This window comes from Thalassiella azotivora, from assembly GCF_054781695.1.
In genome coordinates, this window is sequence record NZ_BAAGTX010000025.1 from 1 (window position 1) to 55,233 (window position 55,233).

The 55,233-nt window shown below is 74.9% G+C and carries 41 protein-coding genes, 2 tRNA genes and 3 pseudogenes; 33 read left to right on the plus strand and 13 right to left on the minus strand.

All coding sequences use genetic code 11. The annotated features are described in order from the left end of the window. Window positions 1–2,055 (minus strand): prolyl oligopeptidase family serine peptidase (locus ACYVQV_RS15935; RefSeq protein WP_461024302.1); only part of this gene is annotated, 2,055 nt, incomplete at its 3' end. A gap of 150 nt (window positions 2,056–2,205) precedes the next feature. Here ACYVQV_RS15935 and malQ point away from each other — a divergent pair. Beyond that, window positions 2,206–4,353 (plus strand): 4-alpha-glucanotransferase, encoded by a 2,148-nt coding sequence (gene malQ, locus ACYVQV_RS15940; RefSeq protein WP_461024341.1) that lies wholly within the window; start codon window positions 2,206–2,208, stop codon window positions 4,351–4,353. A gap of 102 nt (window positions 4,354–4,455) precedes the next feature. Here the strand turns inward: malQ and pepN are convergent, their stop codons facing one another. Further along, window positions 4,456–6,999, minus strand: a complete 2,544-nt coding sequence (pepN, locus tag ACYVQV_RS15945) for an aminopeptidase N (RefSeq protein WP_461024303.1) — start codon at window positions 6,997–6,999, stop codon at window positions 4,456–4,458. A gap of 136 nt (window positions 7,000–7,135) precedes the next feature. Between pepN and ACYVQV_RS15950 the strand changes: the two genes are divergently transcribed. From ACYVQV_RS15950 to ACYVQV_RS15965, 4 genes are all read left to right on the plus strand, one after another. Beyond that, a complete protein-coding gene (locus tag ACYVQV_RS15950; RefSeq protein ID WP_461024304.1) occupies window positions 7,136–7,801 on the plus strand; it encodes a mycothiol-dependent nitroreductase Rv2466c family protein in 666 nt (221 codons plus the stop codon). Between the two features lie 45 nt (window positions 7,802–7,846). Further along, window positions 7,847–8,314 (plus strand): ribose-5-phosphate isomerase, encoded by a 468-nt coding sequence (locus ACYVQV_RS15955; RefSeq protein WP_461024305.1) that lies wholly within the window; start codon window positions 7,847–7,849, stop codon window positions 8,312–8,314. 6 nt (window positions 8,315–8,320) lie between these two features. Next, window positions 8,321–9,175, plus strand: coding sequence for an Fpg/Nei family DNA glycosylase (locus ACYVQV_RS15960; RefSeq protein WP_461024306.1), 855 nt, complete (start codon window positions 8,321–8,323; stop codon window positions 9,173–9,175). A 71-nt stretch (window positions 9,176–9,246) separates the two neighbouring features. Beyond that, window positions 9,247–10,371, plus strand: a complete 1,125-nt coding sequence (locus tag ACYVQV_RS15965) for a SpoIIE family protein phosphatase (protein ID WP_461024307.1) — start codon at window positions 9,247–9,249, stop codon at window positions 10,369–10,371. Window positions 10,372–10,395: 24 nt separating this feature from the next. Here ACYVQV_RS15965 and ACYVQV_RS15970 read toward each other — a convergent pair whose 3' ends face one another. Further along, a complete protein-coding gene (locus ACYVQV_RS15970; protein ID WP_461024308.1) occupies window positions 10,396–11,862 on the minus strand; it encodes a putative bifunctional diguanylate cyclase/phosphodiesterase in 1,467 nt (488 codons plus the stop codon). Window positions 11,863–11,977: 115 nt separating this feature from the next. Next, window positions 11,978–13,441, minus strand: coding sequence for a serine hydrolase domain-containing protein (locus ACYVQV_RS15975; protein ID WP_461024309.1), 1,464 nt, complete (start codon window positions 13,439–13,441; stop codon window positions 11,978–11,980). A gap of 82 nt (window positions 13,442–13,523) precedes the next feature. On the opposite strand from ACYVQV_RS15975, the gene ACYVQV_RS15980 reads away from it, so the two are divergent. The 7 genes from ACYVQV_RS15980 to clpX all read left to right on the plus strand — a co-directional run bounded on the left by ACYVQV_RS15980 (window position 13,524) and on the right by clpX (window position 20,329). Then, complete coding sequence (locus ACYVQV_RS15980) at window positions 13,524–15,317, plus strand: glycoside hydrolase family 13 protein (RefSeq protein WP_461024310.1); 1,794 nt, start codon at window positions 13,524–13,526, stop codon at window positions 15,315–15,317. 79 nt (window positions 15,318–15,396) lie between these two features. Then, a tRNA-Gly gene (locus ACYVQV_RS15985) sits at window positions 15,397–15,467 on the plus strand. A 133-nt stretch (window positions 15,468–15,600) separates the two neighbouring features. Continuing rightward, window positions 15,601–15,677: transfer RNA gene (locus tag ACYVQV_RS15990), tRNA-Pro, on the plus strand. 162 nt (window positions 15,678–15,839) lie between these two features. After that, window positions 15,840–17,228: a trigger factor gene (gene tig / locus ACYVQV_RS15995; protein WP_461024311.1), complete on the plus strand. Its 1,389-nt coding sequence runs from the start codon at window positions 15,840–15,842 to the stop codon at window positions 17,226–17,228. A gap of 337 nt (window positions 17,229–17,565) precedes the next feature. Then, entirely contained in the window at window positions 17,566–18,204 is a 639-nt protein-coding gene (locus ACYVQV_RS16000) for an ATP-dependent Clp protease proteolytic subunit (protein WP_461024312.1), read from the plus strand. A 34-nt stretch (window positions 18,205–18,238) separates the two neighbouring features. After that, window positions 18,239–18,919: an ATP-dependent Clp protease proteolytic subunit gene (locus ACYVQV_RS16005; protein ID WP_461024313.1), complete on the plus strand. Its 681-nt coding sequence runs from the start codon at window positions 18,239–18,241 to the stop codon at window positions 18,917–18,919. Between the two features lie 129 nt (window positions 18,920–19,048). Beyond that, the gene (clpX, locus tag ACYVQV_RS16010; protein ID WP_461024314.1) at window positions 19,049–20,329 is read left to right on the plus strand and encodes an ATP-dependent Clp protease ATP-binding subunit ClpX; all 1,281 of its coding nucleotides are present in this window, start codon (window positions 19,049–19,051) and stop codon (window positions 20,327–20,329) included. A 77-nt stretch (window positions 20,330–20,406) separates the two neighbouring features. On the opposite strand, the gene ACYVQV_RS16015 is transcribed toward clpX, so the two are convergent. The 4 genes from ACYVQV_RS16015 to valS all read right to left on the minus strand — a co-directional run bounded on the left by ACYVQV_RS16015 (window position 20,407) and on the right by valS (window position 25,568). Continuing rightward, complete coding sequence (locus tag ACYVQV_RS16015; RefSeq protein WP_461024315.1) at window positions 20,407–21,165, minus strand: hypothetical protein; 759 nt, start codon at window positions 21,163–21,165, stop codon at window positions 20,407–20,409. Between the two features lie 93 nt (window positions 21,166–21,258). Beyond that, window positions 21,259–22,323: a GGDEF domain-containing protein gene (locus ACYVQV_RS16020; protein ID WP_461024316.1), complete on the minus strand. Its 1,065-nt coding sequence runs from the start codon at window positions 22,321–22,323 to the stop codon at window positions 21,259–21,261. A 72-nt stretch (window positions 22,324–22,395) separates the two neighbouring features. Next, a complete protein-coding gene (locus ACYVQV_RS16025) occupies window positions 22,396–22,971 on the minus strand; it encodes a DUF1990 family protein (RefSeq protein ID WP_461024317.1) in 576 nt (191 codons plus the stop codon). Between the two features lie 2 nt (window positions 22,972–22,973). After that, window positions 22,974–25,568: a valine--tRNA ligase gene (valS, locus tag ACYVQV_RS16030; protein WP_461024318.1), complete on the minus strand. Its 2,595-nt coding sequence runs from the start codon at window positions 25,566–25,568 to the stop codon at window positions 22,974–22,976. Window positions 25,569–25,640: 72 nt separating this feature from the next. Between valS and ACYVQV_RS16035 the strand changes: the two genes are divergently transcribed. Beyond that, window positions 25,641–26,435 (plus strand): SDR family oxidoreductase, encoded by a 795-nt coding sequence (locus tag ACYVQV_RS16035; protein WP_461024319.1) that lies wholly within the window; start codon window positions 25,641–25,643, stop codon window positions 26,433–26,435. A 72-nt stretch (window positions 26,436–26,507) separates the two neighbouring features. After that, window positions 26,508–27,503, plus strand: coding sequence for an SDR family oxidoreductase (locus tag ACYVQV_RS16040; protein ID WP_461024320.1), 996 nt, complete (start codon window positions 26,508–26,510; stop codon window positions 27,501–27,503). An 18-nt stretch (window positions 27,504–27,521) separates the two neighbouring features. On the opposite strand, the gene ACYVQV_RS16045 is transcribed toward ACYVQV_RS16040, so the two are convergent. The 3 genes and pseudogenes from ACYVQV_RS16045 to ACYVQV_RS16055 all read right to left on the minus strand — a co-directional run bounded on the left by ACYVQV_RS16045 (window position 27,522) and on the right by ACYVQV_RS16055 (window position 29,396). Next, window positions 27,522–28,451, minus strand: coding sequence for an FAD-dependent oxidoreductase (locus ACYVQV_RS16045; protein ID WP_461024321.1), 930 nt, complete (start codon window positions 28,449–28,451; stop codon window positions 27,522–27,524). A gap of 133 nt (window positions 28,452–28,584) precedes the next feature. After that, window positions 28,585–28,848 (minus strand): annotated as a pseudogene (locus ACYVQV_RS16050) (FAD-dependent oxidoreductase); the annotation flags it as partial. Next, entirely contained in the window at window positions 28,845–29,396 is a 552-nt protein-coding gene (locus ACYVQV_RS16055; protein ID WP_461024322.1) for a TetR/AcrR family transcriptional regulator, read from the minus strand. The gene ACYVQV_RS16055 and the pseudogene ACYVQV_RS16050, both read right to left, overlap by 4 nt. A gap of 259 nt (window positions 29,397–29,655) precedes the next feature. Here ACYVQV_RS16055 and ACYVQV_RS16060 point away from each other — a divergent pair, with 259 nt between their 5' ends. The 3 genes and pseudogenes from ACYVQV_RS16060 (at window position 29,656) to ileS (ending at window position 34,902) form a co-directional block, all read left to right on the plus strand. Next, window positions 29,656–29,982 carry a hypothetical protein gene (locus tag ACYVQV_RS16060; RefSeq protein ID WP_461024323.1) on the plus strand — a complete coding sequence of 109 codons (327 nt, stop codon included), beginning with the start codon at window positions 29,656–29,658 and terminating at the stop codon, window positions 29,980–29,982. A 191-nt stretch (window positions 29,983–30,173) separates the two neighbouring features. Then, window positions 30,174–31,357, plus strand: a pseudogene (locus ACYVQV_RS16065) (alpha/beta hydrolase domain-containing protein). 314 nt (window positions 31,358–31,671) lie between these two features. After that, a complete protein-coding gene (gene ileS, locus ACYVQV_RS16070) occupies window positions 31,672–34,902 on the plus strand; it encodes an isoleucine--tRNA ligase (protein WP_461024324.1) in 3,231 nt (1,076 codons plus the stop codon). A 90-nt stretch (window positions 34,903–34,992) separates the two neighbouring features. On the opposite strand, the gene ACYVQV_RS16075 is transcribed toward ileS, so the two are convergent. Further along, on the minus strand, window positions 34,993–35,550 hold the full coding sequence (locus ACYVQV_RS16075) for a hemerythrin domain-containing protein (RefSeq protein ID WP_461024325.1): 558 nt from the start codon (window positions 35,548–35,550) through the stop codon (window positions 34,993–34,995). 113 nt (window positions 35,551–35,663) lie between these two features. On the opposite strand from ACYVQV_RS16075, the gene ACYVQV_RS16080 reads away from it, so the two are divergent. The 4 genes from ACYVQV_RS16080 to ACYVQV_RS16095 all read left to right on the plus strand — a co-directional run bounded on the left by ACYVQV_RS16080 (window position 35,664) and on the right by ACYVQV_RS16095 (window position 40,282). After that, window positions 35,664–37,328, plus strand: coding sequence for a bifunctional folylpolyglutamate synthase/dihydrofolate synthase (locus ACYVQV_RS16080; protein ID WP_461024326.1), 1,665 nt, complete (start codon window positions 35,664–35,666; stop codon window positions 37,326–37,328). Continuing rightward, the gene (locus ACYVQV_RS16085) at window positions 37,325–37,666 is read left to right on the plus strand and encodes a DUF4233 domain-containing protein (protein ID WP_461024327.1); all 342 of its coding nucleotides are present in this window, start codon (window positions 37,325–37,327) and stop codon (window positions 37,664–37,666) included. Before ACYVQV_RS16080 ends, ACYVQV_RS16085 begins: the two co-directional genes overlap by 4 nt. A gap of 55 nt (window positions 37,667–37,721) precedes the next feature. Next, window positions 37,722–38,177 (plus strand): nucleoside-diphosphate kinase, encoded by a 456-nt coding sequence (gene ndk / locus ACYVQV_RS16090; RefSeq protein WP_461024328.1) that lies wholly within the window; start codon window positions 37,722–37,724, stop codon window positions 38,175–38,177. Window positions 38,178–38,329: 152 nt separating this feature from the next. Continuing rightward, on the plus strand, window positions 38,330–40,282 hold the full coding sequence (locus ACYVQV_RS16095) for a TIGR03960 family B12-binding radical SAM protein (RefSeq protein WP_461024329.1): 1,953 nt from the start codon (window positions 38,330–38,332) through the stop codon (window positions 40,280–40,282). Window positions 40,283–40,288: 6 nt separating this feature from the next. On the opposite strand, the gene ACYVQV_RS16100 is transcribed toward ACYVQV_RS16095, so the two are convergent. Then, window positions 40,289–40,885: a hypothetical protein gene (locus tag ACYVQV_RS16100; RefSeq protein WP_461024330.1), complete on the minus strand. Its 597-nt coding sequence runs from the start codon at window positions 40,883–40,885 to the stop codon at window positions 40,289–40,291. A gap of 210 nt (window positions 40,886–41,095) precedes the next feature. Between ACYVQV_RS16100 and ACYVQV_RS16105 the strand changes: the two genes are divergently transcribed. The 12 genes and pseudogenes from ACYVQV_RS16105 to ACYVQV_RS16160 all read left to right on the plus strand — a co-directional run. Beyond that, window positions 41,096–43,273: a TPM domain-containing protein gene (locus ACYVQV_RS16105; RefSeq protein WP_461024331.1), complete on the plus strand. Its 2,178-nt coding sequence runs from the start codon at window positions 41,096–41,098 to the stop codon at window positions 43,271–43,273. Between the two features lie 59 nt (window positions 43,274–43,332). Then, a complete protein-coding gene (locus tag ACYVQV_RS16110; protein WP_461024332.1) occupies window positions 43,333–44,133 on the plus strand; it encodes a TIGR03936 family radical SAM-associated protein in 801 nt (266 codons plus the stop codon). A gap of 139 nt (window positions 44,134–44,272) precedes the next feature. Next, a complete protein-coding gene (locus ACYVQV_RS16115) occupies window positions 44,273–47,890 on the plus strand; it encodes an Rne/Rng family ribonuclease (RefSeq protein WP_461024333.1) in 3,618 nt (1,205 codons plus the stop codon). Window positions 47,891–48,026: 136 nt separating this feature from the next. After that, window positions 48,027–48,335 (plus strand): 50S ribosomal protein L21, encoded by a 309-nt coding sequence (rplU, locus tag ACYVQV_RS16120; RefSeq protein WP_461024334.1) that lies wholly within the window; start codon window positions 48,027–48,029, stop codon window positions 48,333–48,335. 62 nt (window positions 48,336–48,397) lie between these two features. Further along, window positions 48,398–48,655, plus strand: a complete 258-nt coding sequence (gene rpmA, locus ACYVQV_RS16125) for a 50S ribosomal protein L27 (protein ID WP_461024335.1) — start codon at window positions 48,398–48,400, stop codon at window positions 48,653–48,655. 165 nt (window positions 48,656–48,820) lie between these two features. Further along, window positions 48,821–50,371, plus strand: coding sequence for a GTPase ObgE (gene obgE, locus ACYVQV_RS16130; protein WP_461024336.1), 1,551 nt, complete (start codon window positions 48,821–48,823; stop codon window positions 50,369–50,371). Window positions 50,372–50,428: 57 nt separating this feature from the next. Further along, window positions 50,429–51,568 (plus strand): glutamate 5-kinase, encoded by a 1,140-nt coding sequence (gene proB, locus ACYVQV_RS16135; RefSeq protein ID WP_461024337.1) that lies wholly within the window; start codon window positions 50,429–50,431, stop codon window positions 51,566–51,568. A gap of 191 nt (window positions 51,569–51,759) precedes the next feature. Then, window positions 51,760–52,083, plus strand: a complete 324-nt coding sequence (locus ACYVQV_RS16140; RefSeq protein ID WP_461024338.1) for a hypothetical protein — start codon at window positions 51,760–51,762, stop codon at window positions 52,081–52,083. 22 nt (window positions 52,084–52,105) lie between these two features. After that, window positions 52,106–53,443 carry a glutamate-5-semialdehyde dehydrogenase gene (locus ACYVQV_RS16145; RefSeq protein WP_461024339.1) on the plus strand — a complete coding sequence of 446 codons (1,338 nt, stop codon included), beginning with the start codon at window positions 52,106–52,108 and terminating at the stop codon, window positions 53,441–53,443. Between the two features lie 209 nt (window positions 53,444–53,652). Next, complete coding sequence (locus ACYVQV_RS16150; protein ID WP_461024340.1) at window positions 53,653–53,811, plus strand: hypothetical protein; 159 nt, start codon at window positions 53,653–53,655, stop codon at window positions 53,809–53,811. Window positions 53,812–53,845: 34 nt separating this feature from the next. Further along, the gene (gene nadD / locus ACYVQV_RS16155) at window positions 53,846–54,529 is read left to right on the plus strand and encodes a nicotinate-nucleotide adenylyltransferase (RefSeq protein ID WP_461024342.1); all 684 of its coding nucleotides are present in this window, start codon (window positions 53,846–53,848) and stop codon (window positions 54,527–54,529) included. Beyond that, window positions 54,526–55,233 (plus strand): annotated as a pseudogene (locus ACYVQV_RS16160) (hypothetical protein); the annotation flags it as partial. The gene nadD and the pseudogene ACYVQV_RS16160, both read left to right, overlap by 4 nt.

Consider the following 55,233-nt stretch of genomic DNA (forward strand, 5'->3'; position numbering starts at 1 on the left):
CAGGGGGTCGACGCGGCTGTCCCCGTCGAACACCTGGAACATCACCGCCGGGTACCGGGTGCCCTCGCGCACCCGGTGGTACGGCGAGTACGCGTGCAGCCAGCGCAGCTCCTCGGGGTCGCGGGCGTCGCCGTACTCGCCGGTCCACGTCACCCCCAGGCCGTGCAGCTGGTAGCGCACCATGTCCAGCAGCGGCGCGGAGCACACGACCGCGGCGAAGGCCTCCGGCCGCTGCGTGAGCGCGGCACCGACGAGCAGGCCGCCGTTCGACCCGCCCGAGACCGCCAGCCGGCTCGGCGTCGTCCACCCGCGCTCGACGAGGGCGTCGGCGACCGCGTGGAAGTCGTCGAACACGTTCTGCTTGTTGGCGAGCATCCCGTCGCGGTGCCACTGCTCGCCCTCCTCGCCGCCCCCGCGCAGGTTCGCGATGACGTACACGCCGCCCGCCTGGACCCAGGTCAGCACGGTGGCCGAGAAGCCCGGGGTCAGGCTGACCCCGAACCCGCCGTACCCGTACAGGACGGTCGGAGCGGGCGCTGTGGGCGCGCCGTCAGGACCGAGCAGGTCCGTGCGCGCCACGACGAAGGCGCGCACCGTGGTGCCGTCGGCGGTCGGCACGGCGATCTGCTGGGTGGTGACGCGCGGCACCTCCACCGCGCCGGGCGGCACCGCGTGAACCCCGACGGACTGGTCACGCGCGTCGTAGCGCAGCACCGTCGGCAGCGTCGTGTTGTCGGTGTAGGTGAACCACGCCTCGTGCCCGCCCTCCGGTCGGGTCAGCAGCCCACCGGTGGAGCCCAGGCCCGGCAGCGGCACCTCGCCGACCTCCGTGCCGTCGGCCAGGTCGTGCACCGTGATCCGGGACACCGCGTGGGTCGTCCACGCCACCAGCAGCAGGGGCCGGTCGCCGAGCTCGGGGCCGTCGAGGACCGCGTAGTCCTCCAGGACGGCGTCCTGCCGCTCGGGCACGAGGTCGCGCCAGGTGCCCGGTCCGGGGTCGCGGGGGTCGCTGACCGCCAACCGGCAGCGGGGTGCGTCGAGGTCGGTCGCGACGTACAGGCGGCCGTCCCGGCCGACGTGGGCGTCCGTCTGGGCGTCGACCCCGACGACGACCTGCCGCAGCCGCGGGTTCTCCAGGTCACCACCGGACAGGTCGGCGATGAGGACGTCGTTGCGCGGGTCCGTGCCCTCCGCCGCGCTGACGACGAGCCAGCGGCCGTCGCGGGACACCGAGACGCCGTAGTAGCTGGTGATCGCGCGGCCGGCGCCGAAGACCTCGACGTCCGTCGCGGTGTCCGCGCCGAGGCGGTGCAACCAGACCCGGCGGTGGTACTGCTGCTCGTCCTCCGGCAGGCCCGCGGGGTCCAGCCGGCGGACGTAGTAGAACGCCTCGCCCCCGGGCAGCCAGGCGACGGGGGAGTAGCGCGCGCGGTCGATCGGTCCGTCCACGACGTCCCCGGTGGCCACGTCCAGGACCCGCAGGACGCTCTCCTCCGAGCCGCCCTCGGACACCTGGTAGGCCAGCAGGCGGCCCTCCTTGCTGGGCTGCCAGGCGTCCAGGGTCGTCGCCCCCGTCGGGTCGATGGCGACGGGGTCGACCAGGACCCGCTCCGTCGGCCCGTCGGCACCCGGCTCGATTACGTGCAGGACACCGTGCTCCTGCTCACCGGTGCGGCGGACGAAGAAGCACCGCTCACCGCGCCACACCGGCGGGCCGACGACGCCGGCGGACAGCAGCCGGCGGACCTGCGCCGCGACGGCGTCGCGCCCCGCCCACCGTCCGCGCTGGGCGTCCAGGAGGTCGTCCTGCGCCAGGGACCAGTCGACCGTGGCGGGGTCGTCGACGTCCTCCAGCCAGCGGTACGGGTCGGCGACGTCCAGCACCGGATCGTCCTGCGGCAGCCGCTCGACGAGGTCCAGGCGCCGCGCCGCGGGGTACGGGGTCCCCGGCGCCCTGTGGGCCGGCGTCGGGTGGGCCGGCGTCGGGTGGGTCGGCGTCGCGTCGGTGGGCGTCGGGTGGGCCGGCGTCGAGTCGGTCGGCGTCGCGTCGCTCATGGCGCCACCCTACGAGCCGGGGCGGCGGCCGCGGGGAGCGCCGCGGGTCGCGCGCACCCAGGCCACCGCCGCGTGGTGCACGGGCCGGGTGGCACGGCCTCTGGCAGGATCCGACGCGTGCCCGACCGTCGGGCCGGAGGGAGAGGTGACGTGTCCGACGACCACCCGCCCCAGGCCCGGCAGGGCGCCGTGCTGCCCCCGCGGCTGGTCGAGCTGGCCGAGCGGCACGGGGTCGCCACCGAGTTCTGGGACTGGCAGGGGCAGCACGTGCCCGTCCCCGAGGGCACCGTCGTGGCCGTCCTGCGGTCGCTCGGCGTGGACGCCTCGACCCCCCAGGCGGTCGAGGCGGCGCTCGCCGCCGCCGAGGACGCCCCCTGGCGCCGGGTCCTGCCGCCGGTCGTCGTCGCACGCGGCGGCCAGGCCCCGTGGGTGCCCGTCCACGTCCCCGACGGCGAGGCCGTGCAGGTGTGGGTCGAGCTGGAGGACGGCGGCCGACGGGACTGCCCCCAGCAGGACCACTGGGTCGAGCCGCGCCGCGTGGACGGTGCCGTCGTGGGACGGGCCACGTTCGCCGTCCCCGCCGACCTGCCCCTGGGGTGGCACGTGCTGCACGCCCGCGGCGAGACCGTGGAGGGCACCTGCCCGCTGGTCGCCGTCCCGGCGCGCCTGTCCCGGCTGCCCGCGCTGGAGCAGCAGCGGTGGGGGCTGATGACCCAGCTGTACTCCGTGCGCTCGGAGCGGTCCTGGGGGCTGGGCGACCTCGCCGACCTCGGCGACCTGGCCGACTGGTCGGCCCGGCACCTGAGGGCGGACTTCGTGCTCGTCAACCCGCTGCACGCCGCCGAGCCGGTGCCCCCGATGGAGCCGTCGCCGTACCTGCCGACCACCCGCCGGTTCGTCAACCCCGTGTACATCCGGGTCGAGGACGTACCCGAGGTCGCCTACCTGCCGTCCACGGACCGCGCCCTGCTGGAGTGGCAGGCGGAGGAGGCGCGGGCCGCGGGGGTCGCGGCGGGGCAGATCGACCGCGACACCGTGTGGGCGGCCAAGCTCGCCGCGCTGGAGAGCGTGTACGCGGCGCCGCGGACGCCGGCGAGGCAGGACGCCTTCGCCGCCTACCGCGAGCGCGAGGGCGACGGCCTGACGCAGTTCGCGACGTGGTGCGCGCTCGCCGAGAGGTTCGGCCTGCCGTCGAGCCGGTGGCCGGCCGCGGCGCACGACCCCGGCTCCGAGGAGCTGGCCCGCTGGCGCACCGAGCTGGCCCACCGGGTCGACTTCCACTGCTGGCTGCAGTGGGTCGCCGACAGCCAGCTCGAGGCGGCGCAGCGGCAGGCGCGGGCCGCGGGGATGGCGTACGGCGTCGTCCACGACCTGGCGGTCGGGGTGCACCCGGAGGGGGCGGACACCTGGTCCCTGGGCCGGGCGCTGGCCCGCGGGGTCACCGTCGGGGCGCCGCCGGACGCCTACAACCAGCAGGGGCAGGACTGGAGCCAGCCCCCGTGGCGGCCCGACACCCTCGCCGAGCTCGGGTACGCGCCGTACCGGGACATGCTGCGCACGGTCCTGCGGCACGCGGGGGGCCTGCGGGTCGACCACGTGATCGGTCTGTTCCGGCTGTGGTGGGTGCCGGAGGGCGCCGGGCCGCGCGAGGGCACGTACGTGCGCTACGACCACGAGGCCCTGATCGGCATCCTGTGCCTGGAGGCCGAGCGCGCGGGCGCGTTCGTCGTGGGGGAGGACCTCGGCACGGTCGAGCCGTGGGTCCGCGAGTACCTGACCGACCGCGGCGTGCTGGGGACGTCGGTGCTGTGGTTCGAGAAGGACGACGAGGGCCGGCCGCTGCGGCCCGAGCGGTGGCGCGAGCTGTGCCTGGCCACGGTCACCACCCACGACCTGCCCCCCACGGCGGCCTACCTGGCCGGGGAGCACATCGAGCTGCGCGAGCGCCTCGGCCTGCTCACCAGGGACCTGCGGACCGAGCTCGAGGAGGACGCGGCCGACCGCGCGAGCGTGCTCGGGCTGCTGCACGACCTGGGGCTGCTGCCCCCGGGGGCGACCGAGCGGGAGACCGTCGAGGCCCTGCACCGACTGCTGACCTGGACGCCGTCCCGCCTGCTCGGGATGGCGCTCACCGACGCGGTGGGGGACCGGCGCGCCCAGAACCAGCCGGGCACGCACACCGAGTACCCGAACTGGAAGGTGCCGCTCACCGACGGTGCCGGTGAGCCGGTGCTGCTCGAGGAGCTGCGCACCCGCCCCCGGGTGCTGTCGCTGGCCCGGGCGATCCAGCCCCGCTGACGGCCGGCCGCGCCCACGACGGGCGGCGCGGACGGGACCGCCGGTCGACGACGGCGGCCGCCGCCCCGGCAGGGGGCGGCGGCCGCCGTGGTCGTCGGGGGCTCAGCGGGCGCGGTCGCGCTCCTGCGCCCGCAGCGCGCGCAGCACGCCGTCCCGGTTCTCCAGCGTCAGCCGCCGCAGCCCGGCGAGGTCGCCGTCCATCCCGGCCAGGAACGCGTCGGTCCGCTCCACCGTGGACCGGTCCGCCAGCAGCGTCGGGTACAGCCCGACGACGATCTGCTGCGCGATCTCGTTGGTCCGGTTGCGCCACACGTCCTGGACGGCGGCGAAGTACGGCTCGACGAACGGCTCGAGCAGCGAGGTGTCGTGCACCCGGCCGAAGCCGCCGATCACGGACGCCTGGACGGCGTTCGGCAGGTCGTCGGAGTCCACCACCGACCGCCAGGCCTCCTGCTTGGCCTCCGGCGTCGGGCGGGCGGCCCGCGCCGCCGCGGCCGCCCGCCGGCCGGTGGCGGTGTCGTCCTGAGCCTGCCGGGCCGCGATCTCCTCCTCGCCGGCGCGCCCACCGGCGACGAGGGACGCCAGCAGCTCCCAGCCGAGGTCGGTGTCGACGGTCAGGCCGGGCAGCGTCGTGGTGCCGTCGAGCAGGCCGCGGACGGCGTCGAGCTGGTCGTCGGTCACGGCGTGCGCGGCGAACGCCTTGACCATCTGCAGCTGCGTGTCGCTGCCGGCCTCGGCGGCCACCGCCAGGTCGTGCAGCCGGGAGGCGACCGCGGCGGCCACCTCGGTCCGGTGCTCGGGCGCGACGAAGAGCCGCACGGTCGACGTCAGCTGGCGCAGCAGGACCAGCACGACCGAGGAGTCGGTCTCGGCGGCGACGTTCCCCAGCACCATGTCGACGAAGTCGCGTGCGGGCAGCTCGGCGTCCCGGGTCATGTCCCAGGCGGCGCCCCACACCAGCGTGCGCGGCAGCGAGTGGGTGAAGGCGTCGAGGTGCCGCACCGCGGTGGCCATGGACTGCTCGTCGAGGCGGACCTTGGCGTAGGCGAGGTCGTCGTCGTTGAGCAGCAGCAGGTCGGGGCGGCGGCTGCCGACGAGCTCCTTGACCTCGGTGCGCTCGCCCTCGACGTCCAGCTCGACCTGGCGCGTGCGCACCAGCGTGCCGTCGACGAGGTCGTAGCAGCCGACGGCCATCCGGTGCGGCCGGGCGGTCGGGTGCTCCTCGGGCACCTCCTGGACGACCGCGAGGGAGGTGATGGTGCCGTCGGCGTCGACGGCCAGGTCCGGTCGCAGCGTGGTGACCCCCGCGCGCTCCAGCCAGACCGCCGACCAGGCGCGCAGGTCGCGGCCGGAGGTCCGCTCCAGGTGGGCGAGCAGGTCGGACAGCTCGGTGTTGCCCCACGCGTGCTCGGCGAAGTACGCGCGCACGCCCTCCTCGAAGTTGTCCCGGCCGACCCAGGCGACGAGCTGGCGCAGGACGCTGGCGCCCTTGGCGTAGGTGATGCCGTCGAAGTTCACCTCGACCGCCTCGAGGTCGACCATGTCGGCGACCACCGGGTGGGTGGAGGGCAGCTGGTCCTGGCGGTAGGCCCACGACTTCTCCATGCTGGAGAAGGTCGTCCAGGCCGACGTCCACCCGGTGGCCTCGGCGAGGCAGACGGTGCTCGCGTACTCCGCGAACGACTCGTTCAGCCACAGGTCGTCCCACCAGCGCATCGTGACCAGGTCGCCGAACCACATGTGCGCGAGCTCGTGCAGGATCGTCAGCGCCCGCCGCTCGACCACCGCGTCGGGCACCTTGGACCGGAAGACGTAGGACTCCACGAACGTCACGGCCCCGGCGTTCTCCATCGCCCCGGCGTTGAACTCCGGCACGAAGAGCTGGTCGTACTTCTCGAACGGGTAGGCGACGTCGAAGACCTCCTCGAAGTACGCGAACCCGCGCCGCGTCACGTCCATGACGTCGTCGGCGTCCAGGTGCTCGGCCAACGACGCCCGGCAGAAGACACCGAGCGGGATGGTGCGACCGTCGCGGCTGGTCAGCTCGCCGCGACGCACGTGGTACGGGCCGGCGACGACCGCGGTCACGTAGGAGGCGAGCCGCGGCGTGGGCGCGAACCGCCAGGTGGCCGCCCCGTCCCCCGCGTCGACCGGCTCGGGGGTGGGGGAGTTGCTGACGACCTGCCAGTGCGACGGTGCCGTCACGGTGAAGGAGAACGTGGCCTTGAGGTCGGGCTGCTCGAACACGGCGAACACCCGCCGGGAGTCGGCCACCTCGAACTGGGAGTACACGTACACCTCGTCGTCGACGGGGTCGACGAACCGGTGCAGCCCCTCACCGGTGTTCATGTAGGCGCAGGACGCCTCCACCAGGAGCTCGTTGTCCGCCGCGAGGTCGGTCAGGGCGATCCGCGCGCCGTCCACGACCTGCGCCACGTCCAGCTCGGTCCCGTTGAGCACCACCCGGTGGACCGCCGGGGCGACGAGGTCGACGAACGTGGACGAGCCCGGACGCGAGCTGGAGAACCGGACGACGGTGCGCGACCCGAACGTCTCGTCCCCGGCTGTCAGGTCCAGCTGGACGTCGTAGGACGAGACCGCCAGGTGCGAGGCGCGCTCGCGCGCCTCCTCGCGAGTCAGGTTCATACCCGGCACGTCGTTCTCCGTTCCGTTCCTCGGGGGCAGGTGGCGCCCCGGACGGGGCATCGGGGAATCCTCGCACGCCCGCGGTGCTTGAACGGTCAGCGAGCGCCGCACCAGCCGAACCGACCAGGAGGACCCCGTGACCGCGTCGACCCCCACCCAGGCAGCAGCCGGCGGAGCCCCCGGGACCGACGCCGCCGAGCCGCGGCAGACCGCCGACTTCTGGTTCGACCCGCTGTGCCCGTGGGCGTGGATGACCTCCCGGTGGATGGTCGAGGTCACCACGGTGCGCCCGGTCGACGTGCGCTGGCGGGTGATGAGCCTGGCGGTGCTCAACGAGGGACGTGACCTGCCGGAGGAGTACCGCGAGCTGATGGACCGCGCGTGGGGCCCGGTGCGGGTCCTGGTGGCCGCCGAGCAGCAGCACGGGCCGCAGGTGCTCGGGCCGCTGTACGAGGCGATGGGCACCCGGATCCACCCCGGCGGCCGCGACGACCTCGACCAGGTGGTGCTGGAGGCCCTCGAGGAGGTCGGGCTGCCGGCGTCCCTGGCGGACGTGGCCGGCACGACGGACGTCGACGACGCCCTGCGCGCCAGCCACGCCGACGGCATCGACCGCGTCGGCCAGGACGTCGGCACCCCGGTCGTGTCCGTCGCCGGCGTCGCCTTCTTCGGACCGGTCGTGACTCCCGCCCCCAGGGGCGAGGACGCCGCGCGGCTGTGGGACGGCGTCCTCGCCGTGGCCTCCACGCCCGGGTTCTTCGAGCTCAAGCGCACCCGGGACGTCGGCCCCGTCTTCGACTGACGACCGGCGTCGGTGGGCACGGGCCCGGGCTGGCAGCATGGGCCCGTGCGCGTACACCTGGGATGTGACCACGCCGGCTACGAGCTGGTGCAGCACCTCGTCGGCCACCTGCGGCAGGCCGGCCACGAGGTCGTCGACCACGGACCGTCGTCCTACGACGCGGCGGACGACTACCCGCCGTACTGCCTGGCGGCCGCGGCGGCCGTCGTCGGCGACCCCGGCAGCCTCGGCGTGGTGGTCGGCGGCTCGGGCAACGGCGAGCAGATCGCCGCGAACAAGGTCGCCGGCGTGCGCGCGGCGCTCGCGTGGAGCCTCGACACGGCCCGCCTGGCCCGTCAGCACAACGACGCGAACGTGGTCTCCGTCGGCGCCCGGATGCACAGCACGGAGGAGGCCACGGCGATCGTCGAGGCCTTCCTCGCCGAGCCGTTCAGCGGCGAGGCGCGCCACCAGCGCCGGATCGACCAGCTGGCCGCGTACGAGCGCACCGGCCAGATCCCCGCGTCGGCCTGACGGCGCGTGCCGGAGGGTCACACCGTCCGCCGGTGGTCGCGCCTGCTGCGCGCCGGGCTCGGCGGTGAGCCGCTGTCGGTGACCAGCCCGCAGGGCCGGTTCGCCGACGGCGCCGCCCTGCTCGACGGCCGGTCCCTGGTGGCCTCCGACGCGCACGGCAAGCACCTGTTCCTCGGCTTCGCCGCCGACCCGGCCGACCGTCGCGCCGACCGGTGGCTGCGCGTGCACCTCGGCCTGTACGGCGCGTGGGAGCTGCACGAGCGCCACGTCACCGGGCCGACCGGTGCGACCGGGCCGACCGAGCCCACTGCGCCACAGGGTGCCGTGCGGGTCCGCCTGGTCGGCGCCCGTGCCTGGGCGGACCTGCGCGGCCCGACCGCCTGCGAGGTCGTGGGGCCGCAGGAGAAGGCCGCCGTCCACGCCCGGCTCGGGCCGGACCCGCTGCGGCGCGACGGGGACCCCGACGCGTTCGCGTCCCGGGTCCGCCGGTCGGTGGCGCCGGTCGCCGGGCTGCTGATGGACCAGGCCGTCGTCGCCGGGGTCGGCAACGTCTACCGGGCCGAGGTGCTGTTCCGTGCCGGCCTGCACCCGATGACGGCGGGGCGGGACGTCGAGCCCGGCACGGTGCGGGCGCTGTGGGACGACCTGTCGGTCCTCATGCGGGACGGGGTCCGCCGCGGGTCGATCGTCACCGTCCCCGCCGACCGCCGTCCCCGCCGCCGCGGCGGGCCCCTGCGCGAGGACGCGCACTTCGTCTACCGGCGCACCGGCCTGCCGTGCCGCGTGTGCCAGACGCCCGTCGCCGAGGCCGAGCTGGCCGCCCGCCGCCTGTACTGGTGCCCGACGTGCCAGGCGCGGTGACGCGACGGCGTGGTGCCGCCGCGACGCGGACGCCCTCGGCGGGCCCGGCCGGCGACGGTACTGTCCCCCGCGTGGTGGCGCTCAGGAGACGGCCGGGCGGCCGGGGTCGCGGCGGGCACGGTGGGCTGCAGGGGCTCACCGGCGTGCTGAAGTACCTGCGCCGGCGCGTCCTGCCGTCCCAGGCCTTCCAGCTCCTCGGGTTCACCGCGCTCGCCGTCGTGGCGTCGATGGCGGCGCTGGTGGTCCCCGAGTGGGTCCCGGTGACGGCGAGCACCGTGGTGATCATGCTGGGCGGGTTCTTCCTGCGGATCCGCTCGCTGCTGATGCTCTACCTGGTGGTCGGCTCCGCGCTGGCCTACGTCGTCGTCAACCGCATCCCGTCGCCGTCCCCCGGCCAGATCATCGTCATCGGGCTGACCGCGGTCCTCGTCCTCGTCTTCGCCAACAGCCGCGAGCGGCTCGGCGTGCAGGGGACCCTGGGGGAGTCGATGCTCGTCGACCTGCGGGACCGGCTGCGCGCCCAGGGCACCGTGCCGCCGCTGCCGCGGCAGTGGCAGGTCGAGACGGTGCTGCGCTCGGCCTACGGCGACTCGTTCTCCGGGGACTTCCTGGTCTCCACCCGCAGCACCGACGACCGCGACCTGGAGATGGCGCTGGTCGACGTGTCCGGCAAGGGCCAGGCGGCGGGTACCCGGGCGCTGCTGCTGTCCGGCGCGTTCGGTGGGCTGCTCGGCGCGATGGACCAGACCGACTTCCTGCCCGCCGCGAACGCCTACCTGCTGCGCCAGCGGTGGGACGAGGGCTTCGCGACGGCGGTGCACCTGTGCGTCGACCTGTCGACCGGGGCGTACCGGCTGGCCAGCGCGGGCCACCCTCCCGCGGCGCACTTCCACGCCGGGTCCGGGCGCTGGGAGGTCATCGCCAGCGACCACGGCCCGGCGCTCGGCATCGTCGACACCGTCGAGTTCCCGGCCCACCACGGCATCCTGCGCCGCGGGGACGCCCTGCTGATGTACACCGACGGGCTGGTGGAGACGCCGGGCCGTGACCTCACGCTGGGGATCGACCGGCTGATGGGGCAGGCGGAGCGGTTGGTGCGGCGCGGCGGGTTCCGCGGGGGCGCCGACCGGATCGTCGACGGCACCCGCACCGGGGAGAGCGACGACCGGGCGCTGGTGCTGCTCTGGCGGGAGTGACCCCGGCCGGACGCGCGGGGCGGCTCAGAGCCGGACGTGCGCCGAGCGGCCGCGGGCGGCCGGCACCGTGGGGGCCGGCGCGGAGCGCTGCCGCGGCAGCATCTGGACCCACGGGACGACGTCCTGCGCGACCATCGGCCGGGCGAAGTGGTACCCCTGGAGCTCGTCGCAGCCCAGCGTGAGCAACCGGTCGGCGGACTCCTGCGCCTCCACGCCCTCGGCGACCACCGACAGGCCGAGCCGGTGGCCGAGCTCGATGATCGAGGTGACGATCGCGTCGTGGTGCGGCTGGCCGAGCCGCTCGATGAACATCCGGTCGATCTTGAGCTGGCGCACGTCCAGCTCGCCGAGCAGGCCGAGGCTGGTGAAGCCGGCACCGAAGTCGTCGACGCTGACGTGCACCCCCTTGTCGCGCAGGGCCGTGACCACCTTGCGGGCCATCTCCGGGTTGAGCGTGATCGCCGACTCGGTGACCTCCAGCACGAGCCGGTCGGCGGGCCAGCGGGTCAGCGCCAGGGCCTCGTCGACGATGCCCAGCAGGCCGTCCTCGAGGGTGACGGCGCTGATGTTGACCGCCACGGAGACGTCCAGGCCCTGAGAGCGCCACACGGAGGCCTGCTTGACGGCGGTGAGCAGGGTCCAGCGGGTGAGCGGGTGGATCATGCTCGTGCGCTCGACGAGGGGGATGAACTCTGCCGGGAGCATCAGGCCGCGGGTGGGGTGGTCCCAGCGCACCAGCGCCTCGAAGCCGCTGACGCGGCCGGTGCGGGTGCTGACCAGCGGCTGGTAGCGCAGGTGCAGCTGACCCGTGTCCATGGCGCCGCGCAGGAGCGCCAGGGAACCCAGCCGGTCGGTGCCGTGCGGGTCGAACTCCGGTTCGTACACGCGGACGCCGGAGCGGGTGCGCTTCGCCTCGTACATGGCCACGTCGGCGTGGCGGAGCAGCTCGTCGAGGTCCCGGCCGTGCTGGGGTGCCAGGGCGACCCCGATGCTGGCGCGCACGTCCAGGCTGACGCCGCGCGTCTGGAACCCGCCGCCGCCGAGACCGGCGAGCAGCTTCTTGGCCTGCAGCACGGCCTGGTTGACGGTCACCGTGGCGTCGACGAGGACGGCGAACTCGTCGCCGCCGAGGCGGGTCACCTGGGCCTGGTCGCCCGCGGCGGCCTGCAGCTGCGAGGCGACCTGGACGAGGACGGCGTCCCCGGCGGAGTGGCCGAGGATGTCGTTGACCTCCTTGAAGCCGTCGAGGTCTATGAGCAGCAGCGCGGGGCCGCGGCTGCCGTCGCCGTCCAGGTCGACCTTGCCCAGGACCCGGGCCGCCGACTCGTTGAGCTCGGTGCGGTTGCCCAGCCCGGTCAGCGGGTCGAGGCGGGCCAGGCGGTGCCGCTCCCGGTCGCGGCGGATGAGGAACGCGCTGCCCGAGATGACGGCCACGAGCAGGCCGGTGAGGGCGAGCACGGCCAGGGACCAGCCGAGTCCTGCGATCTGCACGTGCGCTCCCGGGGGTGGCGGTGACGCCCGGGTCGGCGGGCGTGCCGTCTGCTTCGGCGGCCCACGCGCCGTGCTTGAGGTGCTGGCGCCACTCGGGAGCGGATCGGGGTGGTTCTCAGGGCCGCAGGGGGTCCTGCAGGGTGATCCGCTCACGCTGCGTGACGGCGGCTCGCAGGGTGTCGACGGGGTACGCGGTGATCGAGCTGGCCAACCGCACCGACCGCACCGACCCGTCGTCCGCGCGGTCGAAGCGCAGGTGCTCCCCGACGGCGCCGTACCCGCGCCCGCGGACGACCCGCAGCGTGTCGGCGTCCACCCGCTCGAGGTGCGCCGCGTCCGCGGTCGGGTCCGCCTGCTCCGGGGCGAGCAGGTACAGCCGCCCGCCGAGGTCGACCACGTCGCTGACCCCCCACAGACTGGCGAACCGGCCGCGGAAGCCCGCCAGCGCGTCGGCCGGCTGCACGTCCACCTCGGACGTCGCGTCGCTGCGGCCGGCGGCCAGGTCGACGAGCCGCCACGCGGCGTCCACGAGCGTCTGGGCGGGTCCGTCCACGGCGTTGGTCAGCACGGACACCGCCACCCGGTCCGCGGGGTCGAACAGGGTGCGCGTGATGTGGCCGGGCCACCCACCGCCGTGCCCGAGCAGCCGCCGTCCGCCGGCCTCGACGACCGCCCAGCCCAGCGCGTACCCCTCGCCGGACCCGTCGACGTCCCACTCCGTGCGCTGCATGACCCTCTGCCAGTCCGGTGCGAGCAGCCGCTCGTCGCCGTGGAAGTGCGCCGCCGCCCAGCGCACCAGGTCCGCGGCCGTGGACCACACCCCCGTGGCCGGCGCCATCGCGCGGGCCGGCCCGTGCTCGACGGTCAGCCGGCGGTCTGCGTAGGCCAACCCGGAGTGGCCTGCGGCGTACCGCTCTCCCTGCGCCGGGTCGTGGTCCGGGCCGGTGCTGGTCAGGCCGAGCGGGTCCAGGACCCGGGTCCGCAGCTCCTGCGCCCAGCTGCGGCCGGTGACCACCTCGACCACCCGCCCGAGCAGGGAGTAGCCGACGTTGGAGTACTTGAACCGCTCGTTGCGTCGCAGCACGGCCGCCGCGTCGCGCGCCACCGCGGTCAGGCCGTCGGCGTCCGGGAAGGGGTGCCAGAGCTGCCAGAAGTCCCCGTCCCTGCCGTCGCGGACGACACCCCCGCCGTGCGAGAGCAGCTCGCGCACCGTGACGGTGGCCAGGTCGCCGTCGGCGAGCTCCGGCAACCAGGCACCGAGCGCGTCGTCCAGGCGCAGGCGGCCGTCCTGGACCAGCAGCAGCACCAGGGTCGCCGTGAAGGTCTTGGAGTGGGAGGCGACGTGGAACAGGTGCCCGGTGGTCAGCGCCTCGCCCGAGGCCTGCGACGCCACCCCGTACGCCTCGGACAGCACGACGTCGTCGTCGGCCAGGACCGCCGCCTGCACCCCGGGCACCCGGTCACGGGTCCGTCGGTGGTCCAGCCACGTCGACAGGTAGCGGCAGGCGTCGTCGACCGCGGCGCGGTCCGTGCGGCGCGGCGCTGGCAGGGCGGTGGCTCCGGGGGCGTCGTGGGTCACGACCGGCGACTGTAGGGGACGGCGCCCGGCGCTCCCGTCCGCTCCGGGTGTCGGTCGTCGCTTCCCTGCCTAGCCTGGCGTGATGGGTGCTGACCGGAGCGAGGACGCGCGGGGCCACGCCGCCGAGGGCGTGCGCGGCGACGACGAGGCCTGGTGGCGGACCGCCGTCGTCTACCAGGTGTACCCGCGCAGCTTCGCCGACTCCGACGGTGACGGGGTCGGCGACCTCGGCGGGGTGCGGGCGCACCTCGACCACCTGGAGCTGCTGGGGGTCGACGTCCTGTGGCTGTCCCCGGTGTACCCCTCGCCGATGGACGACAACGGCTACGACATCTCCGACTACCAGGACGTCGACCCGATCTTCGGTGACCTCGCCGAGCTCGACGGCCTGCTCTCCGACGCCCACGGCCGCGGCATCAAGGTCGTGATGGACCTCGTGGTCAACCACACCTCCGACGAGCACCCGTGGTTCGTCGAGTCGCGGTCCAGCCGCGACAGCCCGAAGCGGGACTGGTACTGGTGGCGCCCGCCGCGCGAGGGGATGGGGGCGGGGGAGCCGGGGGCCGAGCCGACCAACTGGCGGTCCTTCTTCTCCGGCCCGACCTGGGAGCTCGACGAGACGACGGGGGAGTACTACCTGCACCTGTTCTCCCGCACCCAGCCCGACCTGAACTGGGAGAACCCGCAGGTCCGGGCCGCGGTGCACGAGATGATGCGGTGGTGGCTCGACCGCGGGGTCGACGGCTTCCGGATGGACGTCGTCAACCTGCTGTCGAAGGACGTCGACGCCGACGGTCACCTCCCGGACGGGCACGCGCTGCCGGGTGGCGTGCTCGGTGACGGCTCACCGCACTACGTGTGCGGCCCGCGGATCCACGAGTTCCTCGCCGAGATGCACCGGGAGGTCGTGTCCCGGCGGGACGAGCGGCTGCTGACGGTGGGGGAGATGCCCGGAGTCACCGTCGAGGAGGCCCGGCTGTTCACCGACCCTGCGCGACGCGAGGTCGACATGGTGTTCCAGTTCGAGCACGTGGCGCTCGACCAGGGCGAGTCCAAGTGGGACCTGCGGCCGCTGCGCCTGACCGACCTCAAGGCGTCCTTCGGGCGCTGGCAGACCGGCCTCGCGGACGTCGGGTGGAACAGCCTCTACTGGAACAACCACGACCAGCCTCGCGCCGTGTCGCGCTTCGGGGACGACGGCGAGCACCGGGTCCGGTCGGCCAAGACGCTCGCGACGGTCCTGCACCTGCACCACGGGACGCCGTACGTCTACCAGGGCGAGGAGCTCGGGATGACGAACGCGCCGTTCACGTCGATCGAGGACTTCCGCGACATCGAGTCGCTCAACCACCACGCCCACGCCGTGGCCGCCGGGCAGCCCGAGGAGGAGGTCCTGCACGCGCTGCGCGTCAAGAGCCGGGACAACGCGCGCACCCCCATGCAGTGGGACGACACCGAGCACGCGGGCTTCACCACCGGCACGCCGTGGATCCCGGTGAACCCGAACCACCGGGAGGTCAACGCCGCGGCGGCGGTGGCCGACCCCGAGTCGGTGTTCCACCACTACCGCCGGCTCATCGCCCTGCGCCACGACGACCCCGTCGTCGCCTTCGGGCGGTTCGCGATGCTGCTGCCGGACGACGAGCAGGTGTACGCGTTCACCCGGACGCTCCCCGCCGACGACGCGGCTAGCGGAGCGCAGCTGCTCGTCCTGGCCAACCTGTCGGGCGAGGCCGTGGAGGTCGCCGTCCCCGACGCCGCGGCCTGGGACGGTGCCCCGGTGCTCGTCGCCAGCGACCGCGACGCCCCGCCCGCGTCGTCCACCGTGGCGCTGCGGCCCTGGGAGTCGGTGGCCTACCGCCGCCCGCTGGGTTGAGGACCGCCGCTCGGGGGCCTGGTGCCCGGGCCGGCGCGTGAGGACCGGCTACGCTGACCGCGCAGCCGGCGACGGCCGCGCGGGTGTAGCTCAATGGCAGAGCCCCAGCCTTCCAAGCTGGTCATGCGGGTTCGATTCCCGTCACCCGCTCCGTGCGCGCGAGGGCGTCCCCGGTGTCGGGGGCGCCCTCGCGCGTCCCTCGGCCGACGATCCGACCCGGCCCGGCACCGTCGGCCCGGGCCGGCCCGCAGTAGCCTGGTGCCGACCGGTCGCCACCGGTCGACGGGGTGTGGCGCAGCTTGGTAGCGCGTCCGCTTTGGGAGCGGAAGGCCCCCGGTTCGAATCCGGGTACCCCGACCACGTCCCGCCGGCCGAGGCCTTTCGGGTGGGGGGCGGCCGGGCGTTAGCATGGTCCGTCGGCGCCGTGCCCCGGCGCCCTGTGCGCATGTCCGCGACCAGCGCGGTGCGCCCCCCGACAAGCCCGAAGCACCACCCCCGGACACCGGCAGGAGAACCCACGCTGTGAAGAGCGCCGTCGAGACCCTCAACCCCACCCGGGTGAAGCTCACCGTCGAGGTGCCGTTCGAGGAGCTCAAGCCCAGCATGGACGAGGCCTACAAGGCCATCGGCTCGCAGGTGACCGTCCCCGGGTTCCGCAAGGGCAAGGTCCCGCCGCGCATCATCGACCAGCGCTTCGGTCGCGCCGCCGTCCTGCAGGAGGCCGTCAACGACGCGCTGCCGAAGTTCTACGGCCAGGCGGCCGAGGAGAACGACGTCCGCCCGGTCGGCCAGCCCGAGGTCGACGTCACCGAGGTCCCGGACCCGGCCACGGGCGGCGACCTGAAGTTCACCGTCGAGGTCGACGTCCGGCCGACGATCGAGCTCCCCGACTACGCCTCCCTGACCGTCGACGTGGACGACGTCGAGGTCGCCGACTCCGACGTCGAGGAGCGGCTGGAGTCCCTGCGCGAGCGCTTCGGCACCCTGGTGGGTGTCGACCAGGCCGCGGCCGAGGGCCACTTCGTCTCCATCGACATCGCCGCCAGCATCGACGGCGACGAGGTCGACAGCGCCAAGGGCATCTCCTACCAGGTCGGCGCCGGCACCATGCTCGACGGCCTCGACGAGGCCCTGACCGGGCTGTCCGCTGGCGAGACCACGACGTTCCGCTCCCCGCTGGCCGGCGGTGAGCACGCCGGCCAGGAGGCCGACGTGACCGTCACCGTGCAGTCCGTCAAGGAGCGTCAGCTCCCTGACGCCGACGACGACTTCGCCCAGCTCGCCAGCGAGTTCGACACGCTCGACGAGCTCAAGGCCGACCTGCGCCAGCAGGCCGAGCAGGCGAAGAGGTTCGAGCAGGGCGTGCAGGCCCGCGACAAGGTGCTCGACGCGCTGCTCGAGGCCGTCGAGGTCCCCGTGCCGCAGTCGCTCGTCGACGCCGAGGTGCACCGCCACCTCGAGCAGGAGAACCGGCTCGAGGACGACGAGCACCGCGCCGAGGTGGGCGAGGAGGCCGAGAAGGCCCTGCGCACCCAGTTCCTCCTCGACGCGATCGTCGAGAAGGAGGAGGTCCAGGTCGGCCAGCAGGAGCTGATCGAGTACCTGGTCGCCACCGCCCCCCGCTACGGGATGGACCCGAACTCCTTCGCGCAGGCGGTCGACCAGGCCGGTCAGGTGCCCGCGATGGTGGCCGAGGTGGCCCGCCGCAAGGCGCTGGCCGTCGTCCTTGAGGCCGCGACCGTCAAGGACGCGTCGGGCAACGTCGTCGACCTCGACGCGCTCGTGCCGGACCGCGGTGAGGCGTCCGGTGAGGCCGTCGGCGAGCAGGCGGCCGGCGAGACCGCCGTCGCCGGTGAGCAGCCCGCCGACGACACCCCGGCCGCGGACGACCCCACCGCCGTCCGCCTCTGACCGCTGCGGCGGCCGCGTCCGTCGCCCACCCGCACGCCCCCGGCCCACCTCGGGCCGGGGGCGTCGTGCGTCCCCGGCCCTGTCGAGGCGGACGAACACGCCGCCGCGGCCGGCGCGCGCACGGCGTGTCCGTCCGCCTCGCGCGCGGGACGGCGCGGGAGACGGAGGCCGCCGCGCCGGGGAGTGCGGGGCCGGTCACCGTGCGCCGTCAGCGAACAGGCGCCGGGTGCGGGAGTGCACCGGCCGACCCCCGCGTTAGGGTCGCTCACGAGAGGCGCTCAGGTGCTCCGCCGACGGCGGGACGCACCCGGGCGCCACGCACGACGAGGATGGAGCGATGAGCGTGGGCGAGCAGGTCCCCAGCACGAGCGCACCGGTTCTGCGCGACGGCGGCCAGGCCTTCGGCCTGGACGACCACATCTACCAGCGGCTCCTGCGCGAGCGGATCATCTGGCTCGGCTCGGAGGTCCGCGACAGCAACGCGAACGCGATCTGCGCGCAGATGCTGCTGCTGGCGGCGGAGGACCCCGAGAAGGACATCTGGCTCTACATCAACTCGCCCGGCGGCTCGGTCACCGCGGGGATGGCGATCTACGACACGATGCAGTTCGTCAAGCCGGACGTGGCGACGGTGGCGATGGGCCTGGCCGCCTCGATGGGGCAGTTCCTGCTCTCCTCGGGGGCCAAGGGCAAGCGGTACGCGACGCCGCACTCGCGGATCATGATGCACCAGCCGTCCGGCGGCTTCGGGGGCACCGTGAGCGACATCCGGATCCAGGCGGAGCTCATCATGCAGATGAAGCGCACCCTGACGGAGCTGACCGCCGAGCAGACCGGCCAGTCGGTCGAGCAGATCATGAAGGACGCCGACCGCGACCGCTGGTTCACCGCGGCCGAGGCGCAGGAGTACGGCTTCATCGACCACGTCGAGGCGTACTCGCGCGACGTCAGCGGCGGCGGCGGCACCGACGCCTGACCGGCACCGACCACACCAGACACAGGAGCGCCCAGTGCAGTTCGACCCCCGGACCGTCGGTCGGTCCAGCAGCGTCCCCACCCCGTCCAGCCGGTACATCCTCCCGCAGTTCGAGGAGCGCACCGCCTACGGCTTCAAGCGGCAGGACCCGTACACCAAGCTGTTCGAGGACCGGATCATCTTCCTCGGCGTGCAGGTGGACGACGCCTCCGCCGACGACATCATGGCCCAGCTCCTGGTGCTCGAGAGCCAGGACCCGGACCGCGACATCATCATGTACATCAACTCGCCGGGAGGGTCGTTCACGGCCCTGACCGCGATCTACGACACGATGCAGTACATCCGCTGCCACGTGCAGACCGTCTGCCTCGGGCAGGCGGCGTCCGCTGCGGCGGTGCTGCTCGCGGCCGGGACGCCGGGCAAGCGCCTCGCGCTGCCGAACGCGCGCGTGCTGATCCACCAGCCGGCGCTGTCCAGCGGCGACTACGCGCAGGCGTCGGACATCGAGATCCACGCGGCGGAGGCGCTGCGGATGCGCACCTGGCTCGAGGACACGATCGCCAAGCACTCGAACGTGCCGGTCGAGCAGGTCCGGCTCGACATCGAGCGCGACAAGATCCTCACCGCCGACGCGGCGCTGGAGTACGGCCTGGTGGACCAGGTGCTCGAGAGCCGCAAGGCGCCGGTCGAGACCGCGACCGCCGCCGGTCGCTGACTCACCCCGTCGGAGGACACCCCCGGCCCGCGGCGCGCCGACAGGCCCCAGCGCCTGACAGCGCGCCGCGGGTGGTGTCCAATGGACCCGAGGCCCGCGACTGCGGGCCCTGAGGGAAGGAACTCGTCCGTGGCACGTATCGGAGACGGCGCCGACCTGCTCAAGTGCTCGTTCTGCGGCAAGAGCCAGAAGCAGGTCAAGAAGCTGATCGCCGGGCCCGGCGTCTACATCTGCGACGAGTGCATCGACCTGTGCAACGAGATCATCGAGGAGGAGCTCGCGGAGGCCAGCGAGCTCGGACTCGTCGAGCTGCCGAAGCCACGGGAGATCTTCGACTTCCTGCAGGAGTACATCATCGGCCAGGACGCCGCCAAGAAGGCGCTGGCCGTGGCGGTGTACAACCACTACAAGCGCATCCAGGCCGGTGAACCCGCCAAGAAGGGCGAGGAGACCGTCGAGCTGGCGAAGTCGAACATCCTGCTGATCGGCCCCACCGGCTGCGGCAAGACGTACCTCGCCCAGACGCTGGCGAAGATGCTGAACGTCCCCTTCGCGATCGCCGACGCGACCGCGTTGACCGAGGCCGGCTACGTCGGTGAGGACGTCGAGAACATCCTCCTCAAGCTGATCCAGGCCGCCGACTACGACGTCAAGAAGGCCGAGACGGGCATCATCTACATCGACGAGGTCGACAAGATCGCCCGCAAGTCCGAGAACCCGTCGATCACCCGCGACGTGTCGGGCGAGGGCGTCCAGCAGGCCCTGCTGAAGATCCTCGAGGGCACGACCGCGTCGGTGCCCCCGCAGGGCGGGCGCAAGCACCCGCACCAGGAGTTCATCCAGATCGACACGACGAACGTGCTGTTCATCGTGGGTGGCGCCTTCGCGGGCCTCGAGGAGATCGTGCAGGGCCGGCGCGGCAAGCGCGGCATCGGCTTCGGCTCGACGCTGCACGAGGCGCAGGACCAGGCGGAGCTGTACGCCGACGTCATGCCGGAGGACCTGCTGAAGTTCGGGCTCATCCCCGAGTTCATCGGCCGGTTGCCCGTCATCACGACGGTCTCGCACCTCGACGCGGACGCGTTGGTGCGGATCCTCACCGAGCCGAAGAACGCGCTCATCAAGCAGTACCAGCGGATGTTCCAGATCGACGGGGTCGAGCTCGAGTTCAGCGACGACGCGATCCGGGCCGTGGCCGAGCAGGCGATCCTGCGCGGCACCGGCGCCCGCGGGCTGCGGGCGATCATGGAGGAGGTGCTCCTCCCCGTGATGTTCGACGTCCCGTCCCGCGACGACGTCGCCCGGGTGGTCGTCACCCGCGAGGTCGTGCTCGAGAACGTCAACCCGACCCTGGTGCCGCGCGAGAAGTCCGAGACCCGCAAGCGGGAGCGTCGCGAGAAGTCCGCCTGACGCGCCTGCGGCTCCGTCGGGCGCCTGGCCACGCCGGTGCGACGGGAGTCGGCGCACGCGGGGCACTCTCACAGAACTCAGAGCTCGCGGAGCGCGACCTCCGTGAGCCGGGCCACGGACGCCGTGTCCGTCGCCGACGGGGCGATGACGGCGACCATCAGACCGTCGCGCGAGAGCAGGCACGTCGTCGTGGCCTGCTGGACCGAGACCGCGCAGACCGCGTCCCCGACGGAGGTGACCTCGCCGGCGTCCGCCGCCTGTGCCCGCAGGTCCGCGGTGTCCAGGTCCGCCCGGGCGGCCACGAGCACCAGCGCCCGGGAGACCTGGTCCGTGTAGACGGCCATCACCTGGTCCTGCGGGTCGACCCCGACCTCCTCGCTGAGTTGCGCACCCAGGGCGGCGAACGCCGCCGTGGTGGCCGCGTCCTCGTATCGGGGGAGGCCGTCCAGGGTCGGCGGCGCCTCCAGGTCGCCCTCGAACAGGCCGGCGAAGCGACCGACGCCGAAGGCACCCAGGACGAGGGCGACGGCCAGCGTGCCCAGGACGCGCCACACCCAGGCGGGCACGTTCCGGCGGGCCGGGGACGGCGGCGGTCCGCCGAGGGGAGCGCCGACCGCGGGCCCGACACCGAGGGGGGTCCCGAACTGGTTCACCGGCGTGCCGCCGAAGGGAGTGGAGGCACCGGTGGCCGGTTCCGCGGCCGGCGGGACGGCGGGCGCGCCGAGCCGGCTCACCGTCGGGGCGCCGGCCGGTGAGGCGCCTGCCGCCGCCGGCGACGCCGGAGCGCTGGAAGCTCCGAAGAAGTCGTAGTCCGGCGCGCCGCGTCCCGTGCTCATGGTCCCCACCCCCGGGTCAGGGGGACGCCACGTCGTCCCCACTGTCGAGGGTTCGACCGCGACGACGGCCGGCTGGACGGGCGATGCAGCGCGTCACCCGTCCGCCGACGTGACCCCCCGCACGTCCCCGACCGCGGACACCGCGCCGACGCGGCCCCGGCCGGCCCGCTTGGCGTCGTACAGCGACTCGTCCGCCGCCGCGTACAGCTCCTGCAACGTCGCACCGACGTGGACGTCGTAGGCCAGCCCGACGCTGACCGACATCGGGAGCAGGTCACCGGACGGCAGCTCGAGAGGGTGTCCCGCGACGGCGGCGACGAGGTCCTCGGCTCGGCGCAGGGCGACGTCCACCGGGCAGTCGGGCAGCAGGACGGCGAGCTCGTCGCCCCCGAGCCGGCTGACCACCGTGTCGGGCCTGCACCGGCCCCGCAGGAGCCCGGCGATGTGCCTGAGCGCGGCGTCACCGACCGGGTGCCCGTGCGTGTCGTTGATCGTCTTGAACCTGTCCACGTCGAGCAGCAGCAGCGCGGAGCCGCCGGCGTCCGAGCGGTGGGACAGCCCCGCGTGGACGGCCTCGTCCAGGCCCCGCCGGGTGACGAGACCCGTCAGAGGGTCCACCGCAGCCAGCCGCGTCAGCTCGGCGAGCAGCTGCTCGTTGCGGTCACCGGCTCGCACCAGCAGGTGCGTGCACACGAGGACCGTCGCGCCGACGAACATCAGGTCGGCCGTCGCCGTCCCGGGTGGGAGCAGCGAGAACACCACGACCGCCTCCGCGGCGACGGCGACCGCCGCCACACCCCACGCGGCGACACCGCGCAGCTGCGAGGCGGCGTAGAGGACCGGGAGCAGGACGAACATCTGACCGGTCACCGAGGCGTCCCGCGTCCCGAGGTCCATCACCACGACGGCGAGCAGGCCCACCAGCGGGACGGGAACCCACAGCCAGCGGCGCCAGGGGTCCGGGAGCAGCACCGCGCCCAGACCCACGAGGACGGTGACCACGCAGACGACCACCATCGCGACACGGTAGCCGGCGGTGACGCCCTGGGGGACCAGCACGGTGAACGCCCCGCTGAGTCCGGCGCCGACGAGGCAGCACAGCAGCGCGGTGTGCGCGGCCGTCGCCCGGTCCCGAGGCTCCAGGTGCCGCCAGTCCATACCGGGCGCATCGGCAGCGCGCGGGAGCTCCTGAGCGGGGCCGCGTGCCGCGCGGGTCACGCGATGAAGTGCTCAGGCCGCGGGCGGGGCGTCCACGGCGTGCTGGACCGCGCGCAGGTACCGGCCGGTCACCACGCGCTGGACGACCCGGGTGAGCGGCGCCCCGGCGCGGGCCCACCACGTCGCCGGGCGGGAGAACGCCACCACCCGCAGACGCACCCGCCCACCGTCCCGCTCGACGACGAACAGCTCCTCCCCGGCCACCGGGTGGCCCGGGAGGGTGCCGTACGCGAAGCCCGCCGAGTCGGGCTCGTCGACGACGGCCACCACCCGGCAGGGGATGGGGACCTGCAGCGGGCCGACTCCGAGCCCGAGGACGACGGTGACCCCGACCTCGGCCCGCGGACCGTCGGCGAGCACGCGCAGCCCCGCGCCGCGGTGCATCCTCCAGGTCATGACCGCCTCGGTGGCGGCACGCCAGACCCGGTCACCCGCCCCGAGGTCCGTGCGGTACTCCACCCACCGGTAGCCGGGTGGGCACCCGCCGGTGAGCGTCCCCCGGACACCGTCGTAGGCGGGCTGCGTCCCGGTCACCCGGCGCGCGGTGGCGCGCAGGAGCCACGGCTCGGCGGGCCGGGGACCGGGCATCCTCAGCCCTCGACGGGGACGGGCGCGAGCTCGACGTCCGAGACCACGAGCTCCTCGCCACCCGTCAGGAGCTGCAGGTCCTGCACCCTCCCGGCGCCCATGAGGTCCGCCCGCGCGGCCCGGACCCGTGCCAGGACGTCATCGGGGGCCGTGACCACGGCGCGCGCCACCTCGGTGCGCTGGGAGACCTTCGCCGCGGACTTGCGGCCACGGACGGCGGCCAGCGCGGCGGCCACGGTGGGCAGCACCGCGGCGTCCGCTCCCTCGACGGCAGCGGCCAGCTCGCTCGCAGCCGGCCAGGCGGCCCGGTGCACCGAGCCCTCGCGCCACCACGACCAGACCTCCTCGGTCGCGTACGGCAGCACGGGAGCCAGGAGGCGCTGCTGCACCGACAGCGCGAGCGCGAGCGCGGCGCGGGCCGAGCGGGCGCCGTCCTCACCGGCGCCGCCGTAGGCGCGCTCCTTGACGAGCTCGACGTAGTCGTCGCAGAACGTCCAGAAGAACCGCTCGGTGACCTCCAGGGCCCGGGTGTAGTCGAACGCGTCGAACGCCTCGGTGGCCTCCCGGACCACGCCGGCCAGCGCCGCGAGGACCGCGCGGTCCAGCGGCTCGGTGACCGCGGCCGGGTCGGGGTCGACCGCGCCCATGCCGAGGACGAACTTGCTGACGTTGAGCACCTTGATGGCCAGCCGTCGGCCGACCTTCATCTGCGCCTCGTCGAAGGGCGTGTCCGTCCCCGGACGCGCCGACGCGGCCCGCCAGCGGACGGCGTCCGCGCCGAACCGGTCGAGGATGTCGGTCGGCACGACGACGTTCCCCTTGGACTTGCTCATCTTCTTGCGGTCGGGGTCGACGACGAAGCCGGAGATCGCCGCGACCTTCCAGGGCGCGGTGCCGTTCTCGAAGTGCGAGCGCACCACGGAGGAGAACAGCCAGGTGCGGATGATCTCGTGCGCCTGCGGGCGCATGTCCATCGGGAAGGTGCGCTCGAACAGGTCGGGGTCGCGCTCCCAACCGCAGACGATGTGCGGGGTCAGCGACGACGTCGCCCAGGTGTCCATCACGTCGGGGTCGCCGGTGAACCCGCCGGGGACGCCGCGCTGGTCCTCGGTGTACCCGGGTGCGGTGTCGGACGACGGGTCGACCGGCAGGTCCGCCTCGTCGGCCACGATCGGCTGGTCGTGCACCGGTCGCCCCTCGTCGTCCAGCGGGTACCAGACGGGGAACGGGACGCCGAAGAACCGCTGCCGGCTGACGAGCCAGTCGCCGTTGAGCCCCTCGACCCAGTTGTCGTACCGGTGCCGCATGTAGTCCGGCACCCAGGTGAGCTCGCGGCCGCGGTCGACGAGCGCCGAGCGCAGCGCCTCGTCACGACCGCCGTTGCGGATGTACCACTGGCGGCTGGTGACGATCTCCAGCGGCTTGTCGCCCTTCTCGAAGAAGTTCGCCTTGCGCTGGGTGGGGGTCGGCTCACCGTCGAGGTCACCGGACTCGCGCAGCAGCCCGACCATCGCCTCGCGCGCCGAGTGGGTGGTCTTGCCGGCGAGCTGCTCGTACGCCCCGGATGCGTGGGGGGCCGCCAGCCACGGCGGCGTCTCGCGGTGCAGGCGGCCGTCGCGACCGACGACGGACCGGGTCGGCAGCTGCAGCTCGCGCCACCACATGACGTCGGTGAGGTCGCCGAAGGTGCAGCACATGGCGATGCCGGCGCCCTTGTCGGGCTCGGCCGCGGGGTGCGCGACGACGGGCACCTCGACACCGAACACGGGTGACGTCACCGTCGTCCCGAACAGGGCCTGGTACCGCTCGTCGTCGGGGTGGGCGATGAGCGCCACCACCGACGGCAGCAGCTCGGGGCGGGTGGTCTCGATGTGCACCGGGCCCGACCCGTCGGTGCGGTGGAAGGCCACCCGGTGGAACGCGCCGGGGTAGTCGCGGGCCTCGAGCTCTGCCTGGGCGACCGCCGTCTGGAAGGTCACGTCCCACAGCCCGGGCGCCTCGGCCTGGTAGGCCTCGCCGCGGGCGAGGTTGCGCAGGAACGCGCGCTGGGAGGCGCGTCGCGACTCCTCCCCGATGGTCGTGTACGTCTGCGACCAGTCGACCGACAGCCCGACCCGCCGCCACAGCGCCTCGAACGCCTTCTCGTCCTCGACGACCAGCTGCTCGCACAGCTCGATGAACGTGCGGCGGCTGACCGGGACCTGCTTCTTGGGGTCGGGCTTCTCCGGCGGGGTGAAGTCCGGGTCGTACGGCAGCGACGGGTCGCAGCGCACGCCGAAGTAGTTCTGCACCCGCCGCTCGGTCGGCAGGCCGTTGTCGTCCCAGCCCATCGGGTAGAAGACCTCGCGGCCGCGCATCCGCTGGTAGCGGGCGACGCAGTCGGTGTGGGTGTAGGAGAAGACGTGCCCGACGTGCAGGGAGCCGCTGACGGTCGGCGGCGGGGTGTCGATGGAGAACACCTGCTCGCGGGTCGCGGTGCGGTCGAACAGGTACGTCCCCTGCTCCTGCCATACCCGGCCCCACCGCTCCTCGAGTCCGTCGAGGGTCGGCTTCTCGGGCACGCGCGGTGCCGCGGGGGAGGAGTTCGGCTCAGACATGGGGGCATCCTCCCAGACCGTCGACGGCGGCCTCGACGGCATTCCGAGGTGGTGGTGCGGCAGGATCACCGCATGAGCCAGAGCACCAGCACGCACGGGGCCGCTGCACCGGGGTCGGGGTCGGCCGTCCCGACCCTGCGGGCGGTGGTCACCGGGGCGAGCTCGGGGATCGGGGCCGCGACGGTCCGCCGGCTGACCGCCGAGGGCTGGTCGGTGCTGGCCGTCGCCCGGCGGGCCGAGCGCCTCGAGGCGCTCGCCCGCGAGACCGGGTGCGAGGTGTGCGTGGCCGACGTCACCGACCCGGCGGACGTCGCGCGGCTGGCCGAGCAGGCGGGCACCGTCCACGCCGTGGTCGCCAACGCCGGCGGGGCGATCGGGACGGAACCGGTGGCCGACGCCGACCCGGCGGACTGGTCCGCGATGTACGAGCTCAACGTCCTGGGCACCCTGCGGACCGTCCAGGCGCTGCTGCCGGCGCTGCGCGCGAGCGGGCGCGGCGACGTCGTCCTGATGTCCTCGACGGCCGGTCACGTCGTGTACGAGGGCGGCGGTGGGTACACGGCGGCCAAGCACGGTGTCCACGCGGTGGCCGGGACGCTGCGCCTGGAGCTCGCCGGCGAGCCGGTCCGGGTCGTGGAGATCGCGCCCGGGATGGTGGCGACCGAGGAGTTCTCCCTGAACCGCTTCCGCGGGGACGCCGGCCGGGCGGCCGCCGTGTACGAGGGCGTCGAGGAGCCGCTGACGGCGGACGACGTCGCCGACTGCGTCGTGTGGGCCCTGACCCGGCCGCACCACGTCAACGTCGACCTGCTCGTCGTCCGGCCGCTGGCCCAGGCCGCCCAGCACAAGGTCGTCCGCCGGGGCTGAGCCGGACGCGACGTCTCCGCGTCCGCCCCCGCCGGCGCCGGGTCGGGCGTACTGTCGTGGCGGGAGGACGCCATGACCCGGTACCTCGTCGTCGGAGCCAGCGGGCAGGTCGGCAGCCGGGTCGCCCAGCGCCTGGCCGAGGGCACGGACGACCCGGTGCGGGTGCTGCTGCGCGACCGGGGGCGGTTGCCGCTGGTCGGCGTCCCCGTCGACCGGCTCGAGGTGGTCGTGGGCGACCTGCGCGACCCAGGGTCCCTGCCGGCTGCGGTCGACGGGGTGGACGTCGTCGTGGCGACCGCGAACGGCGTCGTCCCGCGAGCGGGGGAGGACGTGCGCAGCGTCGACGCCGACGGGTACCGGGCGCTCGTGGACGCGTGCGTGGCGGCCGGTGTGCGCCGCTTCGTCCACGCGTCCGTCGGGTGCTCGCCCGTCGACGACCAGGTGCCCGGGGTGGCGGCCAAGCGCCGCACCGAGGAGCGGCTGCTCGCGAGTCCGATGGCCGTGCGGGTCGTGCGGCTGCCGCCGTTCACCGAGGTCTGGCTGGCGCTGGCCGGCTCGACCGTGGTGACCGGCGGCGACCCCACCAGCACCGTGGCGCGGCCGTTCGCGTTCCTGCGGCTGTTCCGCCGCCTCACCGGGCGGCTGGTGGACCGGCACGGGGTGATGCTCGTGCCCGGCCGCGGCGGCAACCGCAACGCGTTCGTCGCGGTGGACGACGCGGCCGCCGTCCTCGTCGCGGCCGCCCGGGACGACGACCCCGGCGACCGGGTGCTCGAGTGCGGTGGCCCGCAGGTGCTCACGTGGGACGACGTCGCCGGCGAGTTCGGCCGGGCGCTGGGCCGGCGCGTCCGGGTCGTGGCCCTGCCGGCTCCGGTCTACCGCGCGCTGCAGCTCGTGCTGCGCCCGCTGTGGCCGCCGGCGAGCGACATCATGGCGCTGAACCGGTTCGTCGGCGTCGCGGAGGCGCCGTACGCGCCGTCACCGGAGGCGAGCGGCTACGACGTGCCGCCGCCGACGAGAGTCGCCGAGGTGCTCGCGCGTGCGGTGACGCGGCCCGCGCCGCGCTGACGCGGCCGCGTCGTGCGGTCACGGCGTGGACAGGACCGCCCGCCCCGCCCAGCGCCCGGTGGCCGCGGCCGAGTCGGTCCACGGCAGGCCCAGGTAGTCGCCGGCGAGGACGACGCGTCGCGAGGGCGCGACGTCCCGGTAGGCGGCCACCAGGCGCGCCTGCCCGGGTGGGACGGTGGGCATCGCGGCCGGCCACCGGGTCACGGTCACCGAGCCGGGCGCGGGCAGCCGGGGATCCACGCCGTGCAGCGCCTCCACCAGGCGCCGGCCCACGCGCTCGTCGGGCTCGGCCGCCCAGCGGCGCGCCGCGTCGTGCGTCGTCATCACCGTGACCACGTCCCCGGCGTTCGACGCCTCGCGTCCCGTGCCCTCGCCTGAGATGCCGCCCGACCCGGCCCGGGACGCCACGGCCAGCGCCGCGACGTCCGTCTCCTCGCGGGGGTCGACGAGGACCCCGTACGCCCCGGCGAGCCGGGCCGCGGCCAGCGGCCGGTCGAAGCGCAGCGTGCCGACGAGACCCGAGCTGTACGGCGTCGCGGTGAGCCGGCGCTCCAGGTCGTCGGCGTCGGCGAGCAGGGTCGCCGACACGGGTCCGGGGACCGCGAGCACGACCCGGTCGGCGTCGAGCTCCTCGCCGGAGCCGAGGTGGACGCGGACCCGGTCGGCGTGGCGCTGCACGCGGACGACGGGGTGGCGCGGGCGCACGTCGAGCCGGCGGGCGAGCTCGTCGGTCAGCCGAGCGAGCCCCCCCGGCACGGTGACCGTGGAGGCACCCGACACCCCGAAGCCGGCGACGGCGGCGGCCAGGGGCGCCCCGGAGTCGCGCAGCGACTGGAAGTAGAACCCGTTGACGGTGGCGTCGAGCAGCCGGCTGCGGACGGCGGGCCCCAGGACGGCGTCCGCCCACGTCGCGCCGTCGGTCCCGTCGAGGTCGGCGAACGCCGTCACGTCGTGCAGGTCCCGACCGTCGAGGACGGCCGTGGCCGCACGGTGTCCCCGCAGCGTCCGCACCAGGGCGGCGGGGGGGCAGGACGCCTCCGCCGAACAGCGAGGTGGGCCGGTCGGAGCGGAAGCGCCGGAGCCGCCCGGAGCGCAGCACCGCCGCGTCCGGCCGCACGGGGCGCAGGGTCAGGCCGCAGGCGGCCGCGAGCTCGGGGACGACGGAGTAGGCCGTGGAGAGGAACTGGGCGCCGAGCTCGCCGACGACGGTGCCGTGCGCGACGGACCGGATGCGTCCACCGGGCCGCTCGTCCGCCTCGAGGACGACCGGGGCGACGCCGCCTTGCTGCAGGGTCCAGGCCGCGGCCAGGCCGCTGACACCGGCTCCGACGACGACGACGCTCACGCCGGGTCCTCGCGCTGCGAGGGGAGCAGGCGCTCCAGCTGCTCGGCCAGGTGCAGGTACTCCTCGCCGTGGACGGGCGGGTCGAGGTGCAGGCAGCCGACGTAGAACGCGTAGTTCAGGCGGGTCAGCGCCCGGGCCGCCTCGGGGTCGCCGGTGGCCTGCTGGAACAGCGCCTCCACGTAGGCCAGCCGGTCGGCGTCGACCGCCGCGACCATGGCGGCGACGTCGTCGTCGGACGCGGCCCAGCGCCGGACGGCACGTTCGAGCGTCGGCTCGTGACCGGCCACGGCAGCTGCCAGCTGCCGCAGCTGCGCACGGGGCGGCGCGGCCGTGTCGACGGCGCTGACGACGTCGGCGAACGCCCTGCGGCGCAGGTCGTCCAGGAGCGCGCGGACGAACTCGGGGTGACCTCGGAAGTGGTGGTAGAAGGACCCCTTCGTCACCCCGGCCCGCGCGGTCAGCTCGTCCACGGTCAGCGCGTCGGCGCCGCGCTGCACCAGCAGCGAGCGGCCCACCGCCAGCCAGTCGTCCTTCGTCAGTCGTGCCACGGGACCTCCTCGCGCCGTTCACCAAACCGTACCGTATGGTACGGAGCAACGGGGGCCGGTCCGACGTCAGGAGAACGCGGTGCTCAACGTCCAGTCCCGTCACGTCCCCGCTCCGGCGAGCTCCACCGGGGCCCTGCTCACCCTGCTGGCCGAACCGCGCGCCGGTGTGTGACCGGTGCACTCGTGGCCGCCGCTGGTCCTGGACGACGGCCTGAGGCCCGGCTCCAGCGGGGGCCACGGACCGATCCGCTACCGGGTCGTGGAGCACGAGCCCGGCCGGCGCACCGCGTTCGAGTTCCTCGGCCGTGGTCTGCGTGGCCACCACGCGTTCGTCGTCACCGAGGACGGACCGGACGGCAGCCGGGTCACGCACACCATCGACGCGACGACCCACGGCGCGATGCGCCTGGCCTGGCCGCTCAGCGTGCGGTGGCTGCACGAGGCGCTCGTCGCCGACCTCCTGGACGACCTCGAGCTGACGCTGACCGGGCGCCCGCCGGCCCGCCCGGCGACCTGGTCCCCGTGGGTCCGGCTGCTGAGAGCCGTCCTGGGCAGGCTGCGCGGTCGCGCCCGCAGCCGGACCTGACGCCGGGCCGGTGGGTTCCACCGATCCGCACGCGATGCGGGCGGGCCGCGGGGCGCGCCACGATCCGGGGACGCGGGTCCGACGAGCCCACCGGACGAGAGGTGCGGCCCGTGCCCACGGTCGGAGACCCGCTGCCCGGGAGCGTGCCCGGCGACCCGGCCGCACCGGACGTGGAGGACACCTACCCCTGGATGTCCACCGACGTGGACCTGCTCCGGGCCGGGTACACCGAGCGGGAGCACCTGGTCACCGGGTCCGCCGACGCCTACGGGCCGACCGGCGAGCTCCTCGACGAGGACGTCGACTACACCACGCGCGTGGTCGTCCGGCGCCCCATCGGCGCGGCGCGGTTCAACGGCACGGTCCTCGTCGAGTGGCAGAACGTCACCGCCGGGTACGACCTCGACGCGCTGTGGAACCCCGAGCAGCTGGTGAGGGAGGGGTACGCGTGGGTGGGGGTCTCCGTCCAGCGTGTCGGCGTGGACCACCTGCGCACGTGGAGCCCTGCCCGGTACGCAGGCCTCGACGTCACCGGCGGCGGCGCGTTCGTCGCCGACGAGCTGTCCTACGACGTGTACGCCCAGGTCGGTCAGGCGCTGCAGGCGGACGACGCCAGCGGGCTGCTGGGTCGGCTGCGCCTGCGGACCGTCCTCGGCGTCGGTGCGTCCCAGTCCGCGGCCCGGATGACGACCTACCACGACCACGTGCTCCGGCAGACGGAGGAGGTCTTCGACGGGTTCTCCTTCGTCGTCGGCCCGGCACCCAGCCGCCCGGGCCGGGCGCCCGTCGTCCACGTGCTGTCGGAGACCGACGTCCGCACCCCGGTCCGCCGGCCCGACGACGACGGCTACTGCCGCTGGGAGGTCACCGGCGCGGCCCACTCCGGCTGGAACGGCCAGGAGTACCGCCGGTCGATCCTCACCCGCGACCTCGGCGCGGCCCCCACGTACGAGTGCGCCCGCCCGCCGTTCAGCAGGGTGCCGCTGCACCACGTCCTGGTGGCCTCCTACGGTCACCTGGCCCGGTGGGCTCTCGGCGGGGCGCCGCCGCCGTCCGCCCCCGTGCTCGAGCTCGCGGACGACGGCACGAAGGTCCGCGACGCCCTGGGCCACGCCCGCGGGGGCACCGCCTGTCGCAGGTCACCGTGCCCACGGCGCTGGACACCGGCGACAACGCCGGGCAGACGTTCTGCTTCCTGTTCGGCAGCCACGAGCCGTTCGACGACGACCGGCTCGGCGACCTGTACCCCACGCACGGCCGCTACGTGTCGGGGGTCGTGGCCGCCGACCGCGCGAACGTGCGTGCCGGCTACGTCCTGCCGGGGGACGCGACGGCGAACCTGCGGGAGGCCGTCCGCTCGGGGCCGGGTCGCTGACGGGCCCGGGGACCGCGGTCAGGGGTCGCTCGGGAACCCGCTCGGGCGGTCACGGCCGGGTGGTTACCATGGGTGCACAGGCGTCGACCCGGCCATCACCGGTGAGCCTCCGGAAGAACAGGTCGCCCCCGGGCGTCCCCAGTAGAACCGGACGGGGAGGGCCCGTCACAGCCCCCGAGAGTGGTCCGTCGCCCGCACCCGGGCGGTGGGCAAGCGAGGTGGTACCGCGGTGCCGACCGGCCGAGCCGGGCGACGTCGTCCTCGCGACGGACGGAGCACCCCACGAGGGTCACGACGGAGCGAGGGACCGACCGATGTACCCCAAGGCCACCACCGGCGCCGACGGCGCCGCCTCCTCGGCGCAGCGCACCGGCGTCCCCGCCTCGCCGTCGTTCCCGGAGGTCGAGGCGCGCGTCCGCCGCTACTGGGACGCCGACGGCACCTTCCAGGCGAGCGTCGACGCGCGCGAGGCCGGGGAGAACGGTGCGAACGAGTTCGTCTTCTACGACGGGCCGCCGTTCGCGAACGGCCTGCCGCACTACGGCCACCTGCTGACCGGCTACGTCAAGGACGTCGTGCCGCGCTACCAGACCATGCGCGGCCGCCGGGTCGAGCGCCGCTTCGGGTGGGACACCCACGGACTGCCCGCCGAGCTCGAGGCGGAGCGCCAGCTCGGCATCAAGGGCCGCGGTGACGTGCTCGAGATGGGCATCGAGACGTTCAACGCCGCGTGCCGCGACTCGGTGCTGAAGTACACCCGGGAGTGGGAGGAGTACGTCACCCGCCAGGCCCGCTGGGTGGACTTCGAGAACGACTACAAGACGCTCGACGTCACCTACATGGAGAGCGTCATCTGGGCGTTCAAGACCCTGTACGACAAGGGCCTGGTGTACGAGGGCCAGCGCGTCCTGCCGTACTGCTGGGTCGATGAGACCCCGCTGTCCAACCACGAGCTGCGGATGGACGACGACGTCTACCAGCAGCGCCAGGACCCGTCGGTGACCGTGTGGGTGCGGCTGGAGTCCGGCGAGCGCCTGATGGCGTGGACGACGACGCCGTGGACGCTGCCCAGCAACCTGGCGATGGCGGTGGGGGAGGACCTCGAGTACGTCGTCGTCGAGCACGAGGGCGAGCGGTACGTGCTCGCCGAGGCCCGGCTCGCCGCCTACGCCCGCGAGCTCGGCGATGACGCCGCGGACCGCGTCGTGCAGCGGCTGCGCGGCAGCGAGCTCGTCGGCCGCCGGTACGAGCCGCTGTTCGGCTTCCTCACCGACACCGAGCGGTTCGGCACCGAGCGCGCTTACCGGGTCATCAGCGGCGAGCACGTCACCACCGACGACGGCACCGGCGTGGTGCACATGGCCCCCGCCTACGGCGAGGAGGACCAGCAGGCCTGCGACGCCGTCGGCATCCCCACCGTCCTGACGGTCGACGACCGGGCCCGCTTCACCTCGGTCGTGCCCGACTACGAGGGTCTGCAGGTCTTCGAGGCGAACAAGCCGATCACCCGCGACCTCAAGGCACGCGGGCACCTCGTCCGCCAGGAGACCTACGACCACTCCTACCCGCACTGCTGGCGGTGCCGGAACCCGTTGATCTACAAGGCGGTGTCCTCCTGGTTCGTCCAGGTGACGGCGTTCCGTGACCGGATGGTCGAGCTCAACGAGCAGATCACCTGGGTGCCCGAGCACGTCAAGCACGGCCAGTTCGGCAAGTGGCTGAGCAACGCCCGCGACTGGTCGATCAGCCGCAACCGGTTCTGGGGCAGCCCGATCCCGGTCTGGACGTCGGACGACCCGTCCTACCCGCGGGTCGACGTCTACGGCTCGCTCGACGAGATCGAGCGGGACTTCGGCGTGCGGCCGACGGACCTGCACCGGCCGTTCATCGACGAGCTGACCAGGCCGAACCCGGACGACCCGACCGGGCGCTCGACGATGCGCCGCGTCCCCGAGGTCCTCGACGTGTGGTTCGACTCGGGGTCGATGCCGTACGCCCAGGTGCACTACCCGTTCGAGAACGCCGACTGGTTCGAGCACCACTACCCGGGCGACTTCATCGTCGAGTACATCGGGCAGACCCGCGGCTGGTTCTACACGCTGCACGTGCTGGCCACGGCGCTGTTCGACCGGCCGGCGTTCTCCACCTGCGTCAGCCACGGCATCGTCCTGGGCGACGACGGGCAGAAGATGTCCAAGTCGCTGCGCAACTACCCCGACGTGACCGAGGTGTTCGACCGCGACGGGGCCGACGCGATGCGCTGGTTCCTCATGTCGTCGCCGATCCTGCGCGGCGGCAACCTCGTCGTCACCGAGCAGGGCATCCGCGACGGCGTGCGGCAGGTCATCCTCCCGCTGTGGAGCACCTGGTACTTCCTGTCGCTGTACGCCAACGCGGCCGGCGGCGGCGCCGGCTACGAGGCGCGCTGGGGCACCGGGTCGCCGGACGTGCTCGACCGGTACCTGCTGGCCAAGACCCGTGACCTCGTCGACACCGTCCAGGCCCAGCTCGACGCCTACGACGTGGCGGGTGCGTGCGAGAGCGTCCGCACCCACCTCGACATGCTGACGAACTGGTACGTGCGCCGGTCGAGGCAGCGGTTCTGGGACGAGGACGCCGCGGCCTTCGACACCCTGTACACCGGGCTGGAGACGCTGTGCCGGGTGGCCGCGCCGCTGCTGCCGCTCGTCACCGAGGAGATCTGGCGGGGCCTGACGGGTGGGCGCAGCGTCCACCTGCAGGACTGGCCGGACGCCGGGGCGCTGCCGCAGGCGCCCGAGCTGGTCGCGCGGATGGACCGCACCCGGCAGGTGTGCTCGGTCGCGCTCGGCCTGCGCAAGGCCAACGGGCTGCGGGTGCGCCTGCCGCTGACGTCGCTCACCGTCGTGGCGCCGGACGTCAAGGAGCTCGACGGCGACTACGCGGCCGTCGTCGCCGACGAGGTGAACGTCCAGGAGGTGCGGCTCGTCGACCTCGACGACGCAGGCGGATCCGACTTCGGCGTCACCCAGCGCCTGACGGTCAACGCCCGGGCCGCCGGACCTCGTCTGGGCAAGGACGTGCAGGTCGCCATCCGCGGCAGCAAGACGGGCGACTGGTCCGTCGCGGAGGACGGGACCGTCACCGCCGGCGGGCTCGAGCTGGTCGAGGGCGAGTACGTGCTCGAGACGGTCGTGGCCGGCTCCGCGGGCGGGGGCAGCCGTGCGGTGGCGGTGCTGCCCGGCGGCGGGTTCGTCGTCCTGGACACCGAGGTGACGCCCGAGCTTGCGCAGGTCGGCCTGGTCCGGGACGTCGTCCGCGTCGTCCAGCAGGCCCGCCGGGACGCCGACCTCGCGATCTCCGACCGGGTCCGGCTCACCGTCACCGGGGACGAGCAGGTGTGGCAGGCCGTCCTGGCCCACCAGGACCTGCTCGCGCGCGAGACCCTGGCCGACTCGATCGGGGCGGCGGGTGACCTGGACGCCCTGCCCGCCGGTGACAGCGTCGTCGAGGCGACCGTCGGCGACGGTCAGGCGGTCCGGGTGAAGGTGGAGCGCCTGGCCTGACCCCGGCGCACGCCGGGCCCGCCGACCCGGGACGGCCGGACCCCACCGACCGCACGGAGGTCGGCGGGGCCCGGTGCCTGGTGGGGCCGCTCAGGCGGTCGAGCGGCCGGTCAGCTTGTCGCGCAGCCGGTCGACCATGCCGACCCCTGGCCCGACGAGCTTGTGGAACAGCTCGTCGTTGGGCGCGCCCGGGTGCGGCCGGGTGGGCGCGACCTTCTTCGTCGCCTCGACCTTGCGGCCCAGCTCGACCAGGTCGGTGGACTGCATCCGCGTCCGCAGCATCGGGAACTGCTCGCGCTCCTCGTCCGCCACGTGGTCGCGCAGCAGCTTCTCGAACCGGGTCACCAGCGTGCTGAACTCGGCGGAGGCCGCGTCGGCCCCCTCGAGCTCCTTCATCACCGTCTCGAGCTCCTCGTGCTCCTCGACGTCGTGCTGCACGGCCGCCTCCCCGTCGGGCAGGTGGTCGCGCATCGCCGGGTAGACGTGCATCTCCTCGGCGACGGAGTGCCGCACGATCTCGCTGATGAGGACGTCGGCCAGCTCGCGTCTGCGCTCCGGGTCGGTCGTGGCGTGGATCTGCTCGACCAGATCAAGCGCCTCGTGGTGGTCGGTGGTGAGCACGTCCACGACGTCCTGTTCCTGGGTCACGGTGCCTCCTCGGGTCGGTGGTGGGGGCGGCGACGGCCTCGCCCGCGTCACGGTGGCCGTACCCGCTGCCCGGCGGTTCACGCGCGCCGACGGCCCGCGGATACGCTCGGCGCGTGACCCCAGACGAGCGCCCGTCCGGTGCGGCCGACGGCCCCGACGACCCCGTCCGCGACCTGCTCGCCGAGCTCGTCGGGGACGCGTCGCCGGCCGAGCCGGGGGAGCCGGGCGAGCCGGGCGAGCCGGGCGGCGAGGGCGACGTCCTGGCCGGGGACGGGTCGCTCCCGCGCACCGGGCTGCGCGACCCCGACCGGCGGGCGCGCCGCCGGGCAGAGCGCGAGCAGGACGAGCAGCGCCTGCGGGCGGTCTACGCCGAGCTGCTGAGCCGCACCCCCGAGAGCGACATGCAGCCCCGGCTCGACCCCGTCCGGCAGGTCTGCGAGCTGCTCGGCGACCCGCAGCGCGCCTACCCGGTGATCCACCTCACCGGCACCAACGGCAAGACCTCCACCGCCCGCCTCGTCGAGCGCCTGCTGCGCGAGCACAACCTGCGCACCGGCCGCTACACCAGCCCGCACCTGCACGGCGTCACCGAGCGGATCAGCGTGGACGGCCGGCCGCTGAGCGCCCGCCGCTTCGTCGAGGTGCACGAGGACGTCGCGCCGTACGTGGCGATGGTGGACGGGGCGCTGCGGCAGGCGGGCGAGGTCCCGCTGACGTACTTCGAGGTCCTGACGGTGATGGCCTTCGCGGCGTTCGCCGACGCGCCCGTGGACGTCGCGGTCGTCGAGGTCGGCCTCGGCGGGCGCTGGGACGCCACGAACGTCGCCGACGCCACCGTCGCCGTCGTGACCCCCGTGTCCCTCGACCACACCCGGATGCTGGGCACCAGCACCGCCCAGATCGCCGCCGAGAAGGCCGGCATCTTCACCGATGGCTGCTTCGTCGTCCTCGCCGAGCAGCCGGAGGACGCCGCGACCGAGCTGCTCGGCGCCGCCGTCCGCACGCGCAGCACCGTGACCCGGGAGGGCCTGGAGTTCGGCGTCGTCGCCCGGCGCCCCGCCGTGGGTGGCCAGCAGGTGACCGTCCGCGGCGTGGCCGGCACCTACGAGGACCTCTTCCTGCCCCTGCACGGGGAGCACCAGGCGCACAACCTCGCCGTCGCCCTCGCCGCCGTCGAGGCGTTCCTCGGCGACGGGGAGCGACCCCTCGACGAGGGCGTCGTGCGCTCGGCCGTGGCCGACACCTCGTCCCCGGCGCGCCTGGAGCTGGTCCGGCCGAGCCCCGCGCTGCTCGTCGACGCCGCCCACAACCCCGCGGGTGCGCAGGCGCTCGTCGCGGCGGTCGAGGACGCGTTCACGTTCAGCCACGTCGTGGGCGTCGTCGGGGTGCTCGCCGACAAGGACGCCGCGACGATGCTCGACGTCCTCGAGCCGCTGATGGACGAGGTCGTCGTGACCCGCTCGTCCTCCCCGCGGGCGGTGCCCGTGGGCGAGCTCGAGCGGCTGGCGCTGGAGGTGTTCGGCGAGGACCGCGTGCACGTCGAGGAGAGCCTGGACGACGCGATCGTGCTGGCCGTCAACCGCGCCGAGGCGCACGGCGGCTCCACCGGCGGCGTCGTGGTGACCGGCTCGGTCACCGTCGCCGCCGAGGCGCGCCTGCTGGCCGGCGGTCGGCCCGTCGACGCGGACGCCCGGTTCGACCGCGAGGACGTCGACCTCGACGACCGTGCGGACGACGGCTCGCACGACGGCTCCCACGACCGTGGCGAGCTCCCGTGAGGGCCCGGTTCGCCGCCGTCTGCCTGGCCCTGGAGGCGTTCCTCGTCTTCTTCGCCACGCTCGTCGCCACCGGGCTGTCGGACCTGCCGCGCAGCACCGTGTGGGCCGCCGGGGGAGCGCTGTCGGTGGCGTGCCTGCTGGCCGCGGGGCTGGTCCGCCGGCCCTGGGGCACCGCGCTCGGCTGGGTCCTCCAGGTGCTCGTCGTGGCGACCGGGTTCTGGGTGCCGGCGATGTTCGGCCTCGGGCTGCTCTTCGTCGCCATGTGGGTGTGGCTGCTGACGATCGGCGGCCGCATCGACCGGGACCGGGCCGCCTGGGCGGCCCAGGGCGACGGGTAGGCGGCGACGGATAGGCTCGGACCACCTTCCGCCACCACCACGAGGAGCAGCCGACGTGACCCAGTCGCCCACCCCCGCCCCGGACGCCCCGGCCACCGAGCGGACCCTCGTCCTGGTGAAGCCGGACGGCGTGCGCCGTCGCCTCGTCGGCGAGGTGCTGCGTCGCGTCGAGGCCAAGGGGTACGACGTCGTCGCGGCCGAGCTGCGGACCGTCGACCGCTCCGTGCTGGAGCAGCACTACGCCGAGCACGAGGGCAAGCCGTTCTTCGAGCCGCTGCTGGAGTTCATGGCCTCCGGCCCGGTGCTCGCGGCGGTCGTCGAGGGTCACCGCTGCATCGAGGGGTTCCGCTCCCTGGCCGGCGCCACCGACCCCACGAAGGCGGCGCCGGGCACCATCCGCGGTGACCTCGGTCGGGACTGGGGCGTCAAGGTCCAGCAGAACATCGTGCACGGCTCGGACTCGCCGGAGTCCGCGCAGCGGGAGATCGGCATCTGGTTCCCCTCGCTGTGATCGGGCTGTGACCACCGCCTGACGGGACGGCGCCGGAGCGCTCCGGGACCGCCGACGCGCGAGCCGGGCGGGGTTACCCTGGACGGCGGGCCACGCGCGAGCACGCGCCGTCCGGCCGACCACCCCCCGACCTGACACGGAGGCACCACGTCATGCCCGGCGAGTCGATCTTCGAGGCGCTGGAGCCGCTGCTGCCGAGGGTGAGCAAGCCCATCCAGTACGTCGGCGGCGAGCTCAACGCCACCGTCAAGGAGTGGGACTGCGGCGGGGAGCACACCGTCCGCTGGGCGCTGATGTACCCGGACGCGTACGAGGTCGGGCTGCCCAACCAGGGCACGATGATCCTCTACGAGGTGCTCAACGAGCGCGCTGACGCCCTGGCCGAGCGCACGTACGCCGTGTGGCCGGACATGGAGGCGCTCATGCGCGAGCACTCCGTGCCCCAGTTCACCGTCGACGGCCACCGCGCCGTCGGCGACTTCGACCTGCTCGGGGTCTCCTTCGCCACCGAGCTCGGTTACACCAACCTGCTGACCGCGCTCGACCTCGCCGGCGTGCCGCTGCGGGCCGTGGACCGCACGCAGGACCACCCGGTCGTCGTCGCGGGTGGGCACGCGGCGTTCAACCCCGAGCCGGTCGCCGACTTCGTCGACGCCGCCGTGATCGGCGACGGCGAGGAGGCGGTGCTGACGATCACCGACGTCGTCCGGGAGTGGAAGGAGCAGGGCCGCCCCGGGGGCCGCGAGGAGCTCCTGCTGCGGCTGGCCCGCACCGGCGGCGTCTACGTGCCGCGGTTCTACGACGTCAGCTACCTGCCGGACGGCCGGATCCAGAAGGTCGCGCCGAACCGGCCGGGCGTGCCGTGGCGGGTGTCCAAGCACACCGTGATGGACCTCGACGAGTGGCCGTACCCCAAGCAGCCGCTGGTGCCGCTCGCGGAGTCCGTGCACGAGCGGATGAGCGTGGAGATCTTCCGCGGCTGCACCCGGGGCTGCCGGTTCTGCCAGGCCGGGATGATCACCCGCCCGGTGCGGGAGCGGTCCCTGCAGGGCGTCGGCCAGATGGTCGAGAAGGGCCTGGCCGCCACCGGCTTCGAGGAGGTGGGCCTGCTGTCGCTGTCCAGCGCGGACCACAGCGAGATCGCCGACCTCACCAAGCAGCTGGCCGACCGCTACGAGGGGACGAACACCGGCCTGTCCCTGCCGAGCACCCGCGTCGACGCGTTCAACATCGACCTCGCCAACGAGCTGTCCCGCAACGGCCGTCGCAGCGGGCTGACGTTCGCACCCGAGGGCGGCAGCGAGCGGATCCGCAAGGTCATCAACAAGATGGTCTCCGAGGACGACCTCATCCGGACCGTCGCGGCCGCGTACTCCAACGGCTGGCGCCAGGTGAAGCTGTACTTCATGTGCGGTCTTCCCACCGAGACCGACGAGGACGTGCTGCAGATCGCCGAGCTGGCGAAGCGGGTGATCGCCACCGGCCGCGAGGTCTCCGGCCGCAGCGACATCCGCTGCACCGTCAGCATCGGCGGGTTCGTCCCCAAGCCGCACACGCCCTTCCAGTGGACGGCGCAGCTCGGGCACGAGGCGACCGACGCGCGGCTGGCCAAGCTGCGGGACGCGATCCGGTCCGACCGCCGTTACGGCAAGGCCATCGGCTTCCGGTACCACGACGGCAAGCCCGGCATCGTCGAGGGCCTGCTGTCCCGGGGCGACCGGCGCGTCGGCGACGTCATCCGGGCCGTCTGGGAGGACGGCGGCCGCTTCGACGGGTGGAGCGAGCACTTCTCCTTCGAGCGGTGGATGGCGTGCGCCGCCACGGCGCTCGCGCCGCACGGGGTGGACGTCGACTGGTTCACCACGCGCGAGCGCGAGCACGCCGAGGTCCTGCCGTGGGACCACCTCGACTCCGGTCTGGACAAGGACTGGCTGTGGGAGGACTGGCAGGACGCGCTGTCCGAGGTCGAGGTGGAGGACTGCCGCTGGACGCCCTGCTTCGACTGCGGGGTCTGCCCGCAGATGGGCACCGAGATCCAGATCGGTCCGACGGGCCGCCAGCTGCTGCCGCTGACGGTGGCCGGCGGCTCCTCGCCGAGGGTATGACCCCCCTCACCGGGGGAGCGGCTGCTCGTCGCTGCACAGCACGAGCTGGCGGGTCGGGTGCCGCAGCACCGGCCTGTCGTCGTCCGGCTCCACCGGGGTCTGCAGCGCGGCCTCGAGGTCGGAGGGGTCGACGACGCCCAGGCAGAACACGACCGTCCTGGCCGACTCGGGCACCTGCGCCTGCCCGCGGGCGGCCGCGTACGGCTGGTACAGGGGCACGGGGGCCTCGAGGACGACGGTGCCGGCCAGGTCCTCACCCGCCGGCAGCAGCGTGCCCCGCATGACCGCCGTGCCCGACCGCTCCGACCCCGCCGGTGCCGAGAACGTCCGCCGGGACACCTCCACCGTGCCCCCGGGACGCATCCGCACGTACGCAGCGTCCGGGTCCGGCTCCGGCCGGCGGGTGGCGTCGGCCACCGGGACGCCGTCCGCGACCACGACGGGGTCGAGGCCGCGGTTCGTGACCAGGTACTGCACGCGCAGGCCGCCGCCCGGCAGGCCACGGACCTGCGCCTCGAGGTCGACCCCGCCGCCGCGGCCCTCGGACGCGGCCTCCGGTGCCCCGGTCCCCGTCCCGGTGCACGCTCCCAGCAGCAGCGCCACGGTGAGGACCGTCCCTGCCGCCCGCCGGCTGCGGGTGCTCGCGAACCGACGGCGCGCGGGCGTGACCCGGCGGGGCGAGGGCCCCCGTCCGGGCGCTGCGTGACCGTCCACGCACCCACGGTGCCACGCCCCGCGGCGGTGTCTGCCGAGGGCCCGGCGGTCGGGGCGATCGGCACGACGATGTCGCCCTCATGCACCACACTGAGCCCCGTGCCAGCCGCCGACGCGAGCACCGGACGGCGCGGGCGGGCCCCCGGGTCCGTCCGCGCCGCGCTGGTCCGTGCCGTCCTGGTCCGCGCCGTGCCGGGGCTGCCCTCCCTGGTCCGCCCCGTGCTGGTGGCGGTGCTCGTCCTGCTCGGCGTCCCGGCGGCGCCGGCCGCGGCCGAGGAGCCCCTGCGGCTGGAGGAGCAGCTCGTCGACCGGGCCGGCGCTGTCGTCACCACCGAGGGCGAGGTCCAGGACGCCCTGGAGGACCTGCGGGAGGACGCCGGCGTCCGGCTGTTCGTCGTGTTCGTCGAGGACCTCGACGGCATGGGACCGCAGGAGTGGGCGGACCGCACCGCGGTGCTCAGCGGCCTCGGGCGGGACGACGTCCTGCTCGCGGTCGACGTCAGCGACCGGGTCTACGCCTACTCCGTGGACCGCGAGTTCGAGCTGACCGACGCGGAGCTGGCCGAGGTCGCGCTCGTCGCCGTCGAGCCCGCGCTGGCCCGGGCCGACTGGGCCGGTGCCGCCGTCGGTGCCGCCCGCGGCTACGCGGACGTCCTCGCGGGCCGCACGCCCGAGCCCGTCGAGGTGGCGCCCGGCACGGAGCCGGCCGGTGTCCAGGGGCCGGGGGTCGCGCCGCTCGTCGTGGGCGCGGTGGCCCTCGTCGCCCTGGCCGGCGCCGCTGCCATCCTGCTGGTGCTGCGACGGCCGGGCCGCGAGCGGGTCCGGGGGCCGCGCTGGTCCGCCGGGACGGTCCGGGCACGGACCCGGCCCCCGGCTGCCGGGGCCCGGCCACCGGATCTGCAGGGCGACGTCGACCGGGCGCTCGTGCGCACCGACGACGCCCTCGGCGCGGCGGAGCGCGAGCTGGCCGTGGCGAGGGCGGAGGTGGCGGCGCGACGGCCCTCGACCCCGGGCGCCGGGGTGGTCGACGCCGTGCCGGGGGCCGGGGACGAGGCGGGACGTCTGCGCGGCGTGGAGAACCGGCTGCGCGACGCCAAGGCGGTCCTGGCGACCGCGTTCGCCCGACGCGAGCGCGCCGGCCGGGAGGCGGGCGCGGACCCCGGCCGGTCCGGGGCGCTGCAGGAGGTCCTGGTGCTGTGCCGGACCGCCGACCGGTCGCTGCGGGCGTGCGTGGGCGAGCTGCGGGAGGGGCGCGACGTCCCCCGCAGGGCTTCCCAGCTGCTGACGGACCTGGCCGCCCGTCTCGCGGAGCTGCGGCGTGCCGACGACCTGGTGGGCGCTGCCGAGCGGGCACCCGCCCCAGGGGCCGGCCCCCTTCTCCCGTCGACCGCCCGCGAGTGCCTGGAGCTCGTGCCGCGCGAGGTCGCGCACCGCGCGGACGTCGCCGAGCGGGCCCTCGAGCGGGCGCGCGACCACCTCACCGCCTCCCGGCCCGGGGCCGCCGCGCTCGACCTGCGCGTCGCCGAGGACGCCCTCGGTCAGGCCCAGGTCCTGCTGGACGCGGGGGGGCACCTGGCCCGCACCGCACACGACGCCGAGCGGGCCCTGCCCGGTGCCGAGCGCGGTCTGGCGGACGACGTCGCGGCGGCCGAGCGGGCGCTCGGCGCGACCGGCCCGCCCGCCGGGGACGACCTGCGCTCGGCCGTCGAGGCGGCCCGCGCGGCCCTCGCCACCCACGCCTCCCGCGGGGGCGCCGGGGACGGTCGCGACCCGGTCCGGTCGCTGCGCACCCTCAGCGACGCCGGCGGGCAGGTGGACGGCGCGCTGGCTGCCGCCGTCCCCGGGCTCGGTCGCGGCGCCCGGTCGCGGCAGGTCGCCGAGCACTCCCTCCTCCTGGCCCGCGCGGGCACCCGGCTGGCGCGCGACGTCGTGACCACGGGTACCGGTCGGGTCGGTGTGCGGGCCCGCGCCCTGCAGGTCCTGGCCGAGCAGCGGCTGGGGTCCGCCGTCGCCCTGCTGTCCGCCGACCCGACCCGGGCGGGCCAGCTCGCCCGCGAGGCGGACCTGCTCGCCCGGCGCGCGACCGAGCACGCCCGCACCGACCTCGTCGCCGACGGGCCAGGAGCCCTCGACGAGGCGGCGACAACCGCCCCGTCCGCCCCGAAGTCGGCGGGGCCGCCGACCGGGGCCGCGGGCGACCGGACGCCGCAGGGGCGGCTCGACGCGGCGCTCCGCGACGCCGTGCGGTGCGAGGGGACCGGCCCGGTGGACGGCTAGCCTGGGCGGTCGTCGCGGCGCGTGAACCGGAGCGCGTCCGCCCCCCCCCCACGTCTGGAGTGATCCCGCTGGCACGCACGCCCGACGGACCGCCGCCGCCACCTGCCGTCCAGAAGCTGCGGATCCGCTACGCCAAGCGCGGCCGGCTGCGCTTCACCAGCCACCGCGACTTCCAGCGCGCGCTCGAGCGCGCGCTGCGGCGGGCCGAGGTGCCGATGGCCTACTCGGCCGGCTTCACCCCCCACCCCAAGGTCTCCTACGCCAACGCCGCCCCGACCGGCGCCGCGAGCGAGGCGGAGTACCTGGAGGTCTCGCTCGTCCGCCGGGTGGACCCGCGGCAGCTGCGGGCCGCGCTCGACGCCGCCCTGCCCCCCGGCCTGGACGTGGTGGACGTCGTCGAGGCCGGTCCGGGGGCGCTCGCCGACCGGTTGACCGGGGGCTGGTGGGAGATCGTGCTGCCGCAGGTCGCACCGCAGGTCGCGGCCGCCGCCGCCACCGCCTTCCTCGACCGGGACGAGGTGCAGGTCGAGCGCGTGACGAAGTCGGGCCGGCGCACCTTCGACGCCCGCGCCGCCGTCGTCCGGCTGGCCGAGGTGAGCACCGACGAGGACGCCGTCCGGTCGGACCTGGGGCGCGCCGCCCTGGCCACGGGGCGTCCCTGTGCGATACTCCACCTGGTCGTGCGGCACGCCACACCTGCCGTCCGACCCGACGACGTCCTGACCGCCCTCCGCGCGGTGGCCGACCTCGCGCCCGTGTCACCACCCCAGGTGACCCGGCTGTCGCAGGGGCTGCTCGACGAGGAGGCGGCCACCGTGGCCGACCCACTGGCCCCGGACCGGGACGCCGCCGGCGCCTGAGAGCACCGCGCGTCCGCCCACCCGGCGGAACGCCGCGGATCTGGGGCGTGACCACCGACTTCCGCCGCCGGGCCACCGGCGACGACGACGCCCGAGCGGCACCGACGGTGTGGCGGTACCGCAGGGACGGGAGCAACCCGTGACCAACCCCACCGACGACAGCACCACCGGCGCGCAGGGCGCGGCGGACCAGGGCGCCCCCGACCAGGGCGCGGCGCCCGCGGACACCACCGGGGCCCCGCAGCGACGCACCCGCCGCCGCGCCGCGAGCCGGCCCGCCGGTCCGCCGTCCGCCTCGACGGGTGCCGCCGCACCGGCCGCGGCCGGTACGCCCCCGGAGGACGTCGCTGGAGCGGCGCCCGCCGCTGCGGTGACCACCGGGCCCACGACGGAACCCGCGGCGGAGGCGGGCGCGGACGAGTCCGCCCCCGTGAAGAAGGCGACCCGCAAGCGCGCCACCCGCAAGAAGGCGGCGCAGGCGCCGGAGCAGACCGGCGACGTCGCCGCGGCCGGCGCCCCCGAGGGTGACACCCCGGCTGCCACGGGCCAGGACACCGCCCAGGACGCCGGGGAGGCGCCCGCTCCGCGCAAGCGCGCCGCCCGCAAGACCGCCGCCAAGCGCACCCGCGCCAAGGCGGCCGTGGCTGAGGACGACCAGGCGGCAGGACCCTCCGCGCAGCAGCCGGCGCAGCAGCCTGAGCAGCAGCCCGACGACGACCGGCCCGCCGACGACGGGCAGGCGGCGCCTGCTCCGACGCGGGCGGCCGACGTCCCGGCCGCCGACGTCACGCAGCCGGCCGACGCCCCCGGGCCGGCAGCGGCGCCGCAGGACGCCGAGGCCGGGTCGGAGGAGGACGCCGATCCCGAGTCCGAGGACGAGTCGGAGGAGGACGCCGGGACCGGCGACGACGGGGCGGCAGCCGCCCCGGCGCCCGTCCTCTTCCAGGCGCCCGACCTCAGCGCGGCGAGCGCCCCCCGGCGTCGTCGCGCGGCGTCGCGGCCGGCCGGGCCCCCTGTCCACGTGGAGCCGACCGACGCCGCGACGGAGCCGGCGGAGGTCGCGCCGGCCACCCGCGCCGAGGAGACCGAGGCGCCGGAGCAGCCCGCCCCGCGCCGCCGACGCAGGCGGACGAGTGCCTCCGGGGACGCCGGCCCCACGAGCGGCACCGCGGCCGAGGACGCCCAGGGCGGCACCGCGACCGCGGACGCCCAGGGCGGTGGCGAGGCCGAGGGTGAGGACGCCGCCGACCGGGACGCCGCCGAGGACGAGCAGGAGGGCCGCGGTCGCCGGCGCCGACGTCGCGGTGGCCGCGGGCGCAAGCGTCGCGGCGAGTCCGGTGACGCCACCGACCAGGACGGCGAGGAGGGTCAGCAGTCGCGCGCCGAGGCGGGTGAGGGCTCCGGGGCCCCCACGGGCGACGAGTCCGCCCAGGACGCGTCCGCGAAGGACGCCCGCGACCAGGGCGCTGGCCCCGCCGACGAGGCCGAGGAGCCCGAGTCCACGTCGGGTCGTCGCCGTCGCCGGCGCCGTCGCCGTGGCTCCGGCGACGGCGAGGGTGACGGCGGGTCGGAGGAGTCGCGGTCCCGCCGCCGCGCCGAGGACGAGGTCACCGGCCTGAAGGGCTCGACCCGGCTCGAGGCCAAGCGCCAGCGCCGCCGCGAGGGACGCGAGTCCGGCCGGCGCAAGCCCATCGTCACCGAGGCCGAGTTCCTCGCCCGGCGCGAGAGCGTGGAGCGCGTGATGGTGGTCCGCGAGCGCGAGGGTCGCACCCAGATCGCCGTCCTGGAGGACGGCGTCCTCGTCGAGCACTTCGTGGCGCGCAAGGCCCAGGCGTCGATGATCGGCAACGTGTACCTGGGCAAGGTCCAGAACGTGCTGCCCAGCATGGAGGCGGCGTTCGTCGACGTCGGCAAGGGACGCAACGCCGTCCTGTACGCGGGCGAGGTCAACTGGGACGCCGCGGGCATGGACGGCCAGCCGCGCCGGATCGAGCTGGCGCTGAAGTCCGGCGACCCCGTCCTCGTCCAGGTGACGAAGGACCCTGTCGGCCACAAGGGCGCCCGGCTGACCAGCCAGGTGTCGCTGCCGGGCCGGTACCTGGTCTACGTGCCCAACGGGTCGATGACGGGCATCTCCCGCAAGCTGCCGGACACCGAGCGGGCCCGCCTGAAGAAGATCCTCAAGGCCGTCGTGCCGGACGAGGCGGGCGTCATCGTCCGCACCGCGGCGGAGGGCGCCAGCGAGGTCGAGCTCGAGCGGGACGTCAAGCGGCTGCAGGCGCAGTGGGAGAGCATCCAGAAGCGCTCGACGACCGCCAACGCCCCCTCGCTGCTGCACGGTGAGCCGGACCTGACGGTCAAGGTGATCCGCGACGTGTTCAACGAGGACTTCACCCGGCTCGTCGTCTCCGGCGACGAGGCGTGGAGCACGGTCGAGGAGTACGTCCGCGAGGTCGCGCCCGACCTGGTGGAGCGGCTCGAGCACTGGGACGAGTCGGTCGGCGACGTGTTCGCGGCCAAGCGCGTCGACGAGCAGATCGCCAAGGCGGTCGAGCGCAAGGTGTGGCTGCCGTCCGGCGGGTCGCTGGTCATCGACCGCACCGAGGCGATGACGGTGATCGACGTCAACACGGGCAAGTTCGTCGGCTCCGGCGGCAACCTCGAGGCGACCGTCACGAAGAACAACCTGGAGGCGGCCGAGGAGATCGTCCGCCAGCTCAGGCTCCGCGACGTCGGCGGCATCATCGTCATCGACTTCATCGACATGGTGCTCGAGTCCAACCGGGACCTCGTGCTGCGGCGGCTGCTGGAGTGCCTGGGCCGCGACCGCACGAAGCACCAGGTCGCCGAGGTCACCTCCCTCGGGCTCGTGCAGATGACCCGCAAGCGGGTGGGGCAGGGGCTGCTCGAGGCGTTCAGCGAGCCGTGCGAGCACTGCCAGGGACGCGGTGTGGTCCTGCACGACGAACCGGTCGTGCGCGGCGGCGGTGGCGGCGACGGGCGCGGCACCAGCGCGGCCGGCGGCGGTGGCGGGCAGCCCAAGGCCGAGCGGCAGCTGTCGAAGAAGGAGAAGGCGGCTCTGGCGGCCGAGGAGAAGCGCCGTGCCGAGCAGGCCGCGGCCGTGGCGAAGGTGGCGGCCGCAGCCCGGGCCAAGCACGAGGCCGAGGCGGGTCAGGGCGCCGGCGGTCAGGAGCCCGTCGTGGTCGCCGCGGTCGTGGCCGGGGCGTCCGAGCCGGTGGCCGTGCTGGTGCCCGAGCCCGAGACGGCCACGCCGCCGCACGGTGACCCCGTGCACCCGGCGGCTGAGCCCTCGTCGGCCTCATCGTCGGCCTCATCGTCGGCCTCCTCGTCGGCCTCCTCGTCGGCACAGGGCGCTGGGTCCGGAGCGGGAGGCTCCGCACCGGGGGAGGAGCCCGCGGCGGGCGCCCGGGCGCAGCAGTCGGGGGACGACACCTCCCCTCCGCACGGGGACCCGGTGCAGCCGGGCTCGCCCGGTGCGACCGACGCGTCGGGCCCGTCGGGCGACGCAGCCGCCGGAGCGGGGGCCGACCAGGCTCCCGCCGCGCAGCCCTCGCCGGACGACACCGCACCCCCGCACGGTGACCCGGTGGCCCCCGCCCGGGGCCGTCGCCGGCGCCGGGCGACGGCACCCACGACGGCGCCCGGCGGGTCGGGCGGGTCGGGCGGGTCGGGCAGCAGCCCGGTGCAGGACGCGGCGCCCACGGACGCCGGCCAGGGGACGGAGGGGTCGGTTTGACCGGGGTGCGCCGGGATCCGTACGCTGGTCCCCGGCACGCCCTCGGCGTGCCCTGCTGTGTGTGCCCGTGCGAAGCCGACAGGCCGAGCGCGACGTGATCCACCAGCACCGAACGACGTCAGGGAGTGAGCCCAAGGTGTACGCCATCGTCCGCGCAGGCGGCCGTCAGGAGAAGGTGTCGGTCGGCGACGTGCTGACCATCGACCGGGTGACCGGGGACGCCGGTTCGACGGTCGAGCTCAAGCCGGTCCTGCTGGTCGACGGCGACACCGTCACCAGCGACGCCGACGCCCTCGCGAAGGTCACCGTGACCGCCGAGGTCGTCGCCGCGGCCAAGGGCCCGAAGATCACCATCCTGCGCTACAAGAACAAGACCGGTTACCGCAAGCGCCAGGGGCACCGGCAGAAGCTGACGCAGATCAAGGTCACCAAGATCGGGGCCTGAGTCCCGCCGGCACGGCCGGCAGGCAGGACCCTCGGACACGAACCAGGTAGGCGGAACCAGTCATGGCACACAAGAAGGGCGCCAGCTCCACGCGGAACGGGCGCGACTCCAACGCCCAGCGCCTCGGCGTCAAGCGCTTCGGCGGTCAGCTCGTCAACGCCGGCGAGATCATCGTCCGCCAGCGCGGCACGCACTTCCACCCCGGTGACAACGTCGGCCGCGGCGGGGACGACACGCTCTTCGCGCTGGCCGCGGGCAACGTGCAGTTCGCCACCAAGCGTGGCCGTCGCACCGTCAACATCGTCACCGCGGGCGAGTGACCACCCGCTGACGCGAGCAGCGACCGCAGGACGGGGTGAGCCGGGTACCGGCTCACCCCGTCCTGCGTCCAGGGGTCGTCGCCGTGGGCGGCGACCCGGCACGATCCGGTGACCGGCGTGGGCCGACCGGCACAGCAGCGCCGACCGGTGCGGGAGTGAGGGCTGATGGCGAGCTTCGTCGACAAGGTGCTGCTGCACGTGGCAGCGGGCGACGGCGGGCACGGCTGCGCGTCCGTGCACCGGGAGAAGTTCAAGCCGCTCGGCGGCCCCGACGGCGGCAACGGCGGCCGCGGTGGCGACGTCGTCCTGGAGGTCGACCCCTCCACGACGACGCTCCTGGAGTACCACCACAGCCCGCACCGGCGGGCCGCGAACGGCCGGCCCGGGCAGGGCGGGATGCGGCACGGCGCCGACGGCGACGACCTGGTCCTCCGCGTCCCCGAGGGGACGATCGTCAAGACGGTCGGGTCCGGCGGTGGCGAGGAGGTCGTGGCCGACCTGGTCGGGGCGGGGACCCGGTTCGTGCTCGCCCAGGGCGGCCGCGGCGGTCTCGGCAACGCCGCCCTCGCCTCGCCGCGGCGCAAGGCGCCCGGCTTCGCGCTGCTCGGTGAGCCCGGGTGGTCCGGGGACGTCGTCCTGGAGCTGAAGTCGGTCGCGGACGTCGCGCTGGTCGGCTTCCCCAGCGCGGGCAAGTCGAGCCTGATCGCCGTCCTGTCCGCGGCGCGACCCAAGATCGCGGACTACCCGTTCACGACGCTCGTGCCGAACCTCGGTGTCGTCGAGGCGGGCGACGTGCGGTTCACCGTGGCCGACGTCCCCGGGCTCATCCACGGTGCCAGCGAGGGCCGGGGACTCGGTCTGGAGTTCCTCCGCCACGTCGAGCGCTGCGCGGCGCTCGTGCACGTCCTGGACTGCGCCACGCTCGAGCCCGGCCGCGACCCGCTCAGCGACCTCGAGGTGATCGAGGCCGAGCTGGCGGCCTACGCGGTGGACCTCGACACCCACGGGGAGGTGGTGCCGCTCACCGACCGGCCGCGGATCGTGGCGCTGAACAAGGTCGACGTGCCCGACGCGCGGGACCTCGCGGAGCTCGTGCGCCCCGAGCTCGAGTCCCGCGGGTACTCGGTCGTCGAGGTGTCCGCCGCCACCCGGGAGGGGCTGCGCGAGCTGTCGTTCGCGATGGCCCGCCTCGTGCGCGAGGCGCGGGAGTCCGCGATCGTCGTCCAGGCGCCGCGGGTCGTGCTGCGGCCGCAGGCCGTCGACGACACCGGCTTCACCGTCACCCGCGAGGAGACGACCGACAACGACGCCGGCGAGCGCTACCGGGTGCGGGGCGCCAAGCCCGAGCGCTGGGTCCGTCAGACCGACTTCTCCAACGACGAGGCCGTCGGCTACCTCGCCGACCGGCTCGCGCGGCTCGGCGTCGAGGAGGGTCTGCTCGCGGCCGGCGCGGTGGCCGGCTCCGAGGTGCTCATCGGCCCGACGGAGAACGCGGTCGTCTTCGACTGGGAGCCCACCCTCGTCGGCGGGGCGGAGCTGCTCGCCGGCCCGCGCGGCAGCGACCTGCGGCTCGACGACCACCACCGCCCGACGCGCGGTCAGAAGCGGGAGGAGTACTCCCAGCGCCGCCAGTCCAAGGCCGACGCCCGCGAGGAGCTGGCCCGCGAGCGCCGTGCCGGGCGCTGGGTCGACCCCGCGGACGACGACACCCGATGAGCGCGCGGCGGTGCGGGGCGTCCGCGCCCCGGGCCCGCGGGCGGGGGGTGCTCCGCCGTGGCCGCTGAGGTGCGGGTCCGCTCGCGCGACGGCCTGCGGCACGCGGGTCGGGTCGTGGTGAAGGTCGGCTCGTCCTCGCTGACCACGGCGCAGGGAGGCATCGACACCCAGCGGCTGCAGGCGCTCGTGGACGCGCTCGCCGAGCGCCGGCTCCGCGGTCTGGACGTCGTCCTGGTCTCGTCGGGCGCGATCGCCGCGGGCCTGGCGCCGCTCGGGTTGACCCGTCGCCCCCGGGACCTGGCGACCCAGCAGGCGGCGGCCAGCGTCGGTCAGGGGCAGCTGGTGGCCCGGTACGCCGGTGCCTTCGCCGGGCACGCGCTCGTCGTGGGCCAGGTGCTGCTGACGGCGGAGGACGTGGTGCGCCGCACGCACTACCGCAACGCCCAGCGCACGCTGTACCGGCTGCTGCGGCTGGGGGTCGTCCCGGTGGTCAACGAGAACGACACGGTGGCGACCGACGAGATCCGCTTCGGGGACAACGACCGGTTGGCCGCGCTCGTGGCGCACCTGGTGCACGCGGACGCCCTGGTGCTGCTGTCCGACGTCGACGCCCTGTACGACGGGCCCCCGACGCGACCGGGCGCCCGCCGGGTCGACCGGGTCCGCGGTGCCCACGACCTCGAGGGCCTGAGCATCGGCTCGACCGGCGCCTCGGGGGTCGGCACGGGCGGGATGGTGACGAAGGTGGAGGCCGCGCGGATCGCCACCTCGTCCGGCGTCCCGGTGCTGCTGACCGGCGCCGACCGGGTGCGGCAGGCGCTCGACGGTGAGGACGTCGGGACCTGGTTCGACCCGGCCGCCCGGCGCACGGCGACGCGGCTGCTGTGGCTGCGGCACGCCGCGAACGCCGTGGGGCGGCTGGTGCTGGACGCCGGCGCCGTCGAGGCCGTCGTCGCCCGACGTGCCTCGCTGCTGCCCGCGGGGGTGGTGTCGGTGCACGGCAGGTTCGAGGCGGGTGATCCGGTCGACCTGTGCGACGAAAGCGGCCACGCGCACGCCCGGGGGCTGGTGAACTACTCCTCGTCGGAGCTGCCGGGTCTGCTCGGCAGGTCCACCAGGGAGCTGGCCCGGACCCTCGGCAAGGGGTACGACCGCGAGCTGGTGCACCGGGACGACATGGTCCTGCTGCACCGGTGAGCGGTCCCGGAGGCGCTCTGCGGCGTCGTCAGCGGGCCGCGTGGCCCGGGGGAGAGGAGCACCTCGGGGTGGAGGTCGTGGAGCCTGGGCCTGCGCAGCCAGGGCCGCAGCAGTCGGGGTCGCAGCAGTCGGGGTCGCAGCAGTCGGGGCCGTCGCAGTCGGGGCCGCGGGCCGAGCCCGCGCTCTGGCACGTGACCGTCGTCCTGGCGGGGGAGCCGGTGGACGCGCTGGCGCTGCGCACCGGCCTGCAGGCGCTGCAGCGCGAGCAGCCGTTCCTCGCCTCGGCCCGCTACGGTGCGGACCGCGTGGAGGTCCGGTACTGGGACGAGGCCGAGGACGTCGACGACGCGGCCGCGATGGCGCTGCGGATCTGGCCCGAGCACCGCGAGAGCGCGGGTCTGCCGGACTGGCGCGTGGTGGGCCTCGAGGTGCTGGACCGCGACACCCTGCGCGAGCGGTCCGACCGCGGACTGGTCCCCCCGGCGCTGGTGCTCGGGGAGGTCCGCCCGCTGTGACGGCCCGTCCTACGCTGGGGGCATGACCTCCAGCCTCCTGCCCGGTGCCACCGACGCTGCGCGTGGACGCGGTCCGGACGGCGACGTCGCCGCGGACCCGGTGCGCGAGGCCGTGCTGGCGACCTGCCGGCGTGCCCGCGCGGCCGCGCGCGACCTCGCGCCCCTGACCCGCGAGCGCAAGGACGCGGCGCTGCTGGCCGTGGCGGCGGCCCTGGAGGGGGCCACCGAGCGCGTGGTGGCGGCCAACGACCGCGACCTGGGACGTGGCCGGGAGGCGGGCCTGGCCGAGGGGCTGCTGGACCGGCTGCGGCTGGACGCCGACCGCGTGGCCGCCCTGGCCCGCGCGGTGCGGGACGTCGTGGCCCTCGAGGACCCGGTGGGCGAGGTGGTCCGGGGGCGGGTGCTGCCGAACGGTCTGCGGCTGAGCCAGTCGCGGGTCCCGATGGGCGTGGTGGCGATGGTCTACGAGGCCCGGCCGAACGTCACCGTCGACGCGGCCGCCCTCGCGCTGAAGAGCGGGAACGCGGCGGTGCTGCGCGGCGGGTCCGCGGCGCAGGGGACGAACGCGGTGCTCGTGGAGGTGGTGCGGACGGCGCTGCGCGAGCAAGGACTGCCCGAGGACGCCGTCCAGACCGTCGACGAGCACGGTCGCGAGGGCGTGCGGCACCTGATGCGGGCCCGCGGGCTGGTCGACGTCCTGGTGCCGCGCGGGGGAGCGGGCCTGATCCGCACGGTCGTCGAGGAGTCCACGGTGCCGGTGATCGAGACCGGCACCGGCAACTGCCACGTGTACGTCGACGCGGCCGCGGACGCCCAGGTCGCCCGGGCCGTCGTCCTGAACTCCAAGACGCACCGCGTCAGCGTCTGCAACGCCGCCGAGACGCTGCTGGTGCACGCGTCGCGGTCGCAGGACCTGCTGCCGGCGCTGCTGGCGGACCTCGCGACCGCCGGCGTGACGCTGCACGGCGACGAGCGCGCGGTCGCGGCGGCGCCGTCCGGGGTGCGGGTGGTGCCGGCCACGGACGAGGACTGGGCCACCGAGTACCTGTCGATGGACCTGGCCGTGGCCGTGGTGGACGACCTGGACGGCGCGCTCGAGCACGTGCGGCGGTGGTCCAGCGGCCACACCGAGGCGGTGGTGACGACCGACCTGCGGGTGGCGCACGCCTTCACCCAGGGCGTGGACTCCGCCGCGGTGATGGTCAACGCCTCGACGCGGTTCACGGACGGCGGCGAGCTCGGGCTGGGCGCGGAGGTCGGCATCTCCACCCAGAAGCTGCACGCCCGCGGGCCGATGGGGCTGGCCGAGCTCACCACCACCCGGTGGGTCGTCACCGGCGACGGGCACGTCCGGCCGTAGCGGTGGCGGGTGACGGGGTCTCGTGGGGCGCGAGCACCGTGTCCGGTTTGCCCCGTTGGGGTGACGGAGAGTGCTGTTCGAGTCACCGGCTGCCGATGGAGGTGTCGCTCCGTGTTCACGCTGTGTGCAACGGGTCACAGCCGACGGCCCCGGCCCGTGCCACACTGTTCGCTTGATCGTTCGACCATCTCGTCAGAAGGGGAGACCCCATGATCTCGTCCGTCCTCCAGGCCGCCGCCGAGCAGGCTCAGGAGCACCACATGGAGATCCCCTTCGCCCCCGAGGTCTACGGCCTCGGCGCCCTGGGCGGGCTGATGGCGCTGCTGGCCCTGACGTTCGCGTTCCGCAGCGTCGGCAACAGGCACTGACCCGGGCGTGACGCGTCGCCGGCGCCTGGGTGTGATGGGCGGGACGTTCGACCCCATCCACCACGGCCACCTCGTGGCCGCGAGTGAGGTCGCGGCCGAGTTCGACCTCGACGAGGTCGTCTTCGTGCCCACGGGCCGGCCGTGGCAGAAGCACGTCGACGAGGTGTCCGCCGCCGAGCACCGCTACCTGATGACGGTCATCGCGACCGCCTCGAACCCTCGCTTCACGGTCAGCCGGGTGGACGTGGACCGCCCGGGACCCACCTACACGATCGACACCCTGCGTGACCTGGCGTCGCAGCGTGCTGACACGGAGATGTTCTTCATCACCGGCGCGGACGCACTCGCGCAGATCCTGTCCTGGAAGGACGTCGAGGAGCTGTGGACGCTGGCACACTTCGTCGGCGTCACCCGTCCCGGCCACCCCCTGAGCGACACGGGTCTGCCCGCTGACGGCGTCAGCCTGCTGGAGGTTCCCGCCATGGCCATCTCGTCCACGGACTGCCGCGAGCGCGTGCGCGCGGGCCAGCCCGTCTGGTACCTGGTGCCCGACGGCGTCGTCCAGTACATCGCCAAGTACCACCTGTACCGGGGTGGGCCGGAGGGACCGCGCGAACCGCACCATCCGGAGAGCCTCTACCAGCACCACCCCGAGACCCACCGCGTCCCCGAGGATGCGCACGCGGCCCACCACCCGTTCCGGGAGAGCAGACCATGACGCCCGGTCGCGCGGACGACACCGCCGGCATCGGCGAGCGCCGCATGCGCCGGCTGCGCGAGCAGCTGGCGGAGCAGGAGGCCGCAGGGGCCCCCGAGAACCAGGTCCAGCTGACCCGGCGCCAGCTCAGGGAGGCCGAGCGCAGCGCCTACCTGGCCCGCGCCGAGGAGCAGGCCCGCCGCGAGCTGGAGGTCCAGCGCGAGGAGGAGGCCCGCCGCGAGGCGGAGGCCCAGCGCGAGCGCCAGGCCTGGTACGAGGAGGAGGAGCGCCGCCGTCGGGCCGCCGAGCTGGAGCAGCGGACGCTGCGCGAGGCGGAGGCGCGTCGTGAGGCGGAGGCCCGTCGCGAGGCGGAGGCCCGCCGGGAGGCCGAGGCCCGGCGCCGGGAGGAGGCCCGGCGCGAGCTCGAGGCCGAGGAACGCCGTCGTCGTGAGGCTGCGGAGCGCGAGGCCGCGCTGCTGCGCGAGATCGACGAGCGCCGGGAGGCCGAGGCGCGCCGGGCCGAGCAGGAGCGTCGGGTGGCCGAGGAGCGGCAGCGCCGCGTCGCGCAGGAGCGCGAGCGGCGGCTCGCCGAGGAGCGGGAGCGCCGGGCCGCGCGCGAGCGGCAGACCGCGGAGCGGACCGTGCGCGGACCGTCGGGGCGCCGCGACGACCCGACCCGCGTCGCCGGTCCGGCGACGGCCTCCGTGCCCCTGGACGACCTCGAC

Excerpts from the sequence above, each read along its gene's own strand:
- valS (WP_461024318.1), bottom strand. The coding sequence starts at position 25,568 with ATGTCTGAGCCGAACTCCTCCCCCGCGGCACCGCGCGTGCCCGAGAAG.
- ACYVQV_RS16095 (WP_461024329.1), top strand. The coding sequence starts at position 38,330 with ATGCCCGGCGAGTCGATCTTCGAGGCGCTGGAGCCGCTGCTGCCGAGG.
- ileS (WP_461024324.1), top strand. The coding sequence starts at position 31,672 with ATGTACCCCAAGGCCACCACCGGCGCCGACGGCGCCGCCTCCTCGGCG.
- ACYVQV_RS16020 (WP_461024316.1), bottom strand. The coding sequence starts at position 22,323 with ATGGACTGGCGGCACCTGGAGCCTCGGGACCGGGCGACGGCCGCGCAC.
- ACYVQV_RS16040 (WP_461024320.1), top strand. The coding sequence starts at position 26,508 with ATGACCCGGTACCTCGTCGTCGGAGCCAGCGGGCAGGTCGGCAGCCGG.
- ACYVQV_RS16000 (WP_461024312.1), top strand. The coding sequence starts at position 17,566 with ATGAGCGTGGGCGAGCAGGTCCCCAGCACGAGCGCACCGGTTCTGCGC.
- ACYVQV_RS16025 (WP_461024317.1), bottom strand. The coding sequence starts at position 22,971 with ATGCCCGGTCCCCGGCCCGCCGAGCCGTGGCTCCTGCGCGCCACCGCG.
- ACYVQV_RS16145 (WP_461024339.1), top strand. The coding sequence starts at position 52,106 with ATGACCTCCAGCCTCCTGCCCGGTGCCACCGACGCTGCGCGTGGACGC.
- ACYVQV_RS16015 (WP_461024315.1), bottom strand. The coding sequence starts at position 21,165 with ATGAGCACGGGACGCGGCGCGCCGGACTACGACTTCTTCGGAGCTTCC.
- ACYVQV_RS16035 (WP_461024319.1), top strand. The coding sequence starts at position 25,641 with ATGAGCCAGAGCACCAGCACGCACGGGGCCGCTGCACCGGGGTCGGGG.
- ACYVQV_RS15980 (WP_461024310.1), top strand. The coding sequence starts at position 13,524 with ATGGGTGCTGACCGGAGCGAGGACGCGCGGGGCCACGCCGCCGAGGGC.
- obgE (WP_461024336.1), top strand. The coding sequence starts at position 48,821 with ATGGCGAGCTTCGTCGACAAGGTGCTGCTGCACGTGGCAGCGGGCGAC.
- rpmA (WP_461024335.1), top strand. The coding sequence starts at position 48,398 with ATGGCACACAAGAAGGGCGCCAGCTCCACGCGGAACGGGCGCGACTCC.
- nadD (WP_461024342.1), top strand. The coding sequence starts at position 53,846 with ATGGGCGGGACGTTCGACCCCATCCACCACGGCCACCTCGTGGCCGCG.
- pepN (WP_461024303.1), bottom strand. The coding sequence starts at position 6,999 with ATGAACCTGACTCGCGAGGAGGCGCGCGAGCGCGCCTCGCACCTGGCG.
- ACYVQV_RS16150 (WP_461024340.1), top strand. The coding sequence starts at position 53,653 with ATGATCTCGTCCGTCCTCCAGGCCGCCGCCGAGCAGGCTCAGGAGCAC.